56 protein-coding genes (1 of these 56 only partly in view) are annotated in these 57,671 nt (G+C 50.5%); 36 read left to right on the top strand and 20 right to left on the bottom strand.

Features of this window, described 5'->3' with window-relative positions:
- The first annotated feature begins 25 nt into the window (after positions 1-25).
- From SPK40_RS16905 to SPK40_RS16890, 4 genes are all read left to right on the top strand, one after another.
- Complete coding sequence (locus SPK40_RS16905; protein WP_330961280.1) at positions 26-379, top strand: cupredoxin domain-containing protein; 354 nt, start codon at positions 26-28, stop codon at positions 377-379.
- A gap of 127 nt (positions 380-506) precedes the next feature.
- Entirely contained in the window at positions 507-968 is a 462-nt protein-coding gene (locus SPK40_RS16900) for a hypothetical protein (RefSeq protein ID WP_330961279.1), read from the top strand.
- An 18-nt stretch (positions 969-986) separates the two neighbouring features.
- Positions 987-1,241: a DUF5676 family membrane protein gene (locus SPK40_RS16895; RefSeq protein ID WP_330961278.1), complete on the top strand. Its 255-nt coding sequence runs from the start codon at positions 987-989 to the stop codon at positions 1,239-1,241.
- Between the two features lie 184 nt (positions 1,242-1,425).
- Positions 1,426-1,926, top strand: a complete 501-nt coding sequence (locus tag SPK40_RS16890; RefSeq protein ID WP_330961277.1) for a hypothetical protein — start codon at positions 1,426-1,428, stop codon at positions 1,924-1,926.
- Between the two features lie 130 nt (positions 1,927-2,056).
- Here SPK40_RS16890 and SPK40_RS16885 read toward each other — a convergent pair whose 3' ends face one another.
- Positions 2,057-2,485 carry a hypothetical protein gene (locus tag SPK40_RS16885; RefSeq protein ID WP_330961276.1) on the bottom strand — a complete coding sequence of 143 codons (429 nt, stop codon included), beginning with the start codon at positions 2,483-2,485 and terminating at the stop codon, positions 2,057-2,059.
- 100 nt (positions 2,486-2,585) lie between these two features.
- Positions 2,586-3,464 (bottom strand): LysR family transcriptional regulator, encoded by an 879-nt coding sequence (locus SPK40_RS16880; RefSeq protein WP_330961275.1) that lies wholly within the window; start codon positions 3,462-3,464, stop codon positions 2,586-2,588.
- Between the two features lie 116 nt (positions 3,465-3,580).
- Between SPK40_RS16880 and SPK40_RS16875 the strand changes: the two genes are divergently transcribed.
- The 7 genes from SPK40_RS16875 (at position 3,581) to SPK40_RS16845 (ending at position 11,109) form a co-directional block, all read left to right on the top strand.
- Positions 3,581-4,654 carry an alkene reductase gene (locus SPK40_RS16875; RefSeq protein WP_330961274.1) on the top strand — a complete coding sequence of 358 codons (1,074 nt, stop codon included), beginning with the start codon at positions 3,581-3,583 and terminating at the stop codon, positions 4,652-4,654.
- A 440-nt stretch (positions 4,655-5,094) separates the two neighbouring features.
- On the top strand, positions 5,095-5,514 hold the full coding sequence (gene rbsD / locus SPK40_RS16870) for a D-ribose pyranase (protein WP_330961273.1): 420 nt from the start codon (positions 5,095-5,097) through the stop codon (positions 5,512-5,514).
- Positions 5,515-5,539: 25 nt separating this feature from the next.
- On the top strand, positions 5,540-7,045 hold the full coding sequence (gene rbsA / locus SPK40_RS16865) for a ribose ABC transporter ATP-binding protein RbsA (RefSeq protein WP_330961272.1): 1,506 nt from the start codon (positions 5,540-5,542) through the stop codon (positions 7,043-7,045).
- The gene (gene rbsC / locus SPK40_RS16860) at positions 7,042-8,025 is read left to right on the top strand and encodes a ribose ABC transporter permease (RefSeq protein ID WP_330961271.1); all 984 of its coding nucleotides are present in this window, start codon (positions 7,042-7,044) and stop codon (positions 8,023-8,025) included. Before rbsA ends, rbsC begins: the two co-directional genes overlap by 4 nt.
- A gap of 73 nt (positions 8,026-8,098) precedes the next feature.
- Positions 8,099-8,980, top strand: coding sequence for a ribose ABC transporter substrate-binding protein RbsB (gene rbsB / locus SPK40_RS16855; RefSeq protein WP_248143122.1), 882 nt, complete (start codon positions 8,099-8,101; stop codon positions 8,978-8,980).
- A 165-nt stretch (positions 8,981-9,145) separates the two neighbouring features.
- A complete protein-coding gene (gene rbsK / locus SPK40_RS16850; protein WP_330961270.1) occupies positions 9,146-10,078 on the top strand; it encodes a ribokinase in 933 nt (310 codons plus the stop codon).
- A 23-nt stretch (positions 10,079-10,101) separates the two neighbouring features.
- The gene (locus SPK40_RS16845) at positions 10,102-11,109 is read left to right on the top strand and encodes a substrate-binding domain-containing protein (protein ID WP_330961269.1); all 1,008 of its coding nucleotides are present in this window, start codon (positions 10,102-10,104) and stop codon (positions 11,107-11,109) included.
- A 5-nt stretch (positions 11,110-11,114) separates the two neighbouring features.
- Here SPK40_RS16845 and SPK40_RS16840 read toward each other — a convergent pair whose 3' ends face one another.
- Positions 11,115-11,357 carry a PnuC protein gene (locus SPK40_RS16840; RefSeq protein WP_330961268.1) on the bottom strand — a complete coding sequence of 81 codons (243 nt, stop codon included), beginning with the start codon at positions 11,355-11,357 and terminating at the stop codon, positions 11,115-11,117.
- Positions 11,358-11,543: 186 nt separating this feature from the next.
- Positions 11,544-11,801, bottom strand: a complete 258-nt coding sequence (locus SPK40_RS16835) for a hypothetical protein (protein WP_248143129.1) — start codon at positions 11,799-11,801, stop codon at positions 11,544-11,546.
- A gap of 737 nt (positions 11,802-12,538) precedes the next feature.
- Here SPK40_RS16835 and SPK40_RS16830 point away from each other — a divergent pair.
- From SPK40_RS16830 to SPK40_RS16815, 4 genes are all read left to right on the top strand, one after another.
- Positions 12,539-13,276, top strand: a complete 738-nt coding sequence (locus tag SPK40_RS16830) for a response regulator transcription factor (protein ID WP_248143131.1) — start codon at positions 12,539-12,541, stop codon at positions 13,274-13,276.
- Between the two features lie 15 nt (positions 13,277-13,291).
- Complete coding sequence (locus tag SPK40_RS16825; protein WP_330961267.1) at positions 13,292-14,929, top strand: ATP-binding protein; 1,638 nt, start codon at positions 13,292-13,294, stop codon at positions 14,927-14,929.
- Between the two features lie 105 nt (positions 14,930-15,034).
- Entirely contained in the window at positions 15,035-16,030 is a 996-nt protein-coding gene (locus SPK40_RS16820) for a DUF2860 family protein (protein ID WP_330961266.1), read from the top strand.
- A gap of 166 nt (positions 16,031-16,196) precedes the next feature.
- The gene (locus SPK40_RS16815; protein ID WP_330961265.1) at positions 16,197-17,615 is read left to right on the top strand and encodes a S41 family peptidase; all 1,419 of its coding nucleotides are present in this window, start codon (positions 16,197-16,199) and stop codon (positions 17,613-17,615) included.
- A gap of 72 nt (positions 17,616-17,687) precedes the next feature.
- Here the strand turns inward: SPK40_RS16815 and bcsG are convergent, their stop codons facing one another.
- From bcsG to bcsE, 3 genes are read right to left on the bottom strand one after another with little or no spacing between them, the layout of a single operon-like run.
- The gene (gene bcsG / locus SPK40_RS16810) at positions 17,688-19,352 is read right to left on the bottom strand and encodes a cellulose biosynthesis protein BcsG (protein ID WP_330961264.1); all 1,665 of its coding nucleotides are present in this window, start codon (positions 19,350-19,352) and stop codon (positions 17,688-17,690) included.
- Between the two features lie 25 nt (positions 19,353-19,377).
- Positions 19,378-19,524 (bottom strand): hypothetical protein, encoded by a 147-nt coding sequence (locus tag SPK40_RS16805; protein ID WP_330961263.1) that lies wholly within the window; start codon positions 19,522-19,524, stop codon positions 19,378-19,380.
- Complete coding sequence (gene bcsE / locus SPK40_RS16800; RefSeq protein WP_442957588.1) at positions 19,521-20,873, bottom strand: cellulose biosynthesis protein BcsE; 1,353 nt, start codon at positions 20,871-20,873, stop codon at positions 19,521-19,523. Before bcsE ends, SPK40_RS16805 begins: the two co-directional genes overlap by 4 nt.
- 729 nt (positions 20,874-21,602) lie before the next feature.
- On the opposite strand from bcsE, the gene SPK40_RS16795 reads away from it, so the two are divergent.
- The 8 genes from SPK40_RS16795 (at position 21,603) to lepB (ending at position 34,502) form a co-directional block, all read left to right on the top strand.
- Positions 21,603-21,818 carry a hypothetical protein gene (locus SPK40_RS16795; RefSeq protein ID WP_248143139.1) on the top strand — a complete coding sequence of 72 codons (216 nt, stop codon included), beginning with the start codon at positions 21,603-21,605 and terminating at the stop codon, positions 21,816-21,818.
- Complete coding sequence (gene bcsQ / locus SPK40_RS16790) at positions 21,815-22,588, top strand: cellulose biosynthesis protein BcsQ (protein WP_330961261.1); 774 nt, start codon at positions 21,815-21,817, stop codon at positions 22,586-22,588. The genes SPK40_RS16795 and bcsQ overlap by 4 nt, the downstream gene beginning before the upstream one ends.
- A gap of 15 nt (positions 22,589-22,603) precedes the next feature.
- Entirely contained in the window at positions 22,604-25,225 is a 2,622-nt protein-coding gene (bcsA, locus tag SPK40_RS16785; protein ID WP_442957587.1) for a UDP-forming cellulose synthase catalytic subunit, read from the top strand.
- Positions 25,226-25,229: 4 nt separating this feature from the next.
- Positions 25,230-27,509 carry a cellulose biosynthesis cyclic di-GMP-binding regulatory protein BcsB gene (gene bcsB / locus SPK40_RS16780; protein WP_330961260.1) on the top strand — a complete coding sequence of 760 codons (2,280 nt, stop codon included), beginning with the start codon at positions 25,230-25,232 and terminating at the stop codon, positions 27,507-27,509.
- On the top strand, positions 27,506-28,615 hold the full coding sequence (gene bcsZ / locus SPK40_RS16775) for a cellulose synthase complex periplasmic endoglucanase BcsZ (protein ID WP_330961259.1): 1,110 nt from the start codon (positions 27,506-27,508) through the stop codon (positions 28,613-28,615). Before bcsB ends, bcsZ begins: the two co-directional genes overlap by 4 nt.
- Positions 28,606-32,388, top strand: a complete 3,783-nt coding sequence (locus SPK40_RS16770) for a cellulose synthase subunit BcsC-related outer membrane protein (RefSeq protein WP_330961258.1) — start codon at positions 28,606-28,608, stop codon at positions 32,386-32,388. Before bcsZ ends, SPK40_RS16770 begins: the two co-directional genes overlap by 10 nt.
- 222 nt (positions 32,389-32,610) lie before the next feature.
- Positions 32,611-33,579, top strand: a complete 969-nt coding sequence (locus SPK40_RS16765) for a polysaccharide deacetylase family protein (RefSeq protein WP_248143146.1) — start codon at positions 32,611-32,613, stop codon at positions 33,577-33,579.
- A 95-nt stretch (positions 33,580-33,674) separates the two neighbouring features.
- Positions 33,675-34,502, top strand: coding sequence for a signal peptidase I (gene lepB / locus SPK40_RS16760; RefSeq protein ID WP_330961257.1), 828 nt, complete (start codon positions 33,675-33,677; stop codon positions 34,500-34,502).
- Positions 34,503-34,623: 121 nt separating this feature from the next.
- On the opposite strand, the gene SPK40_RS16755 is transcribed toward lepB, so the two are convergent.
- Positions 34,624-34,992 (bottom strand): VOC family protein, encoded by a 369-nt coding sequence (locus SPK40_RS16755; RefSeq protein WP_248143148.1) that lies wholly within the window; start codon positions 34,990-34,992, stop codon positions 34,624-34,626.
- 145 nt (positions 34,993-35,137) lie between these two features.
- On the opposite strand from SPK40_RS16755, the gene SPK40_RS16750 reads away from it, so the two are divergent.
- From SPK40_RS16750 to SPK40_RS16725, 6 genes are all read left to right on the top strand, one after another.
- Positions 35,138-35,422, top strand: coding sequence for a MazG nucleotide pyrophosphohydrolase domain-containing protein (locus SPK40_RS16750; protein ID WP_330961256.1), 285 nt, complete (start codon positions 35,138-35,140; stop codon positions 35,420-35,422).
- A gap of 48 nt (positions 35,423-35,470) precedes the next feature.
- On the top strand, positions 35,471-36,475 hold the full coding sequence (locus SPK40_RS16745; RefSeq protein WP_442957590.1) for a S66 family peptidase: 1,005 nt from the start codon (positions 35,471-35,473) through the stop codon (positions 36,473-36,475).
- 16 nt (positions 36,476-36,491) lie between these two features.
- On the top strand, positions 36,492-36,968 hold the full coding sequence (locus tag SPK40_RS16740) for a GNAT family N-acetyltransferase (RefSeq protein WP_248143150.1): 477 nt from the start codon (positions 36,492-36,494) through the stop codon (positions 36,966-36,968).
- 73 nt (positions 36,969-37,041) lie between these two features.
- A complete protein-coding gene (def, locus tag SPK40_RS16735) occupies positions 37,042-37,554 on the top strand; it encodes a peptide deformylase (RefSeq protein WP_330961254.1) in 513 nt (170 codons plus the stop codon).
- Positions 37,555-37,611: 57 nt separating this feature from the next.
- Positions 37,612-38,025, top strand: a complete 414-nt coding sequence (locus tag SPK40_RS16730) for a hypothetical protein (protein WP_330961253.1) — start codon at positions 37,612-37,614, stop codon at positions 38,023-38,025.
- Between the two features lie 127 nt (positions 38,026-38,152).
- Entirely contained in the window at positions 38,153-38,653 is a 501-nt protein-coding gene (locus SPK40_RS16725) for a GNAT family N-acetyltransferase (RefSeq protein ID WP_330961252.1), read from the top strand.
- Positions 38,654-38,742: 89 nt separating this feature from the next.
- Here SPK40_RS16725 and SPK40_RS16720 read toward each other — a convergent pair whose 3' ends face one another.
- Complete coding sequence (locus tag SPK40_RS16720; RefSeq protein ID WP_330961251.1) at positions 38,743-40,368, bottom strand: flavin monoamine oxidase family protein; 1,626 nt, start codon at positions 40,366-40,368, stop codon at positions 38,743-38,745.
- 32 nt (positions 40,369-40,400) lie between these two features.
- A complete protein-coding gene (locus SPK40_RS16715; RefSeq protein ID WP_330961250.1) occupies positions 40,401-42,350 on the bottom strand; it encodes a thiamine pyrophosphate-binding protein in 1,950 nt (649 codons plus the stop codon).
- A gap of 437 nt (positions 42,351-42,787) precedes the next feature.
- Between SPK40_RS16715 and SPK40_RS16710 the strand changes: the two genes are divergently transcribed.
- Complete coding sequence (locus tag SPK40_RS16710; RefSeq protein ID WP_330961249.1) at positions 42,788-43,357, top strand: adenylate kinase; 570 nt, start codon at positions 42,788-42,790, stop codon at positions 43,355-43,357.
- 14 nt (positions 43,358-43,371) lie between these two features.
- Positions 43,372-43,800, top strand: coding sequence for an N-acetyltransferase (locus SPK40_RS16705; RefSeq protein ID WP_330961248.1), 429 nt, complete (start codon positions 43,372-43,374; stop codon positions 43,798-43,800).
- A 133-nt stretch (positions 43,801-43,933) separates the two neighbouring features.
- Here SPK40_RS16705 and SPK40_RS16700 read toward each other — a convergent pair whose 3' ends face one another.
- Positions 43,934-44,257, bottom strand: coding sequence for a putative quinol monooxygenase (locus SPK40_RS16700; protein ID WP_330961247.1), 324 nt, complete (start codon positions 44,255-44,257; stop codon positions 43,934-43,936).
- A gap of 314 nt (positions 44,258-44,571) precedes the next feature.
- On the opposite strand from SPK40_RS16700, the gene SPK40_RS16695 reads away from it, so the two are divergent.
- Together SPK40_RS16695 and SPK40_RS16690 are read left to right on the top strand one after the other, a co-directional pair.
- Complete coding sequence (locus SPK40_RS16695) at positions 44,572-45,756, top strand: DUF917 domain-containing protein (protein WP_330961246.1); 1,185 nt, start codon at positions 44,572-44,574, stop codon at positions 45,754-45,756.
- A 1-nt stretch (position 45,757) separates the two neighbouring features.
- Positions 45,758-46,483, top strand: coding sequence for an aspartate/glutamate racemase family protein (locus SPK40_RS16690; protein WP_330961245.1), 726 nt, complete (start codon positions 45,758-45,760; stop codon positions 46,481-46,483).
- Between the two features lie 104 nt (positions 46,484-46,587).
- Here the strand turns inward: SPK40_RS16690 and SPK40_RS16685 are convergent, their stop codons facing one another.
- Positions 46,588-47,283, bottom strand: a complete 696-nt coding sequence (locus tag SPK40_RS16685; RefSeq protein WP_330961244.1) for a hypothetical protein — start codon at positions 47,281-47,283, stop codon at positions 46,588-46,590.
- 98 nt (positions 47,284-47,381) lie between these two features.
- Positions 47,382-48,077: a hypothetical protein gene (locus tag SPK40_RS16680; protein ID WP_330961243.1), complete on the bottom strand. Its 696-nt coding sequence runs from the start codon at positions 48,075-48,077 to the stop codon at positions 47,382-47,384.
- A gap of 407 nt (positions 48,078-48,484) precedes the next feature.
- On the opposite strand from SPK40_RS16680, the gene SPK40_RS16675 reads away from it, so the two are divergent.
- Positions 48,485-51,355: a helix-turn-helix domain-containing protein gene (locus tag SPK40_RS16675; protein WP_330961242.1), complete on the top strand. Its 2,871-nt coding sequence runs from the start codon at positions 48,485-48,487 to the stop codon at positions 51,353-51,355.
- A 19-nt stretch (positions 51,356-51,374) separates the two neighbouring features.
- On the opposite strand, the gene SPK40_RS16670 is transcribed toward SPK40_RS16675, so the two are convergent.
- The 5 genes from SPK40_RS16670 to SPK40_RS16650 form a co-directional block, all read right to left on the bottom strand.
- The gene (locus SPK40_RS16670; RefSeq protein ID WP_330961241.1) at positions 51,375-51,737 is read right to left on the bottom strand and encodes a MerR family transcriptional regulator; all 363 of its coding nucleotides are present in this window, start codon (positions 51,735-51,737) and stop codon (positions 51,375-51,377) included.
- A gap of 76 nt (positions 51,738-51,813) precedes the next feature.
- Positions 51,814-52,275, bottom strand: coding sequence for a GNAT family N-acetyltransferase (locus SPK40_RS16665; protein ID WP_330961240.1), 462 nt, complete (start codon positions 52,273-52,275; stop codon positions 51,814-51,816).
- A 53-nt stretch (positions 52,276-52,328) separates the two neighbouring features.
- On the bottom strand, positions 52,329-52,805 hold the full coding sequence (locus SPK40_RS16660) for a GNAT family N-acetyltransferase (RefSeq protein WP_330961239.1): 477 nt from the start codon (positions 52,803-52,805) through the stop codon (positions 52,329-52,331).
- Positions 52,806-52,823: 18 nt separating this feature from the next.
- A complete protein-coding gene (locus SPK40_RS16655; protein ID WP_330961238.1) occupies positions 52,824-53,402 on the bottom strand; it encodes an SgcJ/EcaC family oxidoreductase in 579 nt (192 codons plus the stop codon).
- The gene (locus SPK40_RS16650) at positions 53,353-53,763 is read right to left on the bottom strand and encodes a GFA family protein (RefSeq protein WP_330961237.1); all 411 of its coding nucleotides are present in this window, start codon (positions 53,761-53,763) and stop codon (positions 53,353-53,355) included. The genes SPK40_RS16655 and SPK40_RS16650 overlap by 50 nt, the downstream gene beginning before the upstream one ends.
- Before the next feature lie 490 nt (positions 53,764-54,253).
- Between SPK40_RS16650 and SPK40_RS16645 the strand changes: the two genes are divergently transcribed.
- Positions 54,254-55,453 carry a type III PLP-dependent enzyme gene (locus SPK40_RS16645; protein ID WP_330961326.1) on the top strand — a complete coding sequence of 400 codons (1,200 nt, stop codon included), beginning with the start codon at positions 54,254-54,256 and terminating at the stop codon, positions 55,451-55,453.
- A gap of 37 nt (positions 55,454-55,490) precedes the next feature.
- On the opposite strand, the gene SPK40_RS16640 is transcribed toward SPK40_RS16645, so the two are convergent.
- Together SPK40_RS16640 and SPK40_RS16635 are read right to left on the bottom strand one after the other, a co-directional pair.
- Entirely contained in the window at positions 55,491-56,156 is a 666-nt protein-coding gene (locus SPK40_RS16640) for a hypothetical protein (RefSeq protein ID WP_330961236.1), read from the bottom strand.
- A 276-nt stretch (positions 56,157-56,432) separates the two neighbouring features.
- Complete coding sequence (locus SPK40_RS16635; RefSeq protein WP_330961235.1) at positions 56,433-56,864, bottom strand: hypothetical protein; 432 nt, start codon at positions 56,862-56,864, stop codon at positions 56,433-56,435.
- Between the two features lie 407 nt (positions 56,865-57,271).
- Here SPK40_RS16635 and SPK40_RS16630 point away from each other — a divergent pair, with 407 nt between their 5' ends.
- Positions 57,272-57,671: the 5' portion of an ABC transporter ATP-binding protein gene (locus tag SPK40_RS16630; protein WP_330961234.1), read on the top strand. The gene runs 299 nt beyond the window's last position; only the first 400 of its 699 coding nucleotides appear in the window; its start codon is at positions 57,272-57,274; its stop codon lies beyond the right edge, outside the window.

The following is a 57,671-nucleotide window of genomic DNA, read 5'->3' as shown; positions in this document are numbered from 1 at the left end:
TTTCATCCGTCAGGAGAAAGACGTCATGCTGTTGATTAACATTGCAGGTTTCCTCTTCATTGCACTCATTATATGGTGGTTTTGGCTGTATAAGCCCCGGGAAACCGAACTGGGAAAAAACGAACTGGTGATAGTTGTAGAAAACGGAATCTATACACCATCACGGATAAAACTGCCTGCCGGAACCCCCATAGACCTGAAGTTTATGCGCAAGGATCAATCGCCCTGCTCGGAAACGGTACTGATCCCTGAACTGCAAATCAGCGACACACTACCTCTTAATAGATTGAAATCTATCCCGCTTCCCGCACTAAAACCTGGTGAGTATACGTTTCATTGCCAAATGCAAATGTATCGTGGGCAGATTATTGTGCAATAAAGCAATAAGGACAAAGCTTTAAAAGGTGTTCTTGTCTGAAATTTGTCAGGGGTAATTTTTCAAATCGAAACCGCAATGGCGTTCTATATTCACAGTAGGTAATCCTGAATCTTTGAAGGAGACAATGATGAATAAGCTTGTGTACCTGATAACAATTTCCCCGCTTCTCGCTTCTATGGCATTCGCTGCTGGTGGTTCTCAAAACAATAGTGGTATGGGAATGGGCGGTAGTGGTATGCAAAGTGGCATGATGATGGATCATGAGCAGATAACGGCGATGCACGAATATTTGGAAAAAATGCGTGAAACGATGAATCAAGTACGCAGTGAGAAAGATCCTGAGAAGCGACAGCAACTGATGCAGGAACACATGAAGCAGCTTCAGCAGGGCATGCATATGATGAATCTGGGGTCTGGAGATAATCAGTCCATAGACATGATGCACATGGATCAGATGATGGAAATGATGAATGAACGCATGGGCATGATGAACCAGAGCATGGGGATGATGCAGATGATGATGGGGCAGATGAGAGAGCATGAAGCTCAGGATCATCGTGATCGTGGAGGGATGCATGACGAAGAATAAGCTGGGGTTGGCTTAGTGATGAAGATAAATGCATTTAAGTTCGGGATAGCCTGTGCCATTACTGCCTCTGTGTTTTGGATTATTTGCAGTGTGCTGGTGATGGCCATGCCTTCGATGATGATGTCAATGTCTGGTGACATGGTTCATATGAGACTGGATGATATTGGCTGGCATTTGACATGGGCTGGCGTCGTCAAGGGACTGGTTGCTTGGTTTGTGATTGTGGGAGGTGCTGGCTGGCTGTTGGCTTCGATTTATAATCGCTTGCAATAAGTTAATCAAATGATTCATCAGGCAAAAATGATTGGCATTGTGATATTGATGGACGTCAGTTTGACACGCGCGACTGAAGGTAGGTGATGTGAAGCTGACAGAAACTGTTTCTTTCTAATTCCCTCAGATACATCAACGGCAATGCAGTATTCGGTCTTGTGATGTAACCAGAGAGGTGATTGAAGTGAGAGAATCTGATGGATATATAATGTGTTGCCCCGTCTGCCATATGACGGAGGTGAACAAGACACTGGCTTGGAACTTTCAGGGTGTGAAACATTATTTTTGTTCAACCCAGTGTCTCCAACGGTTCAAAGCTCATCCTCACTTGTATGTTGGTGATCCGCAACACGGGTTAGCGCCAAAACAAAAAAATCAGGTCGTGTTGAAAAAGCGGCGAATACGCCTTCATGAGACAATCGACGAGGATTTAAAAAAAACCTTGGAGGGGGGGCTGAAATCTTTGATGGGTATAAAATCAGTTGATTTTGAGCAAGAAGATATCTTTGTAATATACGATTTGTTGGAAATTTCTCTGGATACGATTGAAGAAGCAATTGAAAACTGTGCAGTTCAATTAGATGGCAGAATATTAGAAAACATCAAACGCGGCTTGATTCATTACAGCGAAGAATGTGCGCTCGACAATCTCGAACATTTGACGAAAGACAGTCATCGTCATTAAGTGCCAAGGGATGAAGAAATAACAATCTTTTTTATTTTTCACCATATCTAGCCAGATATTACAACGTCGTATGGCAGGCACAAGAAGCGACACTGTACCTGCCATATTTTCAGATTAGCTCGTCAGTATTTCAGTTCACCCCATCTGTTTTGAGTGTCCCTTTGAACCATTTTTCCTGCCGGGCATCTTTCCACCACCAGCGTTCTTTGGTCCAGATGTAGCTGGCTTCAATGGCATCACCTTTCACCTTACCGCGCCAGACGATTTTACCGTTGTCCGGGCTCAGTGTGGTGGCCGTAAAGTACAGTGTCTCACCTTGCTGCTCGAGGGTATAGGCGCCGCTTTTGAAGCCCCAGGGGGCGCAACTTTCGGAGTAAAGTTCGCCGTGATTAAACGTGAGCACTTCCTGTTCTTCAGCCGACTGACCCACGATGCCAGTTGGCCCTGTAAAGGTTTTTCCGTCGAGTAACTGAGCCGTTGCACCCAGACTGAATTCGGAAAATGTGACGACGAAAATCAGCACAAGGTAATGATATGATTTTCCGATGAATTTCAGCATAACTGCACCTCATCGCTCTGCTTCTGAACAGTGAGAAGTATAGATGGCTCAGCTGTTTATCGCCTTGTCTGTTGCGCCGTTTGGTTGCTCGGTTTGGTTGTTATGTTTGCGCCAGACATTCCCGGACGTATTCAATGAAACAGCGGGTTTTTGCAGGCAGCAACCGGGTTTCAGTCATCGCGTAAATCGGGGTGGGGGCGCCCTGCCAGCCGGGCAATAACCGGCGCAGTCGGCCAGCTTTCAGATCTTCGGCCACAATTTCTTCCGGCATCAGAATGATCCCCAGATCCAGGGTGGCAAGTCTTCGGATCATTCCGATGTTATTGAGAATGAACTTGCTGCTGACCGGCACGTCAATCGTTTCTGAGCCGTCACTCATTTGCCATGTGTCAGTCTTCAGAATATGAAGACATTCATGCTGCGTGAGCTCTGCAGGTGTTGCTGGTTCTCCAAAGCGATCCAGATAACCGGGCGAGGCATACAGCTGACCCTTCAGGCTTGCCAGTTTCCGCGCAATCAGATTGGAGCTTTCCTGTTCACCAATCCGGATCGCCACATCGAAGTGCTCTGTGACCATATCCACTTTGCGGGAAGTGAGGTCAAACTCAAAGGTGATGTCCGGGTAGCGGCGCATGAATTCGGGCATCAACGGCGCCAGAAAAGTCACGGCAAAATCGACCGGGAGCGATGCCCGGATCAAACCGCTGGGGTGTTCCAGCATATCCCCTAACTGTTCATGGGCCAGCTTGGCCTCCGCCACAATCCGTTTGCAGCGTTCGTAATAGAGTTTGCCGGCTTCTGTCAGTTCCAGCTTGCGTGTCGTCCGGTGCAGCAGACGTAAGCCGATTTCTTGTTCCAGAGTGCTGATGCGTCTGGACAGCGTCGAATTCGGCACGCCTGTGATCTCAGCAGCTTTGCGGAAGCTCATGACATTTGCCACTTCTACAAACAGCGCCATATCGTTCAGTAATCCCGTCATGATTGCTCCATTAATGGGTCAATGATTTCCATTTAATCATATTTATTCCATATGTGAATTGGTTAATGATGACTGGGTCGAAAATGAGTGAGCAGCATCTGCTGCGGGAGTGAACCATGAGCCAGTTATTTGCACCGGTCCGTTTAGGCCGAATCACCTTATCTAACCGCCTTGTGATGGCACCGATGACCCGTTCCCGGGCGAACCTGGACGGAACGCCCGGAGCACTGACCGCCGAGTACTATACCCAGCGTGCCAGTATCGGCCTGATTGTGACTGAAGGCGTGCAGCCTTCCGATGATGGGCAGGGCTACCTCGCCACCCCCGGGATTTATACCGATGCGCAGGTGGCGGGCTGGAAACAGGTCACCGCTGGCATTCATGCGCAGGGCGGCCATGTGTTCTTTCAGCTGATGCATGCGGGCCGGATGTCGCATCCGGACAATACGTTGCATCATCGTCCGGGTGTCGCGCCATCGGCGATTTCGCCGCAGACAAAAATGTTTACGGTCTCCGGCATGCAGGATATTCCGGTTCCCCGTGCTCTGACGACAGAAGAGATTCGTCAGACCGTTGCCGACTTCCGCTTCGCTGCGCGTCGTGCCATTGAAGCCGGTGCAGACGGCGTGGAGATCCACGGGGCCAATGCGTATCTGATTCAGCAGTTTTTCGCACCCAGTGCCAACACCCGGACCGACGAATACGGGGGGGCGATAGAAAACCGTGCCCGGTTTGCGATTGAGGTTGCTACGGCTATTGCGGAGGAAATCGGGGCCGACAGAACGGCGATCCGTCTGTCACCGGGCACCACCATCTGGGGAATTGATGAGGGCAGCGAAGGCCCGGCGCTTTACCGTTATCTGGTCGCAGAACTGAACAAACTGGGGCTGGCTTACCTGCATATCATGCATCAGGGCAATGAGCCGCTGATCCGTGACATCCGGGATATCTGGCAGCACACGCTGATCCTGAACCGTCCGGGCCGGCCGCGGGATGAGATTGGCAGTGATCTCAATGCGGGTCTGGCTGATCTGGAATCTTACGGCATGATGATTCTGGCCAATCCGGATTTCGTTGAGCGCCTTGAAACCGGTGCCGCGCTGAATGATGCAGATCCGGTTTCTTTCTATGGCGGCAGTGCGGCAGGTTACACCGACTATCCGACGCTGACTGCTGAGGCTTCTGCGTAAGCTCAGATGTCCGGCGCTGGCCCAGATGGAGGGCTTGCAGGTGAATCTGCAAATTCATGATGCATATCATCCACATCAGCAGGGGCGAAAACGCCTCTGCTGTTTTTTTGTAAATGTCCGTTTTTCTTATCAGGCTCACCGCGATTCAGATCACCTTTTTACTTCTGCTACTGATAGATCTGACGATCCCAATCACAGTTCAACTTTTCACCTGCTGCAAAGAAATCTCAGTGGATTAGAATTAATCGAAACGTTTCGATGAGTTTTCCCAATCATAAAAAAGACAGGATACAGAAAACACATCACTGCCTATTTTGGGCAGATAAACCGATATTTTGACGACGTTAGAAGTTTTTCCCGACGATTTCATTACGGGAAGCCTGGATTGTCTAATCAAGGTTTGAGCAAGGCCCAAACCGGGCCAAGAAAGGTGTTGAAGCATGAAAAAAAGTACCCTCCTGCATGCCGAGTTGTCCTATCTGGTGGCGACGCTGGGGCATACCGATGAAGTGACGATTTGTGATGCCGGGTTGCCGGTGCCGGATCAGGTGCAGCGGATCGATCTGGCGCTGACGCATGGCGTGCCCGGTTTCATTGAGACTGTCCGCACACTGTTGTCTGAATCACAGATTGAAGGCGTGGTGATGGCAGAGGAGTTTCAGCAGGTGAGTCCGGCGCTTCATCAGTCGCTGATGGGGTTGCTTGAGGAAGAGCAGGCACGTATTGGCCGCGACATAGCTGTCACCTACCTGTCTCACGAAGCCTTCAAGCAACGGACGCACCAGAGCCGGGCTGTGGTCCGGACCGGGGAATGCACCCCGTATGCGAACGTGATTTTTCAGGCCGGTGTGGTGTTCTGACCACAGCAACCATTGAGGACGGCGTATGACGCAAGCCATTTTACAACTCAGTGAGATTGAAAAAGCCTTCCCGGGCGTGAAGGCACTGGATAAAGCCAGCCTGAACGTCTATCCGGGACGGGTGATGGCGCTGATGGGGGAAAACGGCGCCGGGAAATCAACCCTGATGAAGGTGCTGACCGGCATTTACAGCAAAGACGCGGGCAGCATTCACTATCAGGGGCAAACCGCAGCTTTCAAAGGGCCACGTGATTCTCAGCAGGCGGGCATCAGTATTATTCATCAGGAACTGAACCTGATCCCTGAACTGACGATTGCCGAGAATATCTTTCTCGGTCGTGAATTCACCGGTCCGCTGGGCCGGATTCTGTGGGGCCGGATGTACGATGAAGCCGACCGGTTGCTGGCCCGGCTGAATGTGAAACACAGCTCGAAAACCTTACTGGGCGACCTGAGTCTGGGTGAACAGCAGATGGTGGAGATAGCCAAGGCGCTGTCGTTCGAGTCGAAAGTTATCATTATGGATGAGCCGACTGACGCGCTGACGGATACCGAAACCGCCTCTCTGTTCGCGGTAATCAATGAGTTGCGCGCACAAGGCTGCGGCATTGTGTATATCTCGCACCGCCTGAAAGAAATCTTCGAAATCTGTGACGACATCACCGTGCTGCGGGACGGCAAATTCATCGGGGAATGCCGGGTGGCAGACACCAATGAAGACGGTCTGATTGAAATGATGGTCGGCCGCAAACTGGAAGAGCAGTATCCGCGCATTGCGGTCAAACATGGTGAGACCTGCCTTGAAGTGATCGGCCTGACCGGCTCCGGTGTGCATGAGGTGAGTTTTACCCTCAAACGCGGTGAGATTCTGGGGATTTCCGGTTTGATGGGGGCTGGCCGGACGGAGCTGATGAAGGTGATTTACGGTGCGTTGCCAAGCGAGCGGGGCGTGATCAACCTGAATGGCAAAACCATCAATCCGATCAGCCCGCAGGACGGACTGGCCAATGGCATCGCTTATATCTCGGAAGACCGCAAAGGCGATGGTCTGGTCCTGGGGTTGTCGGTGAAAGAAAACATGTCTCTGTGTGCACTGGCGCAACTGAGCAAAGGGATTCAGATTCAGCATGGCGACGAAGTGATGGCTGTGGATGACTTTATTCGTCTGTTCAACATCAAAACACCGGGCCGGGATCAGATCATCGGCAATCTGTCGGGCGGGAATCAGCAGAAAGTGGCGATAGCCAAAGGCCTGATGACCCGACCCAAAGTTCTGATTCTGGATGAGCCGACACGGGGCGTCGATGTCGGTGCCAAGAAAGAAATTTATCAGCTGATCAATCAGTTCAAAGACGAAGGCATGAGCATCATTCTGGTGTCTTCCGAAATGCCGGAAGTCCTCGGGATGAGTGACCGGATTCTGGTGATGCATGAAGGCCGGATCAGCGGCGAATTTGATGCAAAAGATGCCGATCAGGAAAAACTGCTGGCCTGCGCTGTCGGCAAATTGATTAACGGGGAAGCAGCATGAGTACCAAAACCTTGAGTCAACCCACCGAAGCCCGCGAGAAAAAACGGTTCAGCAAAGCCTGGCTGATTGAGCAGAAATCGCTGATTGCCCTGCTGTTTCTGATTGTTGTGGTGTCCTTTCTGAATCCGAACTTTTTCACCGCGGATAACATTCTCAATATTCTGCGCCAGACCTCGGTCAACGCCATCATTGCCGTCGGCATGACACTGGTCATTCTGACCGCGGGGATCGACCTCAGTGTCGGCTCGGTGCTGGCATTGTGCGGCGCGTTTGCCGCCAGTCTGATTGCGATGGAAGTCCCGGTCCCGATTGCGGTGCCGACGGCTTTGCTTGCCGGAGCTGCGCTGGGCGCGGTCAGCGGGATCATCATTGCCAAAGGCAAGGTGCAGGCCTTTATTGCCACCTTAGTGACCATGACGTTGCTGCGCGGTGTCACCATGGTGTACACAGATGGACGTCCGATCTCGACCGGTTTTACCGATACGGCTGATGCCTTTGCCTGGTTTGGCACGGGCTATGCGCTGGGCATTCCTGTGCCGGTCTGGCTGATGGTGGTGGTGTTCGCGGCGGCCTGGTATCTGCTCAATCACACCCGCTTTGGCCGCTATGTGTATGCGCTCGGCGGGAATGAGTCGGCGACCCGTTTGTCCGGTATCAATGTGGACCGGGTGAAAATCGGTGTCTACGCCATCTGTGGCCTGCTGGCTGCGCTGGCGGGCATCATTGTGACCTCGCGTCTGTCTTCGGCACAGCCGACGGCGGGCATGGGATACGAACTGGATGCCATTGCGGCTGTGGTGCTGGGCGGCACCAGCCTGATGGGCGGTAAGGGCCGGATTATGGGCACTCTGATTGGTGCGCTGATTATCGGCTTCCTGAATAACGCCCTGAACCTGCTCGATGTGTCTTCTTACTACCAGATGATTGCCAAAGCAGTTGTGATTTTGCTGGCTGTGCTGGTGGACAATAAAAACAAGTAAATCCTCGGGATTTACCCATGAAAAGAGAGCCGGGTGACGTGTACCGGCTCCCCCTACACAAAGGATCATAACAATGAAAAAACTGGCAACCCTGATTTCTGCTGCACTGCTCACTTCGACCGTTTCTGTGTCTGCTCAGGCGCAGGACACGCTGGCGATTGTGGTCTCCACGCTGAACAACCCGTTCTTTGTGACCATGAAAGACGGTGCGGAAGCGAAGGCAAAAACGCTGGGTTACGACCTGATTGTGCTGGATTCGCAAAATGACCCGAGTAAAGAGCTGTCGAATGTGGAAGACCTGACCATTCGCGGTGTTAAGGCTATTCTGATCAACCCGACGGATTCTGATGCGGTATCGAATGCGATTCGCATGGCGAACCGCTCCAATATCCCGGTCCTGACACTGGACCGTGGTGCCAGCCGGGGTGAGGTGGTCAGCCATATTGCTTCGGATAACGTGGCCGGTGGCGAAATGGCGGGTAAGTTCATCATGGAAAAAGTCGGTGAGCAGGCCAAAGTCATTCAGCTCGAAGGCATTGCCGGAACCTCTGCGGCCCGTGAACGCGGCGAGGGTTTCATGAAAGCGGTGAAAGGCAGTCAGATGGATCTGCTGGCGAGCCAGCCTGCGGACTTCGACCGGACCAAAGGTCTGAATGTCATGGAAAACCTGCTGGCGGCGAACCCGGATGTGCAGGCTGTGTTTGCGCAGAATGATGAAATGGCACTGGGCGCGCTGCGTGCGGTTCAGGCATCAGGCAAGCAAGTGATGATTGTCGGCTTTGACGGTACAGATGACGGCATCGCGGCGGTGAACCGCGGCAAGCTGGCAGCGACCATTGCACAGCAGCCGGATCAAATCGGTGCGCTGGGCGTGGAAACGGCAGTGAAAGTCCTGAAAGGCGAGAAAGTTGAAAAGTACATTCCGGTACCACTGAAAGTCGTTGCGAAGCAGTAATCTTGCATGTGATCCCCGTGTGAGCGGGGATCCAATCCACAAAGCGCCGCTGAAGTGGCGGAGACTGCACGCGGGCAGCACGTGCGTTGAATATAACGCTTTGTCTTTTCCACAAATGGCAAAGCCTTGTGTTTGGGTCGGTACAGTATGTTCCAGGATAACTCTATGAATAAATTAGTGGTTTTAGGCAGTGTGAATGCGGACCATGTCCTTCGGGTGCCCGATTTTCCCCGTCCGGGCGAAACGTTACAGGGACGTGATTATCAGGTGATTCCTGGCGGAAAAGGTGCGAATCAGGCTGTGGCGGCTGCGCGGTTAAAGGCTGATACCGGCTTTATTGCCTGCATCGGGGACGATGCGTTCGGCATTCATATCCGGGAACGTTTTAAGTGTGACGGCATCAATACCGCCGGTGTGAAAATGCAGCCGAACTGTCCGACGGGCATCGCGATGATCCAGGTGTCTGACAGCGGAGAAAATACAATTTGTCTGTCTCCTGAAGCCAATGATTGTCTGACGGCTGAACGGATTGAACCGGATCTGGCGCGGATTCGTGAAGCCCGGTTTTTGCTGATGCAGCTGGAAACGCCGCTGGACGGGATCGAAAAAGCAGCGCAGGAAGCCAAAGCGCACCAGACCAATGTGATTCTCAATCCGGCCCCGGCAAGTGCGTTGCCCGACAGTCTGTTGTCGTGCGTCGATGTGATCACACCGAATGAAACAGAAGCGGAAGTGCTGACCGGGATTATGGTGACTGACCATGCCTCAGCTCAGCGTGCTGCGGACGTGTTACACCGGAAGGGCATTGAAATCGTCCTGATTACGCTGGGAGCGAAAGGGGTCTGGCTGAGCCAGAACGGTCGGGGCCAGCTGATTCCCGGATACAAAGTGGATGCGGTGGATACCACGGCGGCGGGCGACACCTTCAATGGTGCGTTCGTGACTGGTTTATTGGAAGAGATGTCTTTAGAATCAGCCATTCAGTTTGGCCATGCCGCAGCTGCACTTTCCGTGACGCGTTTTGGCGCACAAACCTCGATTCCGACCCGGGAAGAGGTCGATGTGTTTCTGTCAGAGCGTTTCGCAATCGTTGATTAATAGAAACAGGGAAGGAGATAGCCATGGCGACGATGAAAGACATCGCAAAACTTGCTGGCGTGTCGACATCGACGGTCAGCCATGTGATCAACAAATCCCGTTTTGTCAGCGATGAAATCGCAGAGCGGGTCAACAATGCTGCAAAAGCGCTGAATTATGCCCCCTCTGCGTTAGCCCGCAGTCTCAAGATTAACCGCACGCAGACCATCGGGATGCTGGTCACCACCTCGACGAATCCTTTTTTCGGCGAAGTGGTGAAAGGGGTTGAGCGCAGCTGTTACCAGAAGGGCTACAACCTGATTCTGTGTAATACCGAAGGCGACAACGAGCGTATGAAAGCCTCCATCGACACCCTGTTGCAAAAGCGGGTCGACGGACTGCTGCTGATGTGCTCGACGCTGGAAGGGGAGCGGATTGAAGTCTTCGACCGCTACCCGGATATTCCGGTCGTGGTCATGGACTGGGGACCGATGTCTTTTGCCAGCGACAAGATTCAGGATAATTCCTATCAGGGCGGCTACCTGGCCGCCAGATATCTGATTGATTGCGGGCACCGGGACATTGGCTGTATTACCGGCCCCTTAATCAAACATCAGGCACAAATTCGTTACGAAGGCTTTAAGCGGGCCATGAATGAAGCGGGTCTGGCATTTCGCAGTGACTGGGTGATTGAGTCCGACTTCGAATGCGAAGGCGGCTACGATGCTTTTCACACCATGTACGCCAGCGGGACTTTGCCCAGTGCGATTTTCGTCTGTAACGACATGATGGCGATGGGCGTGATCAACGCCGCCAATGAAAAATGCGTCCGTATTCCGGACGATCTCTCCATTATCGGCTACGATGATATCCATATCGCGAAATTTATGACACCTTCGCTGACCACCATTCACCAACCGAAATACCGTCTCGGTCAGGCCGCCGTCGAAACGCTGCTGAAACGCATCAATAAAGAGATCACTGAACCGCAGATCGTGCAGCTCGAGCCGACACTGGTGGTCCGGCAGAGTGTGCGGGTGCTGGAAGGCTAAGCGGTTTAATCCTGCTGATGCGTTGCCCTGGACCATTTGAAGATGGCGCGCACATTCAGCAGACAGAAGATGAAGTTGGCAATGATCATCGCCATGCTGTCGGTTAAATAACCAACCGCTATCCAGCTGGCATTCCCGAAGATCATCAGAATGAAGCCGGTTTTGTTCTGATTTCCAATCTGCCAGATCGCCAGAAAAGTCAGGATTATTGCGATCCAGTCGATGCCATAGTACTGAAAATAAGGCATGCGCTCACCATTGCCAGTCATCGTGGATGAGATTACAGAGTATAGACGCTACCGCTGTTTCTCAGAAAAAGTCGGAGTCGCTGTCAGTAAGCACCGCATTGCACCAAAACTGGCGGAGATGAGACGGGCAGGACAGGGCCGGGTGTCCGGGAACCTGTCCTGCTTTATTTTCTGAAGGGCGATGGTTCAGGCCATTTTTTGTTTTTGAGCTTTGTAGTAGCGAGGCAATGCCAGAATTTCTTCTATAAAGACCAAATAAAATGCAGGCATCATCAGAAACATGACGAAAACATAACTGCACTTAAACCGGAGTGGCATGATTTTCTTTATACCCTGATCAAAGATGGTTAACCCCGTCAGGAAAAAGAAAAAGACGGCATAAAGTGTCGCGACAGTTCCCAGCACCAGATATGCCCCAATGAAAAGAGAGATAAAGCTTCCCATATATCACTCCCATGATATTGACTGATTCATTATTTAAAAAAGTATATTGAAGGTTTCTTATGGATATGAATTAGATGAAAACACTAGATTCAATCCATTATGGTGGTGTATTTGTTGGTGGATATCCATGGATTGCAGATACATTTGCGACAGACTTCGTGGTTTTAAACTGGAATGGGTTGCTGAAGTGGCACTCTGATTCGTGATGCTGAAAACAGGGGGGATTCACCTATTTTCAACCGGAATGAATCATGTTATTGGCTTGAATGGATTGTATTTTATCTCAATTGTTTTGTTTATAATTTGTTTTTATATCATGTGGTTAGATTGTGGTTGGGTGTATGGTTTTATGTTGGTCGGATATTTTGGGGTGATTGACAAATCTGATTTTAGTGAAGTTCGCTGAATTTAATTTTCTGGCTTTGTTGATTCGTTTTTTCAGACTTGTCTTTATTCTTTTGTTTTTTATTCAGGTCTTCTATTTTTTTTCTATTTCTGGCCTTCCATTCCTTGTCTTCCATTTCAATGTTGTACTGATTATTGATGCTGAGTTTTATGAATGTGTGATTTCGAACCGGATGAAAACGCGTGAATTCATCACATTGGTGAATGTTTTTCATTGATGGCTGTTCGTAGCATCAATAACATCTGCAGAAGTGAGATTCACTGCAGTCATTCCGGTCACAAACTGTCACAGGGTGCGCGACAGGTCTGCGATAACATCAGGAAAGAAGAGAATGGCAAAGGGAAGAAAAATGCAGCACGTCCGCGGGGATGACAGAAAATACACCATCATGCTGGTTGAAGATGATCAGGAGTTAGCCTGTTTGATCGGTGATTTTCTTGAGACCCATGAATTCAGGGTACTGACGGTAGGAAATGGTGTGGAAGCCGTCAGCCAGATTCTGGAGAAACACCCGGATTTGGTGATCCTCGATATTATGCTGCCGGGGATGTCGGGCATGGATGTTTGCCGTCAGGTCAGAGAAGACTACAAAGGCATGATTCTGATGCAGACTGCGCTGGATGATGACATTGATCAGGTGATGGGACTGGAGCTCGGTGCCGATGATTATGTGATCAAGCAGGTTCAGCCGCGTTTACTGTTATCCAGAGTGCGGGCGCTGTTACGGCGCATGCACCGGGATACAGGTGAAGGGCGGGCGGAATCGCTGGTCGTCGGTGAGCTGAACATTGATCTCCACCGTCGTACGGTTGTGTTCAGAAATCAGCTGGTGGATCTGACGACAGCTGAATTTGAACTCCTTTACCTGCTGGCGCAGCAGTCCGGAGAAGTGGTTTCCCGGGAGGAGATCATGCAGCAGATTCGCGGTTATGAATATGACGGGCTGGATCGTTCGATCGACCGGAGAATTTCCCGGTTGCGCCGGTCACTGGATGATGATCCGGCGAACCCGCAACTGATCAAAACCATTCGCGGAATTGGCTATCAGCTCTGTATGCCCGTTTATTGAAGATGGACGATTCTGATGATTAAAGCGTTTTCGTTTCTCTGGCTGGCGATTATCCTTCCTTTACTTTTTCTCATGGTTCCGACCGGTTTTGGCCCGATCAGTTACATGAGTGAGCGAATGATGTATGAGTTTTATTCCAAGGTTTATGATGACACCTTGCTGGTGATTCATGATGACTTAGTGAACCAGCCTCAGGCGCAGTGGCAGTCCTATATTGATGATCTCAGCGAACAGTTCGGCTCTCAGTTAAAGCTGGTGCCGCTGGCACAGTATGAGGGTGATGAAAAAGTGTTGAACCGGTTTCATCTGGGGGAACTGGCGATGGACTTCAGCGATCCCACGGCATTGCTGAAGCAGGTTGCGGACAGTCAGTGGGTGCTGTTTTATGCCATGAATCTGTCTGAAAATGAGTTGATTGCGATTCAGTCACAAGGTGCACTCTACATTCTGAAACGGACGGTGCTGACACTACCTCAGTCACAGTGGCAGGACTATCTGACGAAGGTTTCTGTAGAACGGCCATTTGAAGCCAGACTTGTGCCAACCGGCAGCGCTCAATTCAGTGAATCTGAGAGGCGGCGGTTACTGAGGGGGCAGGTTGTTGGCCGTACCCAGGATGACGGCAGTACGTTGTTGTATACCCAGCTCAATCACGACTATTTCATCAGTATTCACGATATGCAGAGTCAGAATGCGCAGCAATTGCTTCAGCTGAGTGTCATGTCTCTGTTTGTGGTGACGATTTCCGGAGCGTTGTTGCTCTGGCTTTTTCCGCTCTGGCGTGATTTAAAACGGCTGGCAAAAACCGCAGATGATTTCGGGGAAGGCCGGTTGAGCCAGCGGGGTAAAATTTCCCGTCTGTCTGTGATTGCCCAACTGGGGAATGCTTTCAATAAAATGGCCGACAACATTGAAAAGCTGATCAACGGCCACCGGGAGCTGACTAACGCGATTGCTCATGATTTGCGTACGCCGCTGTATCGGCTGCGCTTTGCCTTTGAAATGCTCTCCGGCAGCGATATCCGAAAAGATCAGGAAGAGAATTACCGGAAAATCATTCATAAAAGCATTGATGACCTCGATCACCTGATCAATCAGACATTATTGTTGTCCCGCTACAGCGTGAACAGCCAGATGGTACAAATTGCACCGTGCCATCTGGTCCAGATGTATCAGAATGAAGTCCGCTTGCTTCAGGATGAGTTTGCCGGTCTGGCAGTCCGTTTTTGGTTTCCGCCAGCGCTTCAGACGCAGACCTTCAGGGTTGATCAAAGGGCCATGGTCCGCGTTCTCAATAACCTGTTAAATAATGCCGGACGGTTTGCAGTCAGTCAGATCCGTATCGAACTGAGGCAGCAGGATGATGATTGGGTCCTGATTGTGGAAGACGACGGGCCCGGTATCCCGGAATCAATGCGGGAGTCCATTTTCGATCCCTTTACCCAGGTGGATAACCAGCAGCGTGATACCCGGCAGGGGCACGGTCTGGGGCTGGCTATTGTCAGGCAAATTATGCTGCTGCACCGGGGCAGTGTGTCGCTGGATGAGGCATCAATGGGCGGGGCCAGATTTACGCTGCGCTGGCCGATGGCTCTGAAACCAACCGCGGAGCATCCGCCCATGAAAGAATCTGAGCCGGAAAGCGTTTCCTGAGCGTTTGTCTTACTTGGTCACAATCGGTCCCAGAGTTGGTCTGTTTGTTTTTTCTCAGTCACTTAGCATGGAAATCCGACATGCTTATCAGACAAGGAAAAAACAATGAAACGCCAAACAGTCGGGTTATTCGTTGCGATGCTGCTTTCCGGGAGTGTATTGGCCAACGGGCAAGCGCCGATGCGACCGGGATGGAGCGGCGAGATCAGCCTCAATGGTTTCGCCATTCACCGTCAGTCTCAATTCAACACCCATGATGACAATGCCATCACGGATGATCTGAATCATTCCGGCAAGCGAACCGAAGAAACACGAGTCGCGCCATTAGGCAGACTGCAATACACCCTTTCATCCGGCATGACCCAGGTTTTCATCGGACAAAGTAAGGAGCAGATCGTTGAAGGTCAGCTTCAGGCTGAACTGGGAGTTACTCAGGTGATTCCCGGCCTGGGGGAAATTACTCTGGCCTATTTCCCGAAACTGCCGGGCATCAATGAGACCTGGACAGACCCTTTCCTGACCCGGGTGGCACGTCAGAAAACGGATGTGACCACGCAGGGGGGGCGGCTGGCCTTCACTGCTTCAGTTATCCCCCTGACGCTTCGCTACGGCTTTGTGGATTATCAGCTGGATGATGACGATCTTTCCGGTCAGAACCTGTTGCTCAGTGAGGCGCAGCGTCAGCAACTGCTCCGGGAGAGTCAGTTCTATCAAAGTTCAGCCGAACTGCTGTTGCCTGTGAATCGTTTGATGGCTCTGGTGCCCCGTTTGATCTATACCGAGCGCAATGCTGACGGGGCTGCGAATGACTTCACGGCTGTAGGGTATCAGTTGGGGATCAATCTGAATGCTCATCGTCAGGGATTTTATACGACGCTCCGGTACAGCGATGAAGAATACGATACGGTGCACCCTGTTTTCGGCAAGAGAAGAGATGCAACGCTTCTGAATGCCAGCGTGTTGTATGTCTATCGCGGTTTGCTGGGGCAAGAGAATCTGGCACTGAACCTGCTGGGTTCGATTGAACACACGCAAAGCGATATCCGGTTCTATGACTCTGAATCTTATTTTGTTTCGGCCGGGATCAGCTACCGGTTTTAGCGATGTGTTCAATGCCGGAGGGGGTGCGGGGTCACTGCGGCTGAAATGGTCACAAAGTGTCACACACGGTCTAACGATTACCACAGCCTCTTGTGATTTCAGGCATTAAGCTGCTCTCAGTCAATGAACAATCTGTATTTTCAGCGGAACGAAGAGAGATTCAGTCATGCAAAAATTCCAGATGCGCCCCTTTTTTCTGAGCAGTATGCTGCTGGCAACCACGATGCTTTTGGGCTGCGGCTCTGATGATATCGCGAAAGATGCGGAGAAGCTGACCAAACCGACCGTGGATGCGGGCCGGGATCAGGTGCTGACTTTGCCGGTGAACAGCCTCACGCTTCAGGGCAAAGTGGAAAGCTATCTCAGTGTATACGATATCCGGAAGGTCAGCTGGAGTCTGGCGTCGGGCCCTCAGCCGGTCAATATCATCGATGGGGACCGGGAACAGGCTACCGTGATTGATATCGCCATGGCCGGCACTTACACCTTCAGATTATGGGCAGAAGATACCGGTGGCCGGGACAATTCAGATCTGGTGAAGATTGTTGTGACCTCCGGTGCTGCGGCAGACCGGGAAATGACGGTTGGCCTTCATGAGACCCAACGGGTCTGGTCTGTTCTTGAAAATAATCCGGTGCTGGCCGAGCGTATGTCGCAGTTGATTCCGGACGGTGACAGAGCTTCCCGCGCGACATCTCAGGAACCGGGACCAAATGAAGTCATTGCGATGCTGGGCGAGCTGTCGATGTTTCAGGTGCTGGTCCATCAGGATGGTGTAACCTCGCAGCCTTATCGCCGACCCTCTGCGCTGAGCCAGCATCTCGGTTTTCAGCGACAAGCCGGCAAGGACACTTTACCCAGTGAAGAGGCTTTCCCCGAGAAGGCCTGGCTGAACCCCTATTCGGCTCAGACTGGCAGCAAAAATGCGTATTTGCAGGCCGTGGAACATTACCTGCTGACGCAGTCGCTGAAATCTTCTGGCGGTGAGCATCCTATGTTTTACTGGGGAGAAACACAGGACAATATCGGTGTGATGCTGGTCAGCCATCTGAGTCAGCAAAATGAAGCGGACATCAGGCAACAACTGGATCTGATTCTGGCGGAGCTGCAGCACACCCGTGCATTGATCCTGGATCTGACCGGAAATCCCGGCGGCTCTTACCTCACGGCGCAATTAGTTGCCGAACGTTTTTTTACGACTGAGATGCCCGTCTTTGGCTTTGAACATCCGGGGGCTTCCGTGAACTTTGTGACGTTCAGGCCAGAAGGGCCGGTGCAATACAGTCAGCCGGTCTATCTGGTCACGAATCGGGATACTGCCGGGGCTGCTGAGATTCTGGCCCTGGCCGTCAAAACACAGCCCCAGGTGAAACATTTTGGCAGTGTGACGCAGGGCGCTTATGCCGAGCCATCGTATGTTGCATTGTCTGATTCACTTGGGCTTTCTGTGCCTGAATTCTGGCTGGTGGATATGAACGGAAAGCGTCTGGACTGCGAGGGCATTCAACCTACGGAGAGTTCCGCAGAATTCACGCCTGCTCATGCATTCATTCCTGCTTATGAGCTGGTGTTCTACGGGTTCTGAGAGCTTAATGTCCAGTCTAAAGTGACACGCCACCTGACCGGTGGCGTGTTGTGCTGTCTGAGGAGACGGGCGTCAATGGGCCGGGTACGCCGACCAGGTGTTGCCGTCCAGCGAGATGTATGGCTTGCCATTGACATCAATGACGGTCGAGCCTTCATTTTGCGAGACCCTTGGGGTTTCCGGCAGGTTTTTGATCAGGCTGGCCGGGTCAAAATGTCCGGTTTCATACGGATTTTGTGCCAGAACGTTACTGATCAGCTGCGACAGGGCCAGATGGCTGGAAGGCGCAGTGACGTGAACCGGAGCGCCCGTCCGGACCATGCCTTTGCCGAAGATTTTCAGACCGACCGGAATATGCGTGATCGATTCAGACGGTATTTCACGCATGCCGGAAATCTGCATCCGGTCTCCTTTCATTCCCGCACCATGTTCCGGGATCATGACCACCACGATGTTGCGCTCTGACTGTTTCAGGGTCTGGAAGAACGCATACAGGTCATCAAGCAGGTTCTTCAGCCGGGTTTTGTAGCTGGCCATGCTGGTCGATGTATCACCGCGGATGATCCGGTTGCCGTCATGCAGGGAAATGGTGTTGTAGAGCGTCACTACCTTTTCGCTGTGATCGGATTGCCGGTGCGTGAACCAATCTTCCAGCACCTGCCGGTCCCGGTAAACGGGCTTGCCGTCAAATGCTTTCTGATAGGGGGGAAAGCCCTGTTGTGGCATCAAATCGGCACTGACCTGCCCTTCGGTTTTGATCAACTGCAGGAAGTTATCGAAGACCCCGTCATGGTTCATGATCAGGTTCTCTTCAAAACCGAGTCTTTTCAGATTATCAAACAGGTAACACTGCTGTGAGGGTGCGCCTGAGAACAGCTGACGGTGGGTTTCCTGACCACAGCTTGCGCGCAGCAGACGGATCACGGCCGGACCGCTGTAAGAGGTTGCGGCATTGTACCGATCAAAGAGGACATCGAATTCTTTGAACAATGGGTGATCGGACAGTCCGGCGATTTCGATATCATCCCAGGCAACAGAGCAGAGACTCAGGAACAGCAGATCAAAGGGTGCAGCGGTTTGGGCGCGGTTGTCAAACAACACCTGACGTTCGGATTCGGTGTCAAAAAAGCCGGACAGATAAGTATTCAGTGATGCGTCATCGGTCCCGGTCGGGGACGTCACAGATGTCGCAGTTGTAACCGTCTGGCTGTCAGGCACAGTGTGGTTGTCAGGTATAGTCTTCTCGCCGACAGTCTGCTGTTTTGGCTGGGCAACGGCCGCCGGCATTTGCGCTGCGGGTAGGCTGATGACAATCAGAGTCGCCACCACAATGACCGAGACCCGTAGCACACGGTTGAGCAGAGAATAACCGGCAGCGACAGCAAACAGTGCCGTCAGGGTCTGAAAAGAGATAACCCGGCCCGTCAGTTCCAGCAGGTAATGCCACTCAAACTGCATCAACTGGCCCATCTGAGCCCATAGCCGTTCTAGCGGCGGCAAATAAGAATCGTAATGCATCAGCCAGGCGGCTGCCGGGATCGCAATCATCAGTCTCAGGATCTGCAGCAATCTGCCTTTCAGCGGCAAGAGCAGGAAGATAACCAGCGCGAAGTTTTCGAGCGGGTGAAAACTGAGAATGCCTTGCAGGAAGAGAGCAATTTTAATGATGAAATAGACATTCCACCAACCCAGCCCTTGCAGGGGCTGAGCAGTTCGGGAAGTGAATTGGGTCGTCATGTGCGCTTACTGTTTGTCGGTTTTGTTAGTCTTGTTCAAAGTAGTGTGAACGCCTGAAATGGCTCCGGTACACCCGGATACCCTTGGCGGTGAGCTCACGTCCGAAATAGCCCAGAGCCAGGCCAATCAGCAGGCTGATACCGGCTGTCAGGAGAAAATCGTCAACGTTCATGAATCACCTTGTAACTGGATGGGTTTCGGGACAGCAAACAGTGGCATGCCCTCATGTCTGCCTGATGCGTGGCCTGATGAATGTCCGGATGATCGCCTGTAAAAGTGGTCCGGTTCCGTGGTGCCGGATGCGCTCAACCCGGAGACAGAGACCGCATCTTCGGCCACTGCTGTCAATTCACGCTCTGTGTCGTGATGGGTGTGAATGACTCGAACCTGGTGAAACAGATCCCGGACCGGGAAATCAAAAATATTGTTCAGCGCGGTGTGAATATCCGCCTGTCGAATCGCACTGAACAGAACATAGAGTGCGCCATGACAGGCCGTGACGACATCGCCGTTGCGCCGGATATGACACAGGCGCAGGCACTCTTCTGCTTTCATCCCGGGTAACAGGCTGAGTTTCACAAGAGCGAATCTCAGCTGAGATGGCGTCGAGCGCTGCATGATCTGATGGCAGTACTGAGCAAACACCGGGTTCTCCAGGTAACCTCTGTGTTCATAGCGCAAGTCGAAAGACAGCAGTTCTTCTGTGTCTTCCGGCAGGGGACGCGTCAGCACCTGGTACTGGATGGCTTCAGCCTGACTCATCAGCCGGGTGAAAGGCAGTTGATACGGCACGATTAAATTCACGCCCGCTTTGAGAAGAAAGGCTTCATCGCTGTATCGCAGGCACTGGCGTGTTTCCCGGATGATAATTTTCAGTTTCGGGCCGGCTTGTTGCCTGATGCGGAAGCAATCAACAGCCAGCTGGCGGATCATTTCGGGCGATCCGCAGCCCAGAATAAGAGTCGCATTCCCCGGCCGCTCAGCATCGCTCAGAACTGCCTGATTGGAAGGCATGATTTGTAACGAGTCGTTTGGCTGCTCTCTCTCATTCAGCGCTTCTCGGCTCAGAATGACGGGCGACTGAACCGTATTCGTTGCCGTTTGCGCCGGAAGGGCAGATTCAGACGGAGGGAGCACGACCAGCTCTCCGGCGGATTCCCGGCTGAGCAGCCAGGTTTCGTCGGCCCGGATACCCTGACGACTGGCCCAGAAAGCAATCTGATACTGGTATTTACCGGGCCTGACGGTCGTCATGGTTGCCAGTCCGGCCAGCAGAGGGTTGAGTGCCAGTAATGCGGGCCTGACTGAGACAGCCAGCGAGCCATACAGCAAAACCTCGATGGTTAAATGCCGCTGAGTTGCATATTGTTTGAGCAATTCAAATAATTGCCCGAGGTTCTGCTGCGATAAATTGGCCAGCAGAATATCAGGAATGAGCAACGTCAAGTTTGATTGTTTCGAAATGCGAATGCGAAAAATATCCTGAATGATTTCTTCGACATGAAGGGAACGTTCTGACATATTTTTTGTCAGGAAATAAATTCGATTCCCTTGTCGCTTCAGAGATGATTTTAATTCAGGTAATATTTCTTCATTCAGTCCGCTGTAAAAGCTGTCTTTATCATTCAGACATGTGAACGTTATGTTTTGATTATGTTTATTTGTCGAAATCAGGTAATCGGTTGCAACAGATTTATGTCCAAATAAATTAACATATACCGAGCGAGATTCTTTTTTTTCAACAGGCAGCCTGCCTTGATATATAGACATAAATTGTACCAAAAAATAGTCACCCAATCAGAATGTGCGTCATGAACGCACTGTGGTCGGGAATCGCAGGTGCAGGCATCAAGAAAGGTGTGCCAAAAATACACGCAGATCATATAGAATCTGGTTAAAAAGTGAAACATATTGGCGCTATTTCTTTTATCATCGCCGTGAACGGGTTGCAGTAAACATCTATTTATATGTTTTTACAAGCATTCAAATGTTTTGGTATGTGTTTGGTTGCGAGTTGGATAAATTCTATAGATAATTATTTGGCAAATGAAGATGGCCATCCGGTATTATTTTCATTTCTCCAATTATACAAGCTTGAAAAACAGGATTCTTTTGTGGGATTTTTTTGAGCATTATGTATTACAAAAGTTAATAAAAAAACAATCTATTTTCTTATTGAATCAACGAATCATTCTCATTGGTTCCTTTGTGGTTCAAATATTTATATTTTTTAACAAGTGGTGATAATACGTGTCCGTGCCAGCCAAAGATATTGACGCTATCTATGCGTCTTACAAAATGCCGCACCATGATTATATTGAGATGACTGAAAATGAGACTTATACCAATGCAAAACGCAAATGGCTCATTTTTCGGGGAGACTCGCTAATGCCGGTTTCGTCTCAGTCCGGCGCTGAGCCGCAGCGTCGGCACAGCCGTCAGCCGGGTGTTGCGAAAGCTTTATGAAACGCGTCGCGATCGTCAGTCTTCGCGGTGGGGTGGGATCAAATACGGTGACAGCCCATCTGGCACAGTCGCTGGTTCAGGTGCAGAAAGATGTGCTGGTGGTGGATACCGATCCCGTCAATGTCCTCCGGCTGAACCTTGGCATGCCTTTTAGTCATACCGATGGCTGGGCCAGCCGTATCTGCGATTCCGGAGATTGGTTTGCGTCCGGCTTTGAAAGTCCGCACGGGGTGGCATTTTTGCCTTTCGGGCAACTGAGTCAGCCTTTCCTCAGCCGTTTTACCGCGCAACGGGCTTTGTATCTTTCTGAACTGGTGAACTCGTTGTCCCGGGTGAAACGCGACGATGAGCGGGAACACTGGCAGCTTTATCATCTGGTGGTCAGCGATCTGCAATGGCTGAACACCCTGAATGCCTCCGAACAATTTGATTTGGTGCTGGTCGTGCTGACGCCGGATGCAGCCAGCTATGCTGTGCTTCAGCACAACATGCCTCAGTTTGAGGGATCCGCAGGCCCAGAGAATCAGACGACGCTGAAGTTTGTTCTGAATCAGTTTCAGCCGGAAACAGAACTCAGCCGTGATTTTATGCTGGTCATGAAAAACGAGCTGGGGCCGCTGTTATCTCCGGTTGTCCTGCACCGGGATATCGCACTCATGGACAGCGCCGCCAACCTGACCACAGTACAGCACTACTCACCCGGCAGTCAGGCCGCCAGAGATTATCAGACGCTGGCACTCTGGTGTATTGCGCAGCTGTCATCATACTGATTCGAACATTGAACTATGTTGAACCCCTTGAATTTCATTTTTAAAGCCTGGGTGGTCGGGCAGTTTCAGGCGCAGAAAGCAGCCTTTGAGCGTGAAGGCGGGAAACCAATGACCGGTTTGGGGCATTTGGTGCTCGGGTGCTGGCTGGTCTTTGCGTTTCTGTTGCTGAAGCCGGAAGTGGCCGGTGTACCGGCCTGGCGACTGCCGCTGGTCTATTACCCGCAGATCAACTTTGCGGCCCCTGTCTGGCTGGATCCGATCCGTTTTCTGATCCAAAGCCTGTGGCTGCTGTGTGTCAGGCAGCATGCGCCCGGGGATATTAAGGGCTGGTTGCAGACGTGGCTGGGCCGGGCCTATCGCGGGTCAGCTCAGATCTTTTACCTGCCGCTGCAACGTCTCAGCATTGCCGTGCAATGGCTGGAACAGCAGGCAACCGAATCCGATACCGAAAATTTCAGGGCGATCCTTAAAGACAGCCGGACGGGTAAGGTGGTGAACCTGATGCTGTTGTGTGTTGTGGTCTTGCTGGCCCTGATTTGTTTCACGGTGCCGTTTGGCCTGCAGGCACAGACGGTTTTCGTGTTGCTGCTCTGGGCGCTGGCGATGATGTTCCGGCGCATGCCCGGACATTTTCCGACATTGTTGCTGATTATCCTGTCGGTAACCGCTTCGTGCCGTTACCTGTGGTGGCGGTATACGTCCACCCTGAACTGGGATGAACCGCTGGCTCTGGGGCTGGGCTGCCTGCTGCTGCTCGCTGAAACTTATGCCTGGCTGGTGCTGATGCTGGGATATTTCCAGAATATCTGGCCGTTAAACCGTAAGCCTGTTGCGCTGCCGTCAGACACTGAACTCTGGCCGACGATTGACATCATGATCCCGACCTACAATGAAGATCTGGATGTGGTGCGTGCCACAGTGTACGCCTCACTGGGTGTCGACTGGCCGAAGGATAAACTGAATATCTATATTCTGGATGACGGGAAACGGGACAGCTTTCGTGACTTTGCCGATGAAGTCGGAGTTCACTATATTCGCCGTCCGACCAATGAGCATGCCAAAGCGGGCAACATCAACTATGCGCTCAGACAATCGAGCGGTGAGTATGTTGCGATATTCGACTGTGACCATATTCCGGCCCGGGCGTTCTTTCAGCTGACAATGGGACTGTTTCTCAAGGATCCGAAACTGGCGCTGATTCAGACACCGCACCATTTCTTTTCACCGGATCCCTTTGAGCGGAATCTGTCGAATTTCCGGAATATCCCGAATGAAGGCAATCTTTTTTATGGCCTGATTCAGGACGGCAATGACCTGTGGGATGCCACTTTCTTTTGCGGATCCTGTGCGGTGCTTCGTCGTGCCCCGCTGGAAGAAGTGGGCGGCATTGCGGTGGAAACCGTCACTGAAGATGCGCATACCTCGCTGCGGATGCATCGTCTGGGCTATCACTCGGCGTACCTGAAACAGCCGATTTCAGCGGGTCTGGCGACTGAAACGCTCTCTGCTCATGTGGGGCAGCGGATCCGCTGGGCACGCGGGATGGCGCAGATTTTCCGGGTCGATAATCCGCTGACCGGTAAAGGACTCAAGCTGTCCCAGCGACTCTGTTATGCCAATGCCATGCTGCATTTTCTCTCGGGTATTCCGCGGCTGGTTTTTCTGACTGCACCACTGGCGTTCCTGCTGCTGCATGAATACATCATTTATGCACCAGCGATGGCGATTGTGCTGTATGTGCTGCCGCACATGATCCACGCCAGCTTGACCAATTCGCGGATGCAGGGGGATTACCGCTACTCCTTCTGGGGAGAAGTGTATGAAACCGTGCTGGCCTGGTACATCGCCCGCCCGACAACGGTGGCGCTGTTCGCCCCGCATAAAGGCAAATTTAACGTCACCGCGAAAGGCGGCCTGGTGGAAGAATCGCATTATGACTGGGTGATCTCACGGCCTTATCTGGTGCTGGTGCTCCTGAATGTGCTGGGTCTGGGCGTGGGTGTGTACCGCTTAGGCTGGGGTCCGGATCATGAGTTCACCACCGTGCTGGTGAACCTTCTCTGGACACTTTATAACCTGCTGATCCTTGGCGCTGCCGTGGCGGTTGCGGTGGAAGCCAAGCAGGTGCGTCGGGATCACCGGGTAGAAGTGTCCATTCCGGTAGCAATCCGGCTGCATTCCGGTCATTTGCTGCAGGCTGTTCTCAAGGATTTCTCGCTGGGCGGCATGCGGATTGAACTGGCTGACGGAGACAGTGAGCGGCTGCAAGCGATGGCGACGCAGAAACTGGAAGTGGTCCTCAGCCGCGGGAACCAGTCCTTTGTGTTCCCGGCCATCATCGCCTTTGCCCGTCAGGGGATGCTCGGCCTGCAGCTGGATCGCCTGAGTACGCAACAACGGATTGATTATGTGCAGTGCACTTTTGCCCGTGCCGACACCTGGGCGAAATGGCAGCAGTCTTATGCATCGGATAAGCCGCTGTCGAGCATGCAGGCGGTTCTTCAGGTGGGACTCGACGGCTACCGGCGTCTGGTCCGGCACGGCCCAAAAATACTCGCGACTGTTGTACAGATTGTCTTATCGGTCATTGATGTGATCAGGTCTCTCAGACCCCGTTTTGTCCCAAACAGGACTTAAAAGAATGAAACTGAATCAAACAATAAAAACACTTTCAGCCATCCTTATGGGAATGGGTGTGTCTGCAGTTGCCGGCGCACAGGAAACATTGGCGGGGACGGTTCCGTCTGTTGCCCCGCAGACTTTATCCGCTGTCAGCAAACGCGAGCTGCCGTTTTCACAGTTGGGTTTTCAAGGTTCTGTTGGCATTCAGGGCAGCGAAGCGAATGCCTACATTGGTTTCGGCTCCCGGCTGGATGAAGTGATTGCGCAGGGAAACCTGTATTTTGATGTGACGCCTTCCCCGGCGCTGCTGGCGCTCGTTTCTCACATCAAGGTGTATCTGAATGACGAACTGATGGGCGTGGTGCCGATTACGGATGGTCAGCAGGGCCGGAAGGTGTCGATTTTGATGCCGCTGGATGCCCGCTATTTCAGTAACTATAACCAGATTCGGTTTGAACTGATCGGCAATACCCACAAAACCTGTTCCAATCCGAATGATGCCAGTATCTGGGCGGAAATCAGCCAGAGCAGTCACGTTGAGCTGATGGTCCAGAAAACCCGGGTTCAGAGTGATTTGAGCCTGCTGCCGGCGCCGTTTTTTGACCCGCGAGATTTCACACGTCTGAACCTGCCCGTGGTGATGGGCGATCACTATGATCTGGCCCAAATCAAAGCGGCTGGTGTGCTGGCATCCCATTTTGGCGCTTTGTCCCAGTGGCGCGGTGCCCGGTTTCCGTTGTCTTTCGACGCTTTGCCCGGGCAGCATGCGGTGGTGTTTGTGACCAACGATAACAAGCCTGATTTTCTGCGTGATTTTCCCGACACCGACGGCCCGCGCCTGCAGATGATCACCCATCCCACCCATCCTTTTGCCAAGCTGCTGCTGGTGATTGGCCGGGACAGTGAGGATCTGAATACCGCCGTTCAGGGGCTGGCGTTGGGCACCCAACTGCTCACCGGTCCGATGGCGAAAATCAATGCAGTGAAGCAGGTCAGACCCAGAGTACCTTATGATGCGCCGAACTGGGTGGATACCTCGCGACCGGTTGCGTTTTCAGAACTGGTGGCACAGCGCAATCAGCTCCAGGTGGAAGGGCGTGCTCCCGCACCAATCAACCTGAATTTACAACTGGCCCCGGATCTGTTCACCTGGCAGAGCCGGGGAATTCCGATGGATCTCAGCTATCGGTATTCACCGCCGATGACGGATAACTCGGGGTCACGGCTCAGTCTCAAAATTAACGATGAGTTCGTCGAGGCGTTTAATCTGACAACTGAAGGGAAAGGGGGCGAATCCAAACGCATCCGGGTGCCCTTGCTGGACGATGGCATTCTGAGCGGCAGTAACCGGGTTCGTATTCCGGCGTTCAAGGTCGGCAGCAAAAATCATGTTGAGTTTGAATTCGGTTTCGCATCGGTGACTGAGGGGAACTGTCAGGTCACTCAGCCCAGCAAGCAATATGCTGTGATTGATGGCAGTTCAACCATTGATTTCAGTGGTTTTCCGCATTACATCGAAATGCCGAACATGCGTGCTTTTGCCACATCCGGTTTCCCGTTTACCCGAATGGCCGATCTGGCGGACACGGCTGTGGTGGTATCGGCATCGCCGACCCGGGAAGAGCTGCAGACTTTCCTGAATGTGATGGGACGTCTGGGTGCGGATGCCGGTTACCCGGGGATCAATGTCACCCTGACCAATCAGTGGGACAGCAAGACACTGAAAGACAAAGATATCCTGAGTCTCGGTGTTGTACCTGAACTGAGCAGTGCTGCGCTCGACCGCGATCAGGTCAATCTGGTGGTGAAAGCCGGAGAGCGTCAGATTCGCTTGCCGGGCAGAAATGAGAAATCCCTGGGCATGCACTGGCTGGCTTCGCCGACCGGCAATCAGGATGCCGCGGATGTGGTGTCTGTGGAAGCAGGCGGTGCGTTTGCAGCGATGACGGGGATGGAATCGCCTTTTACCAAAAAACGCAGTCTGGTTACCGTGATGGCCGCCAGTCCCCAGGCATTGAAACTGGTCGATCAGGCACTGACTAATGCCGGAAAAGTTGAGTTTATGTCGGGGTCTGTCGTGATCCTGAGAAATCAGGAAGTCGCCAGCTACAATGTGGGACAGCGTTACTATGTCGGAAAGCTGCCGGTGTGGAAACTGGTCTGGTACCACTTCTCGAACCATCCGGTGTGGGTGGCCAGTCTGGCGGCTTTGCTGGTGGTGATTGTAACCGTCTTCCTGTGGCGGATCCTGCGTAAAATTGCGGCCAGACGTTTGGCAAAAGGAGAAGGAAACGAATGAAAAAGCTGATGATTCTCCTGTGCCTCTTGTTTCAGGGAACAAGCAGGGCCGTCACGTGCGACTGGCCGGAATGGCAGCAGTTTCAGTCGATTTACATTGTAAATGGCCGGGTGGTTGACGGCAGCGACGCGCGTCAGATCACCACATCTGAAGGTCAGTCGTACGGGCTGTTTTTTGCGCTGGTCGCCAACGATCAGCGCACGTTCGCCACTTTACTGAACTGGACGCAGAACCAGCTGGCTGAAGGCGATCTGACGGCCCGGTTGCCGTCATGGCTGTGGGGACGACAGCCGTCGGGGCAGTTTGGTGTGCTGGACGCCAATCCGGCCTCGGACTCTGACCTTTGGATTGCCTATACCCTGGCCGAAGCCGGACGTCTGTGGGACAACTACTATTACAGTTCGCTGGCCTACCTGATGGCAAACCGGATCCTGCGGGAAGAGACCGTGAAGATTGAAGGGATGGGCACGGTGTTGCTGCCCGGCTCTGAAGGATTCGGGCTCGGCGATGGCCGATACCGGGTCAATCCGAGTTATGTTCCGCTTCAGCTGATCCAGCGCATGGGCGATCTTTATCCGCACCATGCATGGCAGTCGGTGTATCAAACCAGTCTGGCGATGATTCTGAAGACCATGCCTGCCGGTTTCAGTCCGGACTGGGTGACGCTGAGTCAGAGCCAATTTTCGGTCGACCAACAGACCGGGCCCACAGGCAGCTATAACGCCATCCGGACTTATCTTTGGGCGGGGATGCTGAATGACGACTCGAACGACAAGGCCAAATTAGTGAAAGCCATGCAGCCGATGGTGGCCGCGATCGCGAAACTGTCGGCACCACCACGTGAAGTCAATACAGAGAACGGGCGTGCTCAGTCCGCGGGCAGCGCTGGTTTTTCGGCAGCATTACTGCCGTTGCTGGCAGCCTCAAGTGAGCCGTCGTTGCTGGCCGCTCAGGCCAGACGCGCATCTGAACTGTTGGTTCGTCAAGCGGATGATCACTATTACGACAATGTACTGGCGATGTTCGGGCTGGGCTGGCATCAGCAGCGTTACCGCTTTGGGGTGAACGGGGAACTGGAGCCTGCATGGACTCATCAATGTCAGTAATCCGATTTCCGGGTCAGCGCAGGCTGGCAGTACTCAGCGTCGGGTCGCTGTTTGTCAGCCAGATAGCGCTGGCGGGCATTGTGCCGGACACCCCGTTGACGCCGGCGCAACTGAAGCAGGTTTATCAGCCGGTAACACCCGTCCGGCTTTCCGCGTCGCTGGAAGGTGTGGATTCGGTAGCGTTTCTGGTGGAGCAGATTGCACTGGCAACCGCGCTGAACCGGGACGACATTGTGGCCAGTGCGCTGGAGCGTCTGTTTGCGATCGACAGCCAGCAGCCAGACGGCTTGTATTTTCAGGCGCGGCTGTTTCTGAAGCAGCATCAGACGGAACAGGCGCAGGCCATTGCGAATCAGCTGAAAGCCGGTTCTCCGCAACGGGTGGCGCTGAATGATCTGATTGCGATTCAGGGCCCTCAGAAAGCGGCCTTGCAACAGGCGCGTCTGCTGGCTCATGCCGGACGCTATCCTGAAGCGCTGAAAGCCTATCGTCAGCTATTCCCCAACGGCATGCCTTCGGCGGAACTGCAGCTGGAATATCTTCAGGTTGAAGGCAACATCAGGGAGCGCTGGGACGCCGTGAAGCAGGGGCTGGAGCAGCTGAATGCGGTCTGTCCGGGCGTGCCTGGCTTTCAATTGGCACTGGCGAATCATATCCGGCGCCGTGACCCGGCCGATCCCTGGATTCTGGACACCTACCGCCAGCTGGCGCTGCGTTCGGATATGGGGCACGTTGCGGCAGAAGCCTGGTTGCGGGCGCTGGGGCAACTGCCGATTTCTCAGGCGGTGGCTGATCAGTATGCCATCGTCGCCAGCTATTATCCGTCGGATATGGCGATTCAGCGCGCCAGTCAGGATGCTCAGACACGCTGGCAAACCGAGCAGGAATTACGGAAAGACCCGACTTATCAGGCCAAACGCCGGGGCTTGGCATTGCTGGAGCTGGCATTGCTGAATAAAAAACAATACCAAGAGGCTGAGCGCCTGCTGACCGATGCGCTGTCTGCCCGGCCGAACGATCCGGAGATTCTGGGTGGCCTCGGTATGGTGTATCTGCGCCAGGGTCAGCAGAAGAAAGCATTGCGATACTTCAGGCAGGCACAGCAGCTGGATGCGGATCCGGACAATATCCGTAAGTGGCAGTCGCTGGTGGAAACCTCGTCATACTGGGCTTATCTGGATGACGGTGATGCCTACCAAGATCAGGATCAGATCGTTCAGGCGGAGCGGGCCTACCGGAAAGCCATCGCAGCAGATACTAGTGCGCCTTATGCCTATAACAAACTGGCTGCGTTATTGCTGGCGCAGAAAAAGTTTGAAGCGGCTGATCAGGCGTATCAGCAGGCGCTTCAGCGTGACGGCAACAATGAAACCGCACTGCGTGGCCGGGTGAATGTCCATGAGGCTCAGGGCGGGCTGCCGGAGGCAATTGCCTTTGTGGAGGGGTTGCCTCTGTTTCAGCAACGGGTGCTGGCAGAGCGGCTGTCAGACATGAAAACTCAGTCGGCTCAGCAAAGGCTCAATCAGGCTCTGGCAAATCAGGACTTACCGGCTGCAGAACGCGCTGCGAACGATTTTCTGGCCCTGAATCCGACCTCAGCCTGGCAGCGCCGTGACATTGCCGACGCACTGGTTCTGGCCGGAAAACGAGTGCAGGCCGATGTGCTGATGCGACACTGGTCGTCCGGGACGACAGATCCGGACATGTTATTCGCTTATGCGTTGTATTTAGCACATGCGGATCGACTTTCGGAAGCGGTGACGGTGCTCTCCCGTGTGCCGGTTTCACAGCGGACAGATGCGATGCAGCGGAATCTGACCCGGTTACAGCTGAACCAGACGCTGGCTGATGTGGCTGCACGCTATCAGACGCATCCGGACACCGTGCGTTCGCAGCTGAATGCGCTGGGCCAGCAATATGCAGATCAGCCCGAGGCACTGGCACGTCTGGCTGTTGTCTGGGCAGATTTGGGTGAGCGGCAACGGGCCGAAGCCATTTATCGCGGCATGACGCCGGACGCGCAGTGGTCTGAATCGGCTGAACTCAGCTACGGCGGGCTGATGATTACGCTGGCGAAATTCAGCGAGTTTGATCAGTGGCGGGCTGGAAAAGGTCAGCAACAGCTGAATGGTGAACTGGATCAGTCTTTGGTCGCTGCACTGGATGCACTGCATTCCCGCAGGGTGCTGGCGGAAGCCGACCTCCGGCTGGCTCAGGGACAGCACGACACAGCATTGACCTTGTATCAGCAAATTCTGGTGAAACCGGAACCTGACCAGACGGAAGCTGAGGCGGGCGTTTTACAGGCCGCTGCGCTTTCCGGTGATTCGGAGGCTTATCAGCGGGCCTCTCAACGCTTGTTTGTCAAACGAGCGTCGTTGTCGGCCCGTCAGCTGATGGCTGTCGCCCCGGTGATGAATGCACAGGGAGAAACAGCCAGAGCGGATGCCCTGAATCTGGAACTTAATTTGCGCTCAGATGCCGATGCGATGGATTATCGCAATGCCATGGCAATTGCCATGGAGAACAAGCAGTGGGTGCTTGCAGAGCAGCGGGGCTATGAAGCGCTGAATGCTGACCGGATCGAAAAAAGCCCGGATGCTGAGCAGGCCCGCAAGGCATCCCCTGAATTGCGTACGCTGTATCAGGAAGCGGATGATGACTGGCTGACCCGGAATGTGAAGGCGGATATCGATCGTCTGCGTGATCGCAGCGATGGTCACGTGATCATCGGCTGGGATTACAGTGCCAGAGACGGCGAGAACCAATCCAGTCAGATCCCGGTTGAAGCGCGAATCCCGGTGGAAGACTGGGACGGGCATTTGTTGCTGCGGGCGGATTATGTCCACGTTGATTCCGGTCATCTGGACTATTTTGAGAAGCCGGCGGGCCGCTCGGTTGATTCCGATACATTCCGCAGCCAGGCATCCGGCATGGCTTTGGGCGTGGGCTGGCAGGCCGAAAACTGGGCTGCGGATATCGGTACGACACCGCTGGGTTTTGATCACAGCACCTGGGTGGGTGGCGTCACCGTTGACAGCAAGCTGGGAGATTTTGGAGTCTCGGTCACGGCATCCCGGCGTCCCGAAACCAGCACTGTGTTGTCTTATGCCGGGATGCAGGTTCCGGACGGGGTCAGCGATCCGGCGGGAACGGCATGGGGCGGAGTGGTCCGCACGGGGATCAAACTCAGTTCAAGCTGGGATATCGGCGGGCCATATGGTTTCTGGAACAGCCTGCAGTATCATCAGATGACAGGCAACCATGTTGCAGATAATACCCGGCTGGCGTTGCTGGGCGGGGCTTACTACAAGCTGATGGCGACGGATGATCAGCGCCTGAGTATCGGCACCAACCTGCTGTATTTCCATTACGATAAAAATCTGGGGGAATATACGCTGGGCAGCGGCGGGTATTACAGTCCGCAGCGCTATGTCTCCTTGTCTCTGCCTGTCAATTATTACGGGCGCTACGGTAACCGTTTGTCTTATCGGGTCAGCGGTTCTGTCTCACACTCCTGGTCGGAAGAAGATGCGCCGGATGCATCAGCCGGAGATGCCAGTACGGGCGGTGGATTTGGTTATGCACTGGAAGGTGCCATCGAGCAGCGGATCAGCGAGCGCTGGTATTTAGGGGCATCTTTGGATCTGCAACGTTCAGATTTTTACGAACCCAACCATTTCATGCTCTACATGAAATACACCTTCAGCGATCGATGGCAGCCGATTGAATACCCGCCTGCGGTGCCGCAGCTGTACAGCGATTTTGACTGAGATGAATCAAGGAATAAAAAGAGCACGAAAGTGCTCTTTTTCGTATATATCTTTCCCTGCTTATCGCTATGAGGGATGTTCGTAACATGCTGATAAGAAACCGCTTGTTCATCAAGAAATAGTCATGGTATATGCCTCTGGATTCATTCATTGGGTTGAATCGTACTTTGCTGCTTCATCAGTGCAGCCTGAGTACTGTGTTCGCTTGAAAAGGAAGTGTGCATGAAACTGAAAAAAACGGGTCTGGCCGTCGCGGTGATTGCTGTGGCGGGGATGCTGACCGGATGCGCCAGGGAAAGTCAGATGACCCGGTGTCTGGGATATCAGCCGGATGATGTGGTCTTTGTCATCAATGCCGATGATGTCGGGATGCATCCGGATATGGACAGAGCTGTGGTGGATTTATATGAACAAGGTGTGATTCAGACTTTTTCACTGATGGTGCCTGCACCAAATTTTGCTTTTTCTGCAAATTACGCCCGGCAACGGAATCTGCCGGTCGGTCTGCATCTGACGCTGACCAATGAATGGCAGGAAGCCAATGGCTGGGGGCCGGTGCTGAGCCGGAAAGAGGTGCCGTCTTTGTATAACGAAGCCGGATATATGTGGCCGGACGGCCCGACTCTGGCCGAACACGCCGATATCCGGGATGTCGTCAGGGAACTGGAAGCCCAGATTACCCGCGCACTGGCGATGGGTCTGAATGTCACCCATCTTGATTTTCATATGCTCTATTGGGACGCAAGGGATGATTTTCTGACGGAAACCCTGAACCTTGCCGATAAATACCAGCTGCCGGTGATTACCCAGCTGTTCTGGAAGAGCCAGACGGAACAAATGGAGGCTACAGCCAGCCTTCGCGAAGATAAGCTGTATGGGCCGGATGTCTTCTGGATGTATTACAACCCGGAACCGCGGGAAAAAGATCCATCGCTTAGTCAGGTTTTGTATCGCGATATGTTTGATCAGGCAAAACCGGCATTACATCACGTCGCGATTCATCCGGCTTATCTGACGGACAGCGCTGAAAAGAAAATGCTCGATGCCCGTTTCCGGGCGGATGAAATGCAGGTCTGGCACACCGGAAAACTGCAGACTGCGATTGCAAGAAATCAGATTCAGTTCACCAACTATCAAAAGCTGAGAGATATACTGTCCGGCAAAGAAAAGTGTGTTGTATCTGAAGGTTAATCACTGATGCCCAAGGGCTGATTGAAAGCGTGGCGATGATGCATGGGAGAGGAATCACCTGTCATTCAGTCGCCGCATCACAAAGGAATGATCAAATGGAACGTAAGCCTCAATACTGGGTGGCAATTTTACTGGGACTGTTCACCGGCCCGCTGGGTTATCTCTATGTCAGGCGATGGAAATATGCAGCTGTATTTTTCTCGGCGGTCGTTGTCGCCGCTTTGTTTCTCTTTTACTTCAATATAAAAACGGATTATCTGGCCTTCATCAATGTTCTTTTTGCTGCCCATCTTTGTTGGCTTATCAGACAGGGCAAGACGGGCCCGGATGTCTGGTATGCCCGCTGGTGGGGGATATCCGGTATTTTTGCTGCTGCATTCGGGAGTACTTTTCTCCTGCGGACATTTGTACTCGAACCGTTCGAGATTCCGGGGCAGTCGATGTCACCGATGCTGAACCCGGGTGAAAAAATTCTGGTCAGTAAAATGGGCTACCGTGCCAAATGGTCTTATGGTCGTTTGTTGTTTACAGAGGACGCTTCGCAACGAACACTGGTGCCCGGAGACATGTATGTTTTTGTCGTTCCTGATACGGATGTGCTTTATATCAAGCGGCTGATCGGGATACCGGGTGACAAGATTGTGATTTCAGATGGTGAAGTGCTGAGAAATGGTGAACCTTTAGCAACTCACCGGCAGCCGGTTCAGGCTGATCAAGTGCTGGTGACGGAATCGCTGGGCGAGCAGGAATATCAGATCTTGCGCGATTTTCAGCGCGCCCGCCCGAATGAGCTGACGATTCAGGTTCCGGAAGACCATTATTTTTTCCTGGGAGATAACCGGGATAACTCATACGATAGTCGCAATTTCGGGGTGATCCCGTCTGAACGCATTGTCGGAAAAGTGGTATATCACTTCGAGTGATTTTAGTTTTGTCTGAAGGCGCCAAGCCGAAAAACATTGCGCCGAAAAACATTGCGCCGAAAAAGATCACATTCAAAAGTATGGCCGCGGTTGCGGCCATTTTTGTATCCGGATGCTGGATTTAATCATCCGGCGTACAGACCCGGATCCGGTGGCCGTCCGGGTCCAGAGCGACAAAGGTCAGACCGAAAACCGCTTCATGCAGAGGCTGTTCAATGGTCACGGATGGCTGCCATTGGTCGTAAAGCGATTTTACGGTTTCGTCATCCGGCACCATAAACGACAGTTCGCAACGATGGCCGCTTCCGCCGGAGACAAAGTTTTTCGCCTCTTCCGACCAGAGCCCCAGACTCAGGCCATTTTCAAAATCGAACGCCGCATAGGTGGGAAGGACGGCAACCGGGTCGCAGTTGAACAGTTTTTGGTAGAAAACAGCACTGGTTTCAGGGCTTTTCACATAAAGTAACAGCAGATTGGGTGTCAGCATCATTGACCTCTTTTCGGTGTTGGCTAGGAATGACCTGAGTTTAAACCGGCGGACTGTCAGAAACTGTCAGTATCCTATTGCATATCTTTTGAGTGATGTTTACAGTCACAAATTCCCAGGTCAGGTATACAATAATGAAAAGGAAGTGATGAAAATCAGTGAATTACAGGCACATATTCGGGCCGTCGATCATCATCCGGAGAACACTCCCGGGTATTTCCTCAAGCTGATCGAGGAGGTCGGGGAATTATCAGAAGCAATCCGGAAAGGGAAAGAGGGTCAGCCTGATCTTGACCATTTAAAAGGGACGATTGCCGAAGAATTGTATGATGTTCTTTATTATCTGTGTGCACTGGCCAATGTCTATGGGGTCGATTTAACGCAGACCCATCACCTGAAAGACCAGCTCAATCAGCAGAAATATCGCAGTTAGTTTGCGGCACCCATTCAACAGAGCAAGGATGTATTCGTTCTCATGAACATTATTTTACCGCCCGCCCTGAAGCCCGGGGATAAAATTGGATTTTTTTCGCCTTCTTCGCCCGCGACAGTCTTCGCGCCGAAGCGATTTGAGCGGGCGAAACACTTTCTAGAGAGCAAAGGATTTCAGCTTGTGGCAGGCAGCCTGACCGGAGGTTCCGACCATTATCGTTCCGGCTCGATTCAGGCCCGCGCGGCAGAACTGAATGCCCTGATCCGTGATCCGGAAGTGCGCTGTGTGATATCGACGATTGGTGGCAATAACAGTAACGCGCTGCTGCCTTATCTCGATTATGAGGCGCTGAAACGCGATCCCAAAATTATCATCGGCTATTCCGATGTCACCGCGCTGTTGATGGGAATATACGCCCAAACCGGGCTGATTACTTTTTATGGTCCTGCGCTGGTGGCTTCGTTTGGCGAGTTGCCGCCACTGGTTGAGCAAACCTATGACTCATTTTTTGAGCTGCTCTGCCGCCCGGGAAAATCCTCGTACCAGTATCAGATGCCGCCAGCCTGGACGGATGAAATGATTGACTGGGAAACGCAGTCTGAAGCGAAACGCTTATCCCCCAACCACTGGCAGTTTATGGGTGAAGGCGTGATTAAAGGCCGGGTGATTGGCGGTAACCTGAATACCATGACCGGAATCTGGGGCAGTCCGTACATGCCAGCGATTCAGTACGGCGATATTTTGTTGATTGAAGATTCCCTCAAAGGGATCGAAACCGTTGAGCGTTCATTGGCTCACCTGAAACTCTGTGGCGTGTTTGAGACGGTGTCTGCCGTGATTTTAGGAAAACACGAGCTGTTTAATGACAGAGGTACAGGCAGAACGCCGCTGGATGTTTTACTGGAAGTGCTGAACGGCCAGTCATTACCGATTCTGGCTGGTTTCGATAGCTGCCATACCCACCCGATGCTGGTCACACCGTTGGGAGCGACGGCAGAGATCGATTTTGATCGTGAAAGCATTCGTCTGACAGACCCATGGCTGGCAAAGTGATTCCAAGGAGAGAAAGATGACATTTGTGATTCGAAAAGCAGTCAAAGCGGATGCAAAGGCTGCACACGAGATTCGTCAGCGGGCGATTTGGGCGAAGTGTGTTGCGGATTATCCGGAAGCGCAGTTAAAACTCTGGACGGAAGGCGGGATGTCAGAACGCTTTATCGCTGATATCGAACGGGCTTTTTACGTGGCCGAGTCTGAACAGGGGGTGATCGGGACGGCCATGCTCAACACTGAACATGGGATCGGGAAGGTGGATGCCATTTTTGTTGCGCCGGATTATATGGGCAAGGGCGTTGCCAGGGCCCTGATGGCGCATATTGAAACACTCGCCAGAGAATCGGGCGTGACCGCACTGAAACTGGACGCGACGCTGAATGCGGCCGACTTTTACCGTGCCAGGGGCTTTACGGGCGATGAGATTGCAGTCTATCGTTCGCCAAAAGGACTGGAATTGGCTTGTGTGCCCATGGTGAAAAGTTTGGACTGAAGAAGATGGACTTTGATGAAGTATCTGTGCTGTACTTCATCTTTTCCGCAACTCAGAGAAAAGTAATTTCGTTATGGCGATTTTAGACATACTGACAGCACCGGATCCGCGCTTAAAAGAGAAAGCCATTCCGGTCACCGACATAGATTCAGTGCAAACCCTGATTGATGACCTGCTCGAAACCTTGTATGCCACCAGCAACGGCGTTGGTCTGGCGGCTACGCAAGTGGGTCGTTCTGAAGCCCTGGTGGTGATTGATATTTCAGAAACACGGGACGAACCGCTGGTGCTGATTAACCCGGAAGTTGTCAGCGGCGAAGAAAAGGTCATGGGTCAGGAAGGGTGCCTGTCTGTGCCGGATTATTATGCCGATGTTGAGCGTTACAGCTCCGTTGTCGTGAAAGCACTGGATCGTCAGGGAAATCCGATCACCCTGGAGCGGGATGATTTTCTGGCGGTCGTCATGCAGCATGAAATTGATCACCTGAGCGGGAATCTGTTCATCGATTATTTGTCACCGCTGAAACGACAAATGGCGATGAAAAAAGTGAAAAAAGCCGTGAAAGCCATGGCAAAAACAGCCTGACCAGATTTCATCTGATGCGGCAGTGAGTGCCTGAAAAGAAATCATAATGGACTATCAATGAAAAAAGGAATGGTATTCATTGCCGCACTCTGGCTTGCCGGGTGCGCATCCCAAAAGCAACCACCGGCGGAGGAGAAAGTCCTGTATGATATTTTCTCTCAAAAACTCTTGAAAAATGGCCCCAGGGTTATTTGTGATCAACCGGTCTATCTGAAATGTTTTCAGATTTCAGAAGCAAACTGTTTATCGGAATTGACGCCGGTTTCAAAGGAATGTGGTAATTACGCGGAAAAGAAATGGCCCATTCGATCGGAAGAAGATGTAGAAAAGCATGCCATGCATTATTTCAACTGCATGATCTACCAGCACTTTACCTTTCACCGAAAAGACTGGCATGAAGCCTTTGCCTGTCTTGAAAATAGTAAAGACAGTTTTGATCCTCATCGTTCCTTATCTGTATTTTTAGAGTAAGATTTTCGGGCTCGATCCAATTCAATTCGGGCTGTCAGTTTATCCCCCAATAAACGGATATCCTGAACCACATTTCGGTTGAATGAGCAGGACTGCTCAGACAAGGTCATGGAGACACGGAGGTCAAATGGCACTTGAATTTCATCCCATCAATGTTGATGCGCATTTTGCGTTTTGTATGGCTTTTCGGCGAGATGCTTATATCTGCACCTTTCATGCGGATCATGGGTTTTCGGCGTTCATTGCCGGATATGAGGCGCGCATGCGTTCCCGGTTGGTTGATCCACGCTGGTATTACATCCACATCTGGGACGATCACCGTATTATCGGACAGCTTGAATTCAAAAGTTTTTCCGATGAACCGGCCACAGGATATGTCCATCTCATGTATATCATTCCGGATTACCGTGGTTCAGGGGTTGCCGATGCTGCCCAGCGTTATATTGAAACCCGGCTGCAGGCCGACGGATGTCAGGCGGCACTCCTCACTGTGGGGCGTAAAAATGAAAGGGCGCGGCGGCATTATCGCCGTTGGGGCTGGCAGCTTGTGGGCAGTGATCATACTTTACGCGGGACCGAGATTTTCAGGCGATTGCTGCCGGTGCTGAAGGAAAGCCATCCGGCATAGTCCGGCATCGTTCGGTATAGCCTTGTTTTGAAAGACAGGCCTTGCAGGTCACTGCAAAGCCTGTTCTCAAAGAGGCTGTCCAAACCGGATTATGCCTTGAGCTGAGGCACCAGCTTCGCCAGCATCAGCTGGGCGGTCTGCAGGGCACCTTCAACCCATCCCTGACTGTGTGAGTAAGCTTCACCACAGATATAGAGATGCGTCTGCGGCAAAGGCTGAACAATCTGGTTGGCGACATCGTCGCTTTGTACACCGATATTCCAGCTGTTCCAGCCGCCGCCGTACGGGTCATCCCCCCAGTCACGGAACGCTGCCTGCAGAGGCTGCGTCTGAGCCGATTCCCCGGCAGACACATTGTGGATCAGGTCAACTTGCCGCGTGACTTCCTTCACCATAGACTCAGGTGCCTGGTGTGCCAGCCATTGGGCATCGGCTCCCCGTTGCTGCTGTATCAGGCCGGTAAAGGCGCGGTATTCGGGTAAAGGTAAAACTTCCATCTGTAGTTTCCAGGCCAGTCCGCGTTTCTGACGGTAACCGTCCCAGAAGCCCACGTTGACTCCGTCGTCATAACTGGCCATCAGAATCGCCGGTCCTGACAGCGCGGGTTGACCCTCGTCGGTCGGCCAGTAGTAAGTTTGGCGGACGGGCATGTTGGTTACACTGCGGCCAGATTCAATGCCGGATTGTTCGACCCACCAGGGAGAAGCGTAAGTGGTAAACAGCTTGAACAGGGGTCTTGGGGTGACGCTGCCGGTCAGGGATTTGACGACCGGTTGTTGCAGCAGCGGACAATTGGGCTCCAGCAAATCAATGGCGCGTCTTGGCATCGCCAGCACCACGTGCGTCGCTGTACACTGCAGCGCATCATGGGGCGTGATTTCCAGTTCTGTATTGAAATGCAGCTCAAAAGCACCATTGACCTGCGTGAACGTGGTCAGCTTATGACCCATCATCAGTTCGCCGCCGATAGCCTGAAACTCTTCTGCCAGTGCGACAGGTACTTGCTGGAATCCCTGTTTGAAGCCGAAGTATTTCACATCATCCCCGAAATCTGTCAGGAACCAGGGAATCGCATCCGCGGCATTCCAGTTGGACATGGTGGAGTTGTAACCCCCTGCGTCCTGGCAGTACAGGTAATCTTCGCTGCTCATCACCTGTTGCAGCACATTCCAGAATCCCTGTTCATACAGCATTTTGCCCTGAAACTCGGCCTTCATCGCCATTTCCCGGCGTTGTCTTTCCGTGAGATCCGGATCGGTGATGCCGGGAACGATTTTATCCAGCGCCGCGATCATGACACTGCCGGGTGTTTGCGCGTAAGCATCTGTGCTGTAGTTATACGGCAAGGCGTGCGGGTTATCCTGATAGTCTTTCAGACGCAGCCTGACTTCCCGCAGGTAGGCAAAGTTGACCGGGGTATCTACCGGAAACGGATAATACTCAATCGGATCCGGCAGGGAACTGAACTGATTGATTTGATCTAGTAATGCGTGGATCAGGGGCTGCCGTGCAGCATCCAGAATGCGCATCCCCCCGAGTTCAGCGACCATATTGTCCACGCCCGGTGCCTTCACGGATAACAGGCGTCCACCAATCCGGTCGCTACCTTCAAAGACGGCAATGCTTTTTCCGGGAAAGTTCTTTTTTAATTGCCAGGCGCTGTAAACACCGGATACCCCGGCGCCGATAATCGCAACATCATAATGTTGACTCATAGGACTCTTCCTTGCAGTTTGATGAAAATGGTTTATGCCAGTGTGCTGAAATGATTGGGATTAATTTCATCCAACACGTCCTTGTGGAAATAATTTAACGACGGGCGGCGTAATCGTTTTGCCGAGGATTTCAGGTGAGTACTTTGCTGTACGGCCGCCGGATCCCGCTCCGTCCGGATATCCAGCACATAAGGTTTGTTTTCATTCAGAACAAACTGAATGGCTTCTCTCAGCGCGGTGTTCAGGTCGCTGGTTTGCTCAACAATCTTCCCTTGGACGCCAGCGCCCATTGCATCGGCAATCTGCTGAAAATTCAGCTGCGGATGTTGCAGCGACAGATAATCCACCTCGTAATTGTGATAGCTGGCCGGATCCGCCGGGTCTGGTTCAACCGGTTTTTTCTTCGGTTCCCAGTCGTAGGAATCGATCACTTCTTCCAGTCCGTTTTGCAGCGTGTGGTATTCCCGGTTGTTGGTGATGATGTAAAGCACCGCCAGATCATATTTGGCAGCACTCCACCAGACCTGCGGGTAAAACAGCGACGACCCATCACCGACGGCATTGATCACCAGTTTTGGCGTCACACCCTGAATCGCTGTGGGCTGAATCTTGATGCCGAGTGAGGCTGGCATCGACCAACCCAGCGAGCCGCCGGAGACGCAGTAATAACTGATTGGCCGGCTCATCTCTTTGTTCAGCGGCATCAGATACTGAAAACTGGGGCTGTCGGAAACGGCTTCATGAACATAGACAAACTGGTTGGCGAGCCCTTGCTCAGTGATGGCCTGAGATAAATAGTGCGGGATCAGCGCGGGATTAATACACGCGGCCGGGGTCTCTTCCGCCTGTTTCAAATAGGCATTCCAGTCCTGACGGCGTTGCTGACTGAGCTGCTGTAAATGCTGGTTGCGCGCATCTCTGGCCTGTTGCTGCTCCGGCGTCACCGGGAGCCCAGCCATGACGTCATTGAGTTTTTCCAGGCTGGCCCGGATGCCGCCCAGAACGGCGTGGCTGCCGTAATAGTTTTTCCCGATATCCCAGGTGTTATTCGACAGATAGAGAATATCCACTGAGGGCGGAATCAGCGGCCCATCGGCATAGTTGAAGACTGTGACCTGAGCCTGATTGCTCCAGCCGACCAAAAACGCAACATCATGCTGCTGAAACACGGCCTGCAGCATCGCCTGGTTTCCCGGTAACTCGCCTTGCCAGTGGATATCATCGTTCGGAAAGTTGGCAAGGCTGCTGAAAGTTTGCAGGGCGACGGGCGCCCCGACCGTTTGCGCCAGAATACCCAGCTGTTGTGCGGCATCATCATAACCCACGCCATCACCTGCGATGATGATGGGATTTTTGGCTTCAGAAAAACGCTGTGCCAAACGCTGAATTTCGTCTGTATCGCCCGTGAAATTGGTGGGAATACGGGTGATACCCGGCAGCTTTTGTGGCTGGTTGGGCAAGGGGCTGACCATCATGAATTCCCAGGGGATGGAAATAAAGACCGGGCCGCAAGCCGGTGCTTTGGCTTCCTTGAAGGCCCGTTGTAATACCATGGGGAATTCATAGGGTGTACGCAGTTCATGCGACCATTTGCAGTACTGTTTCGCGAGTTCAGCAATGTTGGATGACAGTAAGGGTTCTTGCGTGACCAGTTCATTTTGCTGCTGACAGCAGAGAATGACCAAAGGAGTATGAGAACGGTAGGCATTGAATAAGTTGCCGATCCCGTGGGCAATTCCGGGGGTAATGTGAACCACCAGCACACCGGGTTCTCCGGTCATGCGGGCCGCACCCATGGCTGCCCCCATTGCAATGTTCTCATGCAAACATTCGACGTATTCCACGTTGTTTTCCGGGTAGGACGTACCATCGATAATCGGAATTTCATTGGTGCCGGGGACACCGAATATTTGACGGATACCGAGCTGGTTTAATGCATCGTATAAATAATCACGCATGATGCGTGGCGGTAGGTCAGACATGATTTTTCCTTATTGAAATCGGGGACAACGACCTCCCAATTGGTAAATAAAATGTTAAATTTTCTTCCGGCTTATCGAACTTAGGTCAGAGGAATAGTGCATACAAATTTCATTCAGGCTGGGTACAAGTTGAAATAATGCATCTTTGATTGGTGCATTTGAGTCAGACATTTTGGGGATTGATATCAGAGAACAAGGTCACATTTTTTGTAACTGTCTGTTTTACTGATAAATATCAGAGGGAAATGAATTGTGTTGAAAAGATATCTTTTTATAATCGTCGGATTTTTAAATACTTTTTTATCGGCAGCTGATCAACCAACTTTTAATTCCCTGAAGTCAGTGAATTCAGAACAAAGAAAATTTCAGATTAGAAAAAATATCGGAATTCAGGAAATGAACTGAAATTAAAATGATATCAAGTGAGGGGGAGGGGAATGCATCGAATCAATGTTATTGGTACCAGTGGCAGCGGGAAATCGACTTTTTGCCGGAAACTGGCACATGTTCTGGGGTATCCGCATATTGAAATGGATGCTTTGTTCTGGAAACCCAACTGGGCAGAATCGACGGACGAAGCATTTTTGTTGGCCATTGAACAGGCGCTCGACCAGCCGCAATGGATTCTGGACGGGAATTATCACCGAACGGCAGCCCTCAAATGGCGTCATGCGGATACTGTCATCTGGGTAGATTATTCGTTTACCCGCACGCTGTTTCAGGCGGTTCAACGCGCGGTGATCCGCTGCCTGAGCAAACAGGAACTTTGGCCGGGAACGGGCAATCGGGAATCATTCCGGAAAACCTTTCTGAGCCGGGATTCCATTATCTGGTGGACAATAAAAACCTACAGCAAAAACCGTGCGCGCTATCTGAGCATGATGTCGGATCCCAATTTTGCACATATTCAATTTGTTCAGCTACGCAGTCCGGCACAGGCAAATCAGCTGATCCAACAGCAAAAGCACATGAAAACATTGGGCACTGAACCGACATCGAATGAATGAGGAAAATCAACACCATGATCCGAACGTTTACAGCAGCAGATATGGACACTGTTTTGTCAATCTGGCTGACAGCATCACTCAAAGCACACGATTTTATTGCGTCCGATTTCTGGCAGTCTCAGGTTGAGAATATGCGCAGCCTGTATTTACCGGTTTCAGACGTTCATGTGTATGAAGACCATGGCGCAGTGAAAGGCTTTTATGCTTTGTATGAGAACCAGCTTGCCGCGATCTTTGTCACGCCGGAGGCACAGGGGCAGGGCATCGGGAAGGCTTTGCTGAACCACGCTAAAATGCAGCACAAAATGTTGTCGCTGAATGTTTATCAACGCAACCAGGCCAGCTATCAGTTCTATTTATCTCAGGGGTTTCAGGTGACTGCAGAAAGCACCGATGAGCATACCGGTGAAGCTGAGTGGCAGATGGCGTTTTGTGCATCATAAAGTGCGACGGCTAGGATGCGATACGCAGCAACCCAGGTTGCGGTGAACTGCTGCGATCGAACCGCTTCTGCGAAATCCCTATTCTCTATTCCCTAGATCTAGCGAGAACCAGAGAGACTGTATCCGAATTGCGTTACTGGGGTGCTCCGCAGGTCGTCTTGACATTCGGGACGTTGCTGGCGAAATACTGAACAACTTCGGTCAGATCCAGCTTCAGGTACGCCAGAGTATGGGGTTGCTGAAAATGAGCATGGTAATCCGCCTCGCTGTCAAAGCGTTCCCAGAGCAGAAAACGTGAGTCATCCTGCAGGCAGCGGTGGAGCTGAAAAATGGAGCATCCCGGTTCTTGGAGCGTTTGTGCGCATAAGCGTTGCAGTGATTCAAAAGCAGTCTGAATATTGGCTCGATCTTTCACTTTCAACTCTGCGGTAATGTAATAACCTTGACTGAACACCATAAAAACTCCTGATTGTGAATGGCGAAACAAGGCTAACTGCTAGAGTTCACTCTAGGGCAAGCAGTTTTTCCTCATAAGCGTCAACTTTATATTCGACAATGGCCAATTCCTGATTCAGCCTCTTAATTTTTTTGATTATTTTTCAATGAACCTTTTGCGGTGTGAGCACTTTTTACATCACAGTTTCATTTACCTTTACTGTTTGTGCAAAACATTTGGAACAACCGATGATACTAAACTGATACCGGGTTGATACTGAATTGATCTCGACATCCATTTACTGTTTCAACTCATCCCAACAAAGGACGTTATCTATGGTATCGGAAGTAAAAACCCTGAATCGATCAGATTTGGCCGATGTTATTTTAGGGGCTCATTTTTATGCTTGTGGTGGTGGCGGCTCACAGGAAAACGGAGAAGAATTGCTCAAAGAAATAGACAAGCTCTTCACGTCAAAATCTGAGGTTCAAGTACAGTATATTGATATTCATGAGGTTCAGGATACGGATCAGCTTCCGGTGCTTGCTGCTATGGGAGCGCCGCAAAAATTTCTCCAGAAAGGATATCGATATTCTCCTGTCACGGCATTTCGTGACCTGGAGAAAGTTAAAAACACGACATTTTCAACATTGTCACCCGTTGAAACCGGACCCATTGCTTATGGCATGAGTTTACTGGTGGCGGCAGAAAGAAAGATACCGATGATTAATGGCGACGGTGGTGGCCGCGCTTTTCCATGCTTACAGTTATCGACCTTTGCAAATCTGGCATTAGAAAGTCCGATCTCTGTTTCACCCGGCGTACTCACATCGGAGAAGTCTCTGAAAGAAGATGGCGGCGTCATCGTGATTGATTGTGAATCGAGTGCTGATGTTGATGCAATGACGAGAGGGATTATCAGCAAATCGAAAAGTTTTGATGATCGTGCATCCCTTGCATCATTTGCAATGACAGGGCGTCAATTGAAGCAAACCAATGCCGTTGTTCCGGGTATGTTAATGAAAGCCAAAGCACTCGGTCGGCATATCAGAGAGTGTATTCAAGATCAGCTTTCCTGCTTTGATGCGATAGAAACACTGGAAGGTGCACATTGTGTGATGAAAGGGCGGCTGAGTAACGTCATCACAGTGACCGGTAATGGTTTTGACTGGGTCGCACAAGAATATCAGGCAGATCACACCGGGGAAAAATATTACGTCATTTCACAAAATGAAAATATGATTTTGTGGGCAAATGATTTAAGTACGCCCGTTGCAATGGCACCTGATTTGATTTGCTGCCTGTCCAGTGATGCTTCACTAATGAGCAATGACGAAATCATCGAAACATGGAAAAAAGACCGAGAAGATCCCCGACTCAAAGAGATGGCAATATTTACCGTTGATGCTGCCCCTCAAATTAATCAGCCTTGGTTCCACGAGCATTTTTCAGAGATATTTAAAAAATTTGGTTATTTTGGTAACTATCATCCGCCAATTAAAAATAAGATGAGAGGTTGAAATGTCGATGAAGATGAAGCTGAAAATTATTATTCCGGTCAATACAACAGAGTTTACTGAACAAATCTCGAAGAGTGTGAATCGGTTCAGAAGTGATCAGGTGACCATTGATTTAGAGCATATTGATCAGGGTACCCCATTTATTCAATCCCGGATTGATCTGACGATCAATGCCCCGTATGTCTTAGACAAAGTAATTCAGGCAGAACAAGACGGATACGATGGTGTATTTGTGACTGATATGGATATGTGTGGGGTTGAAGCCGCAAGACAAGCGGTCAAAATACCAGTTATTGGCGGATTCAGACCCAGCTTTTTTACTGCAATGTTGCTGAGTCAGAAGGTTTCGATTCTGACGGTTCGTGATGTGGTTGATCTTCAGAACGAACATGTGCGCGCTTTTGGCGTCACCGAGAATCTTGCATCGATCTTACCTCTGAATAAAAGCGTCAACGAACTGAAAGCGCCGTCTTCAGATGCGGAAGCAAAAATACTCGCGGAGTTATTCGAGCTGGCCTGCAAGGCCATTGAGCAGGATGGTGCAGACAGCATTATGTTTGGTTGTACCGGCTTTACCAATTTCTCTGCACCTTTAAGTGAATTGCTGACGGCGAAGTACAAACAGAATGTGCCCGTGATGGATCCGAACTGTTGTGCCATGGGGTATTTAATCATGCTGGTGGAGAATGGTTTATCTCAAAGTGGTTTGAGTTATCCCAATCAATAACAAGTTAATTGAATATTCAATTAATAATTATCATTGAGCAAGAGGTTTAGTTATACCTCTTGCTTTTTTATAGGAGATAAATAAATCATATGAAAAACGATAACCTATAATAGTGTCAGTGATATCGATACATCTTTAGTTTGTTTAGGTGAAAGATTTATAACCGACAAGTACTCACTATGAAAGATTTTCTCAAGGGTTATGTTATTTCCACCTTCTGAAAAAATGTCAATATTTTTAATTTCTGGATAATTAACATTTTTTTCTGCATTTAATAGGTATATGGTTGGTGTGCCACCTTGATAAATTAAAATCACAGCAAAGTCACCAGGAGAGTTAATTTTAAGTTGCATTCTTCTTGGATGCGTAAAAACTTTGTATACTTTCATTAACTCAAGCGGTTGTGAGATTCCATTGGCGTGTAAAGGGACGGACTCATTGAAACCGGGAGAAAATATATTAAAATCAATAGGGGTGTCTTTATAAATACTTGTATTGACAATTGTTATATTTTCACCCTTTGGATTTATTCTGTATAAACTATTCATGCCAACTAAAGCAGGTATCTCCCACTTTCTTATGATGTTGCTCCCAAGTAATACTGTGAGTTCACCTTTTGTTGCAAAAGGACTTTTGTTTTTTGCAAAAAGAATCAAATCCCCATCCGGGGTTCGGTTGAATTCTATTCTTTTTCCTTGGCTGATCTCAACAATACTTGCACGAGGACTTTCTTGTTTAATATTTAAAAGTGAACAACTTGATAAAAATAAAGCTATGACCCAAAAGAGTCTTTTAGCCATCTTACCTCCTGTTCTGGACGAAGGTTAATTCATATAGCACCAATATGAGTATGGTTTAAACGGTACTTCATAGAGAGAAGTACCGTTCAAATAACAATTTAACTTTTTATTTTCACAAACGAGATGCCACTGACATTTGGAGAAACATTAGCAACAGTTACATTAGAACCATAAAAGTTTTTCGAAACTTTTATGTAGTTACCGGTTGAAGAACCATTGTCTCCGATGGGTTCATAGGGTTCAGGCAGGTTACTACCATGTGCGAGGTTAACACCGTAGCAAGTCGCTTTAGCTCCAGTAAATTGTACAAAACAAGCAACATTTTGGCTGCGTTGACCAAAACTCAAGACCGCAGGACTTGCTGGCATTGAACCTTCACGTGTGAAAGGTGCTTCACAGGTGCATGTTTTCTCAAAAATTGGTGTAATTTCATGTTCTTGAGAATCCCGAGGTAGTTTACCCTGTTCATACATTCCAGGCCCGACTGCTGCGACCTTTACAGCTAATGTTTCTTCCGACTCAGAAGTCACTTCGAGGTTGATGTTTTGACCTTGATAGTCATGCACAAGCAGAGTTGGTAATCCATCTGTGTTAGGGGATAGTGTGAACTCTTTAATAATGCTCCCACCTGAAGTAATTTTCAACACAACATTACCTGAACTATTACTGACATTTTGCATCACGAGGACGGTGTCACCATTGATAGTATTTTTCAGGTTATAAGAATTCATTTTATTGGTAATGGTAAGTGGTTTTCCATTCCAGTCAACCAACTCATTAGTTAATGTCGTCATTTTAATATTCCTTGTAAGTTTGTTTTAAGTTTAACTATGTTTTTATATAATGCTTCTTCTGAATTTCTGATTCAGAATAATCCATATAATTTTATAAATTAGATGGATTTATTTTGTTTCTGAATAAATTCTGATTTCGATGATTGAAGACATAGACCAATTTGTTTGGATGTTATTTCTTCATCATCGTCAGTCCTTAATACAGCTCAAAAACAAATTAATGATATGATTTTTTCTCTGTATGTCTCGTATCAAACCAGCATCATGTGTAGAGCAGCAAGTATCATTTGGTATCAAAGATTTTATTTCATAATTAAAATCATAAAGTTATGAGATATTTAAACTTGAAAATATCATGCTGTTAACTATGATGATTCATCATATGGTGATGATGCTAGGGAAAGAAAATGGCAGAGACTGTCTTGATTGATGGCAAGAAGCTAAAGGAATTAAGGGAAAAACATGCTTTATCTCAGGAAGGGCTGGAGCATGCATGTAGTCAAAAGAAAGGGTGCAGTGTCTCAATTGCCACAATAAAACGTGCTGAGCTTGGAAGTTCATTGAGTAAAAGAACAGTTGCACGTTTAGCAAAGTTTTTTTCGATCTCCATCGAAGAATTGCTCAATACAACATCATTGGATGCTGAGGCAGAAAAAATACCTTGCCTTCAAAAGGTCGCTCTGACTTTGTGGGTGAGGGCCGGTTCAAAAATGATATTGAATGAAATATTGGATCGCATTTCCTATTTATCGCCTTTGATTGCTGAACGTTTCGGTAACACCTTGGTCGTTGTCTTGCCGTGTGTTCATGATGAAAAAAAGTTGTATTTAGCGCTCCAACAAGTCCTATTCAATCTTTCTCATCGAGTGACACCATATTTCAGAGCAATCATTTCAACGCAAATTCTGTCTCAACAGTTTGATGACCCTTGGCGTCTTGATGAAGCGTCCATTCATGAGATGTCAGAACTCGCTTTACAACTTGAAGAGGCAACAATACTGGTCTCTGATTCATTGGTCGAAGCCAGCGATCAATGTTTTGTATACGGTGACCAAGCCTTATTGGCTGGGTACAAAACGCTGGTGAAAAGAAATTGTGCTTCTTTCAGAGAAACACAAGGCAGAAGTCATGAAATTGAGCTGTTTCGTTATGCGATTGATAGGGTAAAACGTCAACGTGAAAACTGCCTTTTGGCGATTCAGGGCGTTCAGGGGATAGGGAAAAGTCATATGCTGAACGTTTTCGCAGATATGGTTGAAACGCAAGGCTGGCGAACGGTCAGACTGGATTTTCATCTCGCATCTGCACCCAATGAACTACTGTTGACTGCATTACATGAATTGTTATCAGACAGTGAAGGGGGGATGACTGATCAGCATGAGAATGAAGACGCTTTCAACAAACGGATAGAGCGGTTGGCGAGAAGCCTGGGACAGATTGGCTCTGTTTTTTTGTCAGTCGATAATTTCCACTTAATTGATGAGACCACGCTAGCGACACTGCTCCGAATCATAACAAAGTCTGAGAGTCAGACTTTGCTGATCGGCGCAGCTTTCTTACCGACCCGCGTTGCAAATCATCGTATTGAAGCGTTCAGTACAGTTCGAATTCCGGCGATCAACATGACTCTGATGCCACTCACACGTGGGGAAATGGCGCAATTACCTGTTGGCGCCTTTGATGTCACACCGGAGGCGATGGCCTCGAACTTAGATAGGGCTGAAGGGAATCCATCCTATTTCTATCAGCTTCTGATGTCACATGCTCAAAACAAAATTCCGACTGAAGTTGTTCTGTATCTTGAGAGCAAAATTGATGCGCTTCCGTCTGAATTGAACCGAGTAATGTCGTTCATTGTTTTGATGAATGACAACCTGACGCTTGCGGATTTCAATACGGTTGCGTCGCCTCATCCCGGTGTGATCGAAACATTGCTCGAAATGAAGCTGATCAGGTTGTCGTCAGAGAGCATGATTCGCGTGAATCATCCTTTTTTAAAGGATGTCATCCAACAGAAAATGAGCCATCAAGAGAAGCGGACGATTTACCTTTCCATGGCCAATTATCTGGCGTCTGGTGCGTCAGCAGCCTCTCAAGAAACACAACGACAGCTCATTGATTACTATACGAAGGCTGAGGTTTGGCAAAAGGCATCTCAAGCGTTGCTGAGTTTAGGAAGACAATGTATTGAATCGGGTGATTATCACTCGGCCAAACAATACCTTCACACCGCACTTGAAAGCCACCAGCGCCTCTCAGACCCTGAGCTGTGGCTTGATTTATTGTTTGAGATTTACCTGACTCAGGCAACAATCGCGCGGGTCACAAACGGCTGGGTAAGTCACAGTACAGTTGTTGCTTATCAACAATGTATCGCGCTTGCGAAACAGCTGCGTTGCGCATTTCGGCATTGTATTTCTTTAAGCGGTTTATGGGTGAGGCAACTGATGGCGATGGACTTTGAACTGTCTGAAAATACTGCAAATGAAATGCTTTCTCTTGCTGAGCAGTCTAATGACGACAGTTGCAAATCGCTTGCGCATAGTTGTTTGGCGAATACTCAGTTTTGGCTCGCAAAACATCAAGATGCAATTCGCAATGCAAAAGCGTCTTTCAAGTATTTTCAAACGATTGAAAATCAGGATGTCTATTTATCGATAGGTATTAACCCATTGGCTTTAGCTGGTTGTTTTGGTGGTTTGTCTGCCACACTCGCTTGTCGTGATGACGATGTCCGATTTTTTCAAAGCCGCCAACATGAAATAAGTTTTTTGAATGAGCCTTTTAGCTATGCCATTGTTTTGCAGGGGGAGATGTGGTCTGCTTATCATCAGAAAGATTTGCTGAAGGTCATTTCACTCTCGGATCAATTGCTGACGATCGCCGATTCCAATAATTTTCCATTTTATCGGGGTATCGCGTCCCTATTTAAGGGATGGGCATTATTTTTCACTACAACATTGAATGAAGAAAGTTCGCTGACGCTTGTTGAGGAGGGATATAACCATTGGCTGGCTTCGAGTGGCGATCAAATTGCACACTCCCTTTATTCACTGATGAAGGCTGAAATCTATTGTGACGTTGGTCGTATTGACGAAGCGCAGCGTATTTTAGAATACGGGATTGAAATTGCCCTTCAAAAGAATGAGGCCTGTTATTTATCCCCCATGTATGCGCTGCTGGCTTATATGAAAGAAGATCGGGCTGATTACATAAAACTGGCCCGAGAAATCGCGGTCGAACAAGGCGCACATTTGTTTCTCAATCAATTGGAATAGGTGAATGCGATCCTGGTGTTCACTCTAGGGCAAGCAGTTTTTCCTCATAAGCGTCAACTTTATATTCGACAATGGCCAATTCCTGATTTAGTCGTTCAATTTCCCGCTTGAGTGAGACCGCGTGCTTTGCCAGTAAATCTTGTCGATCTTTCAAAGAGCAATCCCCTTGCTGGCGAAGAGCCGCAAAGACTTTAATGTCTGCAAGCGGCATACCGGTTGATTTTAATCGCTGAATCCAGGCCAGCCATTCAAGATCTGAGGCGTGATAGATTCGTTGTCCGGCAGGATTGCGGTGAATAATTCTGAGCAGTCCTTCTTTCTCGTAGTATCTCAGGGTGTGAATTGAAAGATTGGTTTTCTGTGCAACTTCTGAAATGAACACAAAGGCTCCTGGTTGATCCTGTTATTCTTCGCTCATCTGACGGGATGAATCACAAGTGGTCATTTTTGCGCTGTAATTATTGTGATCCATCCAGTACGCGCGCCATGATGAACTTACTGCCTTCCCGGTCAATCACTTTAAAATGCCTCAATTCGTATAGTTTGACATTGTGAGATTCACAACGAAGACAGAGGTGAGGAATTCCGAGTTCTTTTGCTTTTTCTACGGCAAACTCAATGAGTTGTGTTGAAATGCCTTTTCCTCGGTATTGAGGCACAACATAAATGCCATCCAGCCAATACTGGTAAGCCGGATAATCGGGCAGCTCGCGAAATTTCAGTTCACCGGCCCCGGCGAGTTCTCCATTGAAATGTGCCACGAAAGCGAGCGGGACTGTTGTCCGGTTCGTCCCTTGCAGGAGTTTTTCCGTGATTGTACTTTTGGTTGCAGAAGGATGCAGGTGCAACCATTCATTCAGGTACCAGCCAGCAATGGTTGGGGCTGCTTCAGGGACATCGGCTAACAGTGAAATATTCATTTTACCTCAGGAATGAGTTGCAGTTTCTGCTTTGAGCGAATTGCTGTGGATACTCATGCATCCTCACAGAGTACTTTGGTGAGTAAGTGCTGTTTATTTCGGAATCCTGTTCTGGTGTAAAAGCTGATCGCTTCAGCATTGCCGGACCAGACATGAAGCTCGACACATGTTGCGCCTTTATCTTGCGACCAGTTTTCAAAGGTGTCCAAAAGCGCCCTTGCCAGGCCTTTACGTCTTGCCGAGGGGGCAACAACGATTTCTTCGACGTAGGCATAACATCTGGATTGCACCCAACGCTTGGACGAAACATGAACCACATGCCCGAGTAAAACGCCGGATACTGTCCCGTCGATTTCAGCGACGAGTAAGGACTGGTTGTCATCAGACAAAATGTCTTTCAGCTCCTGAACGGTGAACACATCATCCGTTTCCCGGACAACGTCCGGTGTCAGGGATGCATGATGTTTGTTTTCGATGATAAAAAGCCGGACTAAGGCTTCAAAATCCTTTTCTTGTGCTTGTCGTATCATCCATCTTTTCCTGGGTGTTCAATGGCGGTTTTCACTGGGCGTATCACGTAATATGGTTTCACCTGTTCGCGGGTTTGTGAGCGTGACATTCTCGAGAGCACGAATGCGCCATCCAGCATGGCATTTTTTCAGAACGGCGAGGATCAGGGTATCCAGTTCATGAGGTCCTGCCGGGTGCGCTTCGCCTGCTGACAGACGACTCCAAAAATGAATGATGGCGACATCGTCACTGATGTGGTCGATATCGATCAGCTGATTGCTCAACATTGAGTCCTGATAGATTGTTTCGTGAATAGGCGTATGAAGTGCGAGGATTTCATTGATCCCCCGAACATAGTGACCAAAGCGATTCACGAATGTAGCATCTTCAGTAAACAGACTGCCAAATGCCTGCATATCGTGAACATTCCAAGCGGTTTGGAATGCCTCAGGCATATCTTCTGGTTGACTTACATTGGTCATTACGTTGTGTCCCGTTACTTTTGGAGGTTCGTTCAACATGATGGCGTTGTTTCGCGCCAGGTGAACCCATATGTTTGGTCGTTCGCTATCCTGTCCGCCCTTCATTAAAACTTGGAATATCTGGTTGTAGGGCACACCAGTTTGCTTTGTAACGGGTATAAATCTGAGCATCAATCTGAACCGGAATGTCGCCATCAAATGTTGCGATGGCTAACTCAATGGCTTCAAAGGGAGCGCCTTTGACGCGAAACCCTATGCTCGAACCACATACCATACAAAAAGTCCGGATTGTGCCATTTGGCGCTGTAAATTCATTCAGCAGGCGTTGCCCGGACAGCCAAGTCAGCCCCTGAACGCCCACGAGGGTCCCGAATGCTGCACCATGGAATTTACGGCACATCGAACAATGGCAATTCGCTGCCTGCTTGTGAAAACCTTCGACGGCAAACTGAACGCCGCCACATAAACACGATCCCTGATATTGCTGACTCATCATGATATTTCCCATTTATCCTGAGGTTGGCGCCCGGATTGGAATATGCAGTCAGAAGCGTTGCTGTTTTACACACACTAGCTGAGGACTTTGCAGGTTCAGGCGAATACATCAATTGTCTCTGACGATAATAAACCCCTTCAATGTCGGATGACAGACCTTTTGGGGTGGTTCATTGGGTCGCTTATATGCATGTAAATCAAGGATATAAAAAGCATTTGTCTTGCGCGCGGAAACCATAAACAGACTCTATCCTGACCACAAAAAATTTTTGTGCTCACGGCCGTACTTTTTTATTGCACTGGTTACATGATGACCTTAATATCGCGCCGCTTCTTGATGATAGCCAATCCGAGTACATCACAGCTGACATGTGGCAAGGCGATAGAGCAACTATCCAAGAGTGACTTTGACTGCGCATCTGCGCTTTTTTTGACGCTCCACTTTTCATCACACTGCAATGAAAAGTGCTCATACATGTTGGAGGCTGATGATGGCTCACGCCCATTCGGTATTAGATTTTCAATCGTTCACCAATCAAACCCTGTCTGCGGAAGAAGTTCATTTAATTGAATCTTCTGTGGCGCAATTCGGTGCCCCGCTCCTGATGCTGGACTGCGATGTGGTTCGCCAGCAGTACCGTGTGCTGAAGCAGGCTTTACCGAATGTAACCCTTCATTTTGCGCTCAAACCGCTGCCGCTGCCGGCTGTGGTCAGAACGCTGCTGGATGAAGGCGCAAGCTTCGATCTGGCAACCACAGGTGAAGTTGAGCTGGTGGCGCAGGAATGTGTTCCTGCTGAACGCACTATTCATACGCACCCGATCAAACGTGATTCAGACATCCGTGACGCGCTGGCCTACGGTTGCAATGTATTTGTGGTCGATAACCTGAATGAGCTGGAGAAATTCAAGCCTTATCAGCATGACGTTGAGCTGCTGGTACGTCTGAGTTTCCGGAATTCAGAGGCTTTCGCCGATTTATCGAAAAAGTTTGGCTGCTCGCCTGAGCAGGCACTGACCATTATCGAAACGGCACAGGCGTGGAACATTCGTATCAAAGGTCTGTCATTCCATGTGGGTTCGCAAACCATGAACCCGCAGAAATACGTGAATGCGATCCGGACCTGTAAAGCGGTGATGGAGCAGGTGGTTGAACGTGGACTGCCGGCACTGAGCACACTGGATATCGGTGGCGGTTTCCCGGTCAGCTACACGCAGCAAGTGATGCCGATTGACCAGTTCTGCGTGCCGATCAACGAAGCGCTCAGTGAACTGCCGGAAACCGTGCAGGTGCTGGCTGAACCCGGACGCTTTATCGTGGCGCAGGCCGTCACCAGTGTGGCTTCCGTCATGGGGCAGGCGGAACGCGAAGGTCAGATGTGGTACTACCTGGATGACGGGATTTACGGTTCATTCAGTGGTTTGATGTTCGATGATGCCAAGTATCCGCTGGTCACCCTGAATCAGGGGGGCGAGTGTGTCCCGAGCGTATTATCCGGGCCTACCTGCGACAGTATTGATGTGATTGCAGAAAATATCATGCTGCCCAAGCTGGAGAATGGTGACCTGGTAATCGGCCGGATGATGGGCGCCTACACCAGTGCGACCGCGACTGATTTTAACTTCTTCAAACGGGCACAAACTGTGGTGCTGAATGAGTTTGCTGAAAACAGTGAACGCATGACCGGCTGAAGACTGAAAAAGCGCTCAACCTTGAGCGCTTTTTTGTTTATTCGGCGGACCAGAGATCATCAAGACTGAACCGGTACTTATAGGCCAGCACGACATTGTGCTCCTGAAAGTCATCCGTTTTATCACTCAGGACCGGGCTGAAGTTATACAGCATCAACATGTGGTTACCGACGTTGCCTTCCAGGTAAACATTGATTGCCATCCCCAGCCCGTTCTTGTTCACCTTTCGGATTTCACCGGATTCTGTCACTGAATTTGTGATCATATATTTCCCGGTTAAATCCAGATATCCCACGCCCAGCCCCGCCCCGATTTTGACATTCCAGTCTTTGGCGGCATGTCGGTTGAACTGGTAAAACACCACAGGAACGGCCGTGAGGGCATAAGCCTTGATCGAGGTGCCGAGATCGACGGTCTCTGTCCCGTCATTGATTTCCTGTCGATCGGCTTTAAAAAATGACCAGTCGACCTGAAACTGAACCCCAATGTTTGAGTTCTCAGAAAAGTAATACGGATCAGAGATCAGTGAAGCTGTCGGAAAAAGCTGGAAGCCACTGGTCATCACCGCCACTTCTTGATCTCCGTTTGAGAGATCCTCGATTTCAAGATGACTGAGTGTACTTTGAAGGCCGACCGCCAGTTCTATGGCTGAGCTTGTGAACGGAAAAAGAATCAGTGAGGCAATCAGGAAGGTGCGAAACATTCAGTGTATATGTCGGCGGCAGAAGAGGTGCGGAGTTTATCAGAGGCTCTGACCCCGAGCAACATATTGAAACTGAACAAGGAATGGGGATTTTACTTTGTCTGTCGGGCGTCTTGATGATATTCAGGGACAGCCAATGGAAACAGGGCAGGGAGATATTCCATTGGCTGTTTGAAGGCAGGCGTCTATTTTTGCGATGGTCAATTTTTGCAATGTTAGTGTCTGCGATGCTGATCTGCGCAATGCGGATGCCGTCCGAAAGTAAATTTCCCCGAACTATTTTCCGCTGTTGATGATCATTTCCAGGCGGTAATCCGCAACTTCATTTCTGCGCGCTGCGGAGCGCATCATGTAGACCCGCACTTTGTAGTCGCCGCTGGCAGGCAGCTGTCCTTCAAACTGATTTCCGTTCACCGAGCCGTTAAACATCGCGGCCTCATTTTCTCCCGGAGCCATAATGTTGAAATAGGTTGCGGTGTTTTTGGTGGCCATGCTGACATTCATGGTTTGTCCTTCTCGGGCATTGAGGACATAGTCGACGACTTCATAGCCTTGAATCGAGTCTTCGACGACTGCACTGGTTGCACCTTTCTGGAACTGTACGCGTTCTGTGCGGATATCATCAGCCGCCGCAGTCATCGTGGTCATGAGCAGAAAAAGGCCCAGGATCAGTTTGACGGGCGTCAGAACAACAAATTGAGTCTTCATGCGTTTTTCCTATGACTTGAGGGGATGAGTATGATGCATGCCCTGTCGGCCAGCAGGGGGGACTGTCTGACAGGGCATCATCATGGAAAGAAGTATGGCCGGAGTTTGAGTGAAGCCGTGTTCAAAGCGCGAGACTGGGCGGAGAAGGAATGCGATGAGATGCGTTGAAAGATAAATGACTCATTCCATTCAGAACTGTCCTGAACGCTGTGTGATTGCCTATGCTTAAAGCCATCAATGATTGCGTTTTTTTGACCTTTCATGATTGTTTTATCCGTTGTTTATTTGCGCTTGAAACAAGGCGGAACTTGCGCTTTGGGGATTGATGCAAGATGCGGTTCAGAGCTTATGGATTCCAATTCTGGTGAAAGTGATGGCGGGATATGATGCATGCATCGGATCAACATATGGCTTATCAAATCAGAGGCCTGACAAAAACCTATTTCACCGGAGAGATCGAGGTCAGGGCGCTGCGGGGCGTAGACCTTGAGATCCGGAAAGGAGAAATGGTTGTTTTGCTCGGTCCTTCGGGAAGCGGGAAATCAACTTTCCTGAATTTGATTGGCGGGCTGGATACTCCGACGGGCGGACAGATCATTTTCGAAGGCAATGAACTGTCCGGACAGGATGAACGATACCTCACCCAGTACCGACGTCATTATGCCGGTTTCGTTTTTCAGTTCTACAACCTGATCCCCAGCCTCAATGCCCGGGAGAATGTTGCACTGGTTTCAGATATTGTGCGTGATCCGATGCCCGTGGACGAAGCATTGGATATGGTGGGTCTGAAAGCGCGTGCTGACCATT

The organism is Photobacterium sp. 53610, from assembly GCF_036409375.1.
Taxonomy (GTDB): domain Bacteria; phylum Pseudomonadota; class Gammaproteobacteria; order Enterobacterales; family Vibrionaceae; genus Photobacterium.
This window is presented reverse-complemented; position numbering and strand designations above follow the sequence as displayed.

What these genes read in the sequence shown, in the direction of transcription:
- bcsG (WP_330961264.1), bottom strand. Translation starts at nt 19,352, where the DNA reads ATGACGACCCAATTCACTTCCCGAACTGCTCAGCCCCTGCAAGGGCTG.
- SPK40_RS16805 (WP_330961263.1), bottom strand. Translation starts at nt 19,524, where the DNA reads ATGAACGTTGACGATTTTCTCCTGACAGCCGGTATCAGCCTGCTGATT.
- SPK40_RS16650 (WP_330961237.1), bottom strand. Translation starts at nt 53,763, where the DNA reads ATGATGAGTCAGCAATATCAGGGATCGTGTTTATGTGGCGGCGTTCAG.
- SPK40_RS16815 (WP_330961265.1), top strand. Translation starts at nt 16,197, where the DNA reads ATGCAAAAATTCCAGATGCGCCCCTTTTTTCTGAGCAGTATGCTGCTG.
- SPK40_RS16695 (WP_330961246.1), top strand. Translation starts at nt 44,572, where the DNA reads ATGGTATCGGAAGTAAAAACCCTGAATCGATCAGATTTGGCCGATGTT.
- bcsE (WP_442957588.1), bottom strand. Translation starts at nt 20,873, where the DNA reads ATGTCAGAACGTTCCCTTCATGTCGAAGAAATCATTCAGGATATTTTT.
- SPK40_RS16675 (WP_330961242.1), top strand. Translation starts at nt 48,485, where the DNA reads ATGGCAGAGACTGTCTTGATTGATGGCAAGAAGCTAAAGGAATTAAGG.
- SPK40_RS16720 (WP_330961251.1), bottom strand. Translation starts at nt 40,368, where the DNA reads ATGAGTCAACATTATGATGTTGCGATTATCGGCGCCGGGGTATCCGGT.
- rbsB (WP_248143122.1), top strand. Translation starts at nt 8,099, where the DNA reads ATGAAAAAACTGGCAACCCTGATTTCTGCTGCACTGCTCACTTCGACC.
- SPK40_RS16690 (WP_330961245.1), top strand. Translation starts at nt 45,758, where the DNA reads ATGTCGATGAAGATGAAGCTGAAAATTATTATTCCGGTCAATACAACA.
- SPK40_RS16680 (WP_330961243.1), bottom strand. Translation starts at nt 48,077, where the DNA reads ATGACGACATTAACTAATGAGTTGGTTGACTGGAATGGAAAACCACTT.
- rbsA (WP_330961272.1), top strand. Translation starts at nt 5,540, where the DNA reads ATGACGCAAGCCATTTTACAACTCAGTGAGATTGAAAAAGCCTTCCCG.
- def (WP_330961254.1), top strand. Translation starts at nt 37,042, where the DNA reads ATGGCGATTTTAGACATACTGACAGCACCGGATCCGCGCTTAAAAGAG.
- SPK40_RS16875 (WP_330961274.1), top strand. Translation starts at nt 3,581, where the DNA reads ATGAGCCAGTTATTTGCACCGGTCCGTTTAGGCCGAATCACCTTATCT.
- bcsZ (WP_330961259.1), top strand. Translation starts at nt 27,506, where the DNA reads ATGAAAAAGCTGATGATTCTCCTGTGCCTCTTGTTTCAGGGAACAAGC.
- SPK40_RS16665 (WP_330961240.1), bottom strand. Translation starts at nt 52,275, where the DNA reads ATGAATATTTCACTGTTAGCCGATGTCCCTGAAGCAGCCCCAACCATT.
- bcsB (WP_330961260.1), top strand. Translation starts at nt 25,230, where the DNA reads ATGAAACTGAATCAAACAATAAAAACACTTTCAGCCATCCTTATGGGA.
- SPK40_RS16755 (WP_248143148.1), bottom strand. Translation starts at nt 34,992, where the DNA reads ATGATGCTGACACCCAATCTGCTGTTACTTTATGTGAAAAGCCCTGAA.
- SPK40_RS16835 (WP_248143129.1), bottom strand. Translation starts at nt 11,801, where the DNA reads ATGGGAAGCTTTATCTCTCTTTTCATTGGGGCATATCTGGTGCTGGGA.
- SPK40_RS16700 (WP_330961247.1), bottom strand. Translation starts at nt 44,257, where the DNA reads ATGGTGTTCAGTCAAGGTTATTACATTACCGCAGAGTTGAAAGTGAAA.
- SPK40_RS16825 (WP_330961267.1), top strand. Translation starts at nt 13,292, where the DNA reads ATGATTAAAGCGTTTTCGTTTCTCTGGCTGGCGATTATCCTTCCTTTA.
- SPK40_RS16905 (WP_330961280.1), top strand. Translation starts at nt 26, where the DNA reads ATGCTGTTGATTAACATTGCAGGTTTCCTCTTCATTGCACTCATTATA.
- SPK40_RS16885 (WP_330961276.1), bottom strand. Translation starts at nt 2,485, where the DNA reads ATGCTGAAATTCATCGGAAAATCATATCATTACCTTGTGCTGATTTTC.
- SPK40_RS16740 (WP_248143150.1), top strand. Translation starts at nt 36,492, where the DNA reads ATGACATTTGTGATTCGAAAAGCAGTCAAAGCGGATGCAAAGGCTGCA.
- SPK40_RS16845 (WP_330961269.1), top strand. Translation starts at nt 10,102, where the DNA reads ATGGCGACGATGAAAGACATCGCAAAACTTGCTGGCGTGTCGACATCG.
- SPK40_RS16645 (WP_330961326.1), top strand. Translation starts at nt 54,254, where the DNA reads ATGGCTCACGCCCATTCGGTATTAGATTTTCAATCGTTCACCAATCAA.
- SPK40_RS16820 (WP_330961266.1), top strand. Translation starts at nt 15,035, where the DNA reads ATGAAACGCCAAACAGTCGGGTTATTCGTTGCGATGCTGCTTTCCGGG.
- SPK40_RS16660 (WP_330961239.1), bottom strand. Translation starts at nt 52,805, where the DNA reads ATGATACGACAAGCACAAGAAAAGGATTTTGAAGCCTTAGTCCGGCTT.
- SPK40_RS16635 (WP_330961235.1), bottom strand. Translation starts at nt 56,864, where the DNA reads ATGAAGACTCAATTTGTTGTTCTGACGCCCGTCAAACTGATCCTGGGC.
- SPK40_RS16770 (WP_330961258.1), top strand. Translation starts at nt 28,606, where the DNA reads ATGTCAGTAATCCGATTTCCGGGTCAGCGCAGGCTGGCAGTACTCAGC.
- lepB (WP_330961257.1), top strand. Translation starts at nt 33,675, where the DNA reads ATGGAACGTAAGCCTCAATACTGGGTGGCAATTTTACTGGGACTGTTC.
- SPK40_RS16705 (WP_330961248.1), top strand. Translation starts at nt 43,372, where the DNA reads ATGATCCGAACGTTTACAGCAGCAGATATGGACACTGTTTTGTCAATC.
- rbsD (WP_330961273.1), top strand. Translation starts at nt 5,095, where the DNA reads ATGAAAAAAAGTACCCTCCTGCATGCCGAGTTGTCCTATCTGGTGGCG.
- SPK40_RS16830 (WP_248143131.1), top strand. Translation starts at nt 12,539, where the DNA reads ATGGCAAAGGGAAGAAAAATGCAGCACGTCCGCGGGGATGACAGAAAA.
- SPK40_RS16710 (WP_330961249.1), top strand. Translation starts at nt 42,788, where the DNA reads ATGCATCGAATCAATGTTATTGGTACCAGTGGCAGCGGGAAATCGACT.
- SPK40_RS16880 (WP_330961275.1), bottom strand. Translation starts at nt 3,464, where the DNA reads ATGACGGGATTACTGAACGATATGGCGCTGTTTGTAGAAGTGGCAAAT.
- SPK40_RS16685 (WP_330961244.1), bottom strand. Translation starts at nt 47,283, where the DNA reads ATGGCTAAAAGACTCTTTTGGGTCATAGCTTTATTTTTATCAAGTTGT.
- SPK40_RS16750 (WP_330961256.1), top strand. Translation starts at nt 35,138, where the DNA reads ATGAAAATCAGTGAATTACAGGCACATATTCGGGCCGTCGATCATCAT.
- SPK40_RS16730 (WP_330961253.1), top strand. Translation starts at nt 37,612, where the DNA reads ATGAAAAAAGGAATGGTATTCATTGCCGCACTCTGGCTTGCCGGGTGC.
- SPK40_RS16895 (WP_330961278.1), top strand. Translation starts at nt 987, where the DNA reads ATGAAGATAAATGCATTTAAGTTCGGGATAGCCTGTGCCATTACTGCC.
- bcsQ (WP_330961261.1), top strand. Translation starts at nt 21,815, where the DNA reads ATGAAACGCGTCGCGATCGTCAGTCTTCGCGGTGGGGTGGGATCAAAT.
- rbsC (WP_330961271.1), top strand. Translation starts at nt 7,042, where the DNA reads ATGAGTACCAAAACCTTGAGTCAACCCACCGAAGCCCGCGAGAAAAAA.
- rbsK (WP_330961270.1), top strand. Translation starts at nt 9,146, where the DNA reads ATGAATAAATTAGTGGTTTTAGGCAGTGTGAATGCGGACCATGTCCTT.
- SPK40_RS16640 (WP_330961236.1), bottom strand. Translation starts at nt 56,156, where the DNA reads ATGTTTCGCACCTTCCTGATTGCCTCACTGATTCTTTTTCCGTTCACA.
- bcsA (WP_442957587.1), top strand. Translation starts at nt 22,604, where the DNA reads ATGTTGAACCCCTTGAATTTCATTTTTAAAGCCTGGGTGGTCGGGCAG.
- SPK40_RS16900 (WP_330961279.1), top strand. Translation starts at nt 507, where the DNA reads ATGAATAAGCTTGTGTACCTGATAACAATTTCCCCGCTTCTCGCTTCT.
- SPK40_RS16725 (WP_330961252.1), top strand. Translation starts at nt 38,153, where the DNA reads ATGGCACTTGAATTTCATCCCATCAATGTTGATGCGCATTTTGCGTTT.
- SPK40_RS16840 (WP_330961268.1), bottom strand. Translation starts at nt 11,357, where the DNA reads ATGCCTTATTTTCAGTACTATGGCATCGACTGGATCGCAATAATCCTG.
- SPK40_RS16765 (WP_248143146.1), top strand. Translation starts at nt 32,611, where the DNA reads ATGAAACTGAAAAAAACGGGTCTGGCCGTCGCGGTGATTGCTGTGGCG.
- SPK40_RS16715 (WP_330961250.1), bottom strand. Translation starts at nt 42,350, where the DNA reads ATGTCTGACCTACCGCCACGCATCATGCGTGATTATTTATACGATGCA.